Raw genomic sequence first — 57671 nt, 5'->3', positions numbered from 1 at the left:
TCAAGCGTATCAAACCCCTGGGCATCTGTAAAAATCCAATGGCCATCTTTTCCCGCAACAGCGGTCAGCTCTTCTTCAGAAGAGATTTGACTGGCCTGTGGTTCACTGTAAAAAAACAGTTCGTACTGCGGGTAATGAAAATTGTAAAGTTTTTCGCCCGGCGCTGCATTCTCGTTAAAATAGCGGGCGGCTTTAGGGGGCGCCTGGTAGCTGAAAATATATGGGAAAATATCAGCATTCAGGAGGTAAGCCAAACAGGCAAATCCTATAACGGAAGGCAGAATAAAACGGGTAATGGAAGTTTTGCATTGGATAAAAATATACAGGGTTGCTGCCAGCCCGGTTGCAGCAATCAGCAACGTTTGCCATTGAGGGAAAGGGAAGAGGTAAAAAGAGATGACACCGATCGCAAGCCAGAGCAATACAACAACTACGGTTTGTGTCGGCCGGAAGATTTTCAGCAATTGCGACTTCCGGATTAAAGCAATGTCAATCCATTTGGCGGTGAGTACCCCGATAAGCGGAACAATGCTCAAAATGTAGTTGGGTAACTGACTGCGGGATGCACTCAGGATAATAAAGAAAATCCAGATGCCTGTAAAAGTAAAATATTCTGACGCCTTAAACCGGCTTATAAAAAGTGATTTGAACTCCATAAAAGTGGCGGCAAAAAACAGCAGGCTCCAGGGCAGGAAAAGAAACAGCAGATTGTGAACATAGAAAGCCGGGTCGCTGTTGGGCTTTACATAAGTACCCGCGAGTCTGCCTACATTGTTTTCCCAGAAGAAGAAGACAATGCCGTCCCATCCAAACTGGTTGGCCAATCCAATCAGGGCCGGACTAACAATAATAAATGAGAGGAGGATGCCGAGGTACCAGCGGTAGTCGGCAAACGCCCTGAAGTCTTTTTTTAACAGCAGGTGCCCCACAACAGCAAAGGCAGGAATTATAGCGCCAATGGGGCCCTTGCAAAGCATGGCCATGCCAATGCCAATGAAGCCTAAAATCCAGTGTTTGTTTTTTTTCGTTTGAATAAACTCCGAAAGCTGCCAGAGCGCAAAAGTTACAAACGCCTGGAGGGGGGTGTCGGTGTGTATGTCCATGCTGTAAAGCGAGTAGATAAGAGAGAAGGACAACAGTAATGCCGTCAGAAATCCGACACGCCGGTTATACAGGCTTTTTCCCAATCCGTAAGCAGAATAGAACCCAAAAAAGACGAGTAATAAAACCGGGAACTTGAACCAAAAATTGGAAATGTCTCCGATGGCAAAACCCAGCGCTCCCAGCCAAAACAACAAGGGCGGCTTTTGATCGTAGGGCTCGCCATGGATTTTCAGGTTGATAAAATGCCCGTTTTGAAGCATCTCTTTTGAAACAGTGGCATATTTCCCGGCATCGCGGGTTACGTCGATGGAAAGACCGGAAAAATAGGAGGCTAGTCCCAGTGCTATTACAGCAACGAATATAATACGGATCGTTTTGTTTTCGAACATGTAATAAAATGTAAGTAGTGCCTTTGCATGCAAAGTCTGGGCAAAAGTGGCAATTTTTTCAGAAATTATAAAATGGGGAACGGCAAATTGTTTCAAGTCAAAATCCATATCTTTGTTCAAATTTCAATTCTAAAAAATGAAGCTCTGGGAAAAAGGTACAACTGTTAATGAAGCCATTGAAAAATTTACTGTAGGAAAAGATCGTGAACTGGATATTCTTCTTGCGCCTTTTGATGTTTTGGGTTCTATGGCCCATGTAACCATGCTCGAATCAGTCGGTTTGATTGAAAAAGATGAGTTGCCTGTTTTGCTGGATTCCCTGAAAAAGCTTTACCAGCATGCTCTCGACGGGGATTTTAAAATTGAAGAGGGAGTGGAAGATGTGCATTCACAGGTGGAGTTTCTTTTAACCCAGGAATTGGGTGATTTAGGTAAAAAGATTCACAGCGGACGTTCACGAAACGATCAGGTGTTGCTCGACCTGAAACTATTTACCCGCTCGGGTATTCGTGAAATTGTGACTGCTGCGGGCCAGTTGATTGATATTTTGCTGGCCCGGAGCGAACAGCACAAAGAGGTACTGATTCCTGGCTACACCCACCTTCAGGTAGCTATGCCCTCGTCCTTTGGCTTGTGGTTTGGCGCCTATGCAGAAAGCCTCTCCGACGATTTGGAGTTGCTCCTTTCCGCTTTTAGGATTACCAACCAGAATCCACTGGGATCGGCTGCCGGCTATGGTTCGTCTTTCCCGTTAAACCGGCAAATGACTACAGACTTGCTCGGATTTAATAATATGAATTATAATGTAGTATATGCCCAAATGGGGCGCGGAAAGGTGGAGAAAATTGTTTCATTTGCAATGGCCAACCTGGCTTCCACACTTTCTAAACTGGCTTACGATGTGTGCCTGTTTACCAGCCAGAATTTCAATTTTGTTTCTCTTCCGCCTGAATTTACCACTGGGTCAAGTATTATGCCGCACAAAAAGAATCCGGATGTATTTGAACTCATCCGCGGCAAGTGTAACAAAATACAGGGTATTCCGCAGCAGATAGCGCTTACGGTGAATAACCTGCCAAGTGGCTATTTCCGCGATTTACAAATTGTAAAAGAAATTTTTCTCCCCTTGTTTTCGGAACTGCACGATTGTATTTCCATTGCTTCTCTGGCCTTGGAAAAGCTGGTTGTAAACGAACATATTCTCGACGATCCGAGATACGACTACCTCTTCAGTGTCGAGGCAGTGAACAAACTGGTACTGAAGGGGGTTCCTTTTAGAGAAGCCTACCGGCAGGTGGCCGAGCAAATTGAGAAAGGTGAATTTAAACCGGAAAAAGCGATAACCCACACTCACGAGGGAAGTATCGGTAATTTATGCCTCGAAGAAATTGCCCGCAAGAAATCTCAGATTGTGGATAATTTTGGGTTTGAGGCCATTGAGAAAGCGGTTTCTGCTTTGTTGCAATAAGCATTTTTCTACGGAAAAGGAAGGTTAATTGTATGTTATTTAACACATTTTTTTAGAGCATCCAGGGAAATTTTTCTCTCTTTTAATTATTTTTGATTTCATTTCGTTAGAAAATGTATGACTTTGCTTTCAGTTTAACATTAAAACGACCGAAATCATTGCTTTTGATAAAATTGAGAAATAAAATATGGATTTGAATATGACACGAATGAGATTACCTGAAGCTCAGGGCTATTATAGTCCTGATAATGAAAAAGATAGTTGTGGAATTGGATTTGTTGCCCACATAAAAGGTAAGCCATCGCACGATATTGTCAGGAGGGGATTGGAGGTTCTGATGAATATGGACCATCGGGGGGCCATAAGTGCCGACAACTCCACCGGCGACGGAGCGGGAATGTTGATGCAAATCCCGCATGAGTTTATTACAGAAGTATTGAATTTTAATGTTGGCGAACCGGGAAAATACGGGACCGGACTGGTTTTTCTTCCTAAAGATGAAAGGGAGGCTGGTTTATGTGTTGAAGTGCTAACCAAACATATTGAAGCGGAGGGGCTGACGCTGGTCGGTTTCCGTGATGTGCCGGTAGACCATTCAGCGCCTGGCGAAATTGCCAAAGTTACGGAACCGACAATTAAACAGGTTTTTGTAAAAGCCAACCTTGAAAAAGATGCACTGGAACGTAAATTATACGTGGTGCGTAAACTGGCTGAACGGGAAATCAGGGAATCGAAGCTGAAATATAAAGAAAGCTTTTATCAACCCAGCCTTTCAGCGAAAATAATTGTTTACAAAGGGATGCTGACCCCCGTTCAATTGCGTGATTATTTTCTTGATTTAAAGAATGAAAAGCTCAAAAGCGCCATTGCACTGGTTCATTCACGGTTTAGTACCAATACCTTTCCAACCTGGGATTTGGCACAACCTTTCCGGATTGTGGCCCACAATGGCGAAATAAATACGATAAAAGGAAATCGCCTGTGGATGAAGGCCCGCGAGGCACTATTGAAATCAGAAGTGTATGGCGATGACCTTAAAAAGTTGCTGCCGGTTATAGAACCCGGTAAATCCGATTCGGCTTCGTTTGATAACGTGCTCGAGTTTCTGCACATGACAGGGCGCTCTCTGCCCCATTCACTGTGTATGATGATTCCGGAATCATTTAATGAAAAGAATCCGATACCCGACAGTCTGAAAGCATTTTATGAGTACCACTCCACTATTATGGAGCCGTGGGACGGCCCCGCTTCTATGGTATTTTCCGACGGGCGGTACATTGGCGGCACCCTCGACCGGAACGGGCTGCGGCCTTCGCGGTACGTTATTACCAAAAATGATCTTATAATAATGGGGTCTGAGGTGGGAGTGCAAACATTCAGGCCGGAGGAGATAAAAGCCAAAGGCCGGCTACGACCAGGAAAAATTTTGTTGGTAGATACCCAATTGGGTATTATTATTCCTGATGAAGAGGTGAAAGACCAGTTGAGCCACCGAAATCCTTATCAAATGTGGCTCAAGGAAAATCGCCTGATGATGGACGATATTAAGGTGAAACATCGTGTGCCGTCAACCATTGAAAACTTTGATACATATACTAAAGCCTTCGGATACACGAAAGAGGATTTATACGAACTGATAAAACCCATGAGCGAAAACGGCGCTGAGCCTACCAGCTCAATGGGTAACGATGTTCCCCTGGCTGTTTTTTCAGATAAGCCGCGGCGATTGTTTGAGTACTTTAAACAAATGTTCGCACAGGTTACCAATCCGGCGATCGACCCCATCCGGGAAGGGCTGGTAATGTCGTTGGCAAACTATATCGGTTCTTTCCATTCCAATATTCTTATGGAGACACCGGAACACTGTAAGCTTATCAAGTTCCCGGAGCCCATTTTAACCAACACTGATTTGGGAAAAATAAAAGACCTGAAAGATGAGATGTTTTCTCACAAGGTAATCCCAATGGTTTTTTCGGTGAACAAAGGAGTGAAAGGGTTTGAGGAGGCCATTGAAAAAATGTTGACTGATGCTGAAAAAGCAGTGGACAGTAAGAAGAATTATATAATTCTGAGCGACAGGAATATCGGCAAAGAAGAAGCGGCTATCCCTTCACTGCTTGCAGTTGCAGCAGTACACCACCACCTTATTAAAAAACAAAAGAGGATGCAGGTGGGTATTATTGTGGAAACCGGAGAAGCCCGTGAGGTGCACCATTTTGCTTTGCTTATTGGTTACGGGGCAAGTGTAATCAATCCATACCTCGCTTTTGCCGCTATCGACCATTTGGTAAAAGAAGGGAAAATAGACCTGGAATATAAAGAAGCACGGAAAAATTATATCAAGGCCATTGATAAAGGGCTACTTAAAGTCTTTTCGAAAATGGGGATTTCCACCTTGCGTAGTTATCACGGAGCCCAAATTTTTGAATCGGTAGGTATCAGTAAAGATGTTGTAGATAAGTACTTTACCGGAACGGCTGCGAAGATTGGAGGAGTGGGTCTGGAAGAGATTTGTACCGAAGCTACGATGTTCCATCAAAAAGCATTTGAAGAGGATGCTACTCCTGAACCTTTCCGTTTGGAAAGTGATGGAACGTATGCCTGGAGAAAAAACGGGCAACACCACGCCTGGAATCCGGAATCAATCGGATTGCTTCAGTGGGCTACCCGGACAAACGACTATGCTAAGTTTAAAGAATTTAGTTCGTTGGTCGATCAACAGAACAGGAAACCGGCTTTTGTGCGCGGGTGTTTTAAATTCAAGCGTAACCCGATTCCGTTGGATCAGGTGGAGCCGGAAGAAGAAATCATGAAGCGTTTTGTTACGGGCGCTATGTCGTACGGATCCATCAGTATTGAGACCCACCAGGCGCTGGCTGTCACTATGAATACCATTGGAGGAAGGAGCAATACCGGTGAAGGCGGGGAAGATCCTGCACGCTTCGGGACCGACCGCAACAGCAAAATAAAACAAGTGGCATCGGGACGCTTTGGGGTTACAAATAATTACCTGGTAAATGCCGACGAGCTTCAGATAAAAATTGCCCAGGGCGCCAAGCCGGGCGAAGGGGGACAGTTGCCAGGCTACAAGGTGAATAAAATTATTGCCAAAACCCGGAACTCCACCCCCGGAATTACTTTGATTTCGCCGCCTCCGCACCATGATATTTATTCCATTGAAGATTTGGCGCAGTTGATTTATGACCTGAAAATTACCAATCCCACTGCGAGGGTTTCGGTAAAACTGGTTTCGGAAGATGGCGTAGGTACTATTGCCGCGGGTGTTTCAAAGGCTTTTTCAGACGTAATTGTGATTGCCGGTACCGAGGGAGGAACAGGAGCAAGTCCTGCCAGTTCCATCAAACATGCCGGATTGCCGGTTGAGCTTGGTATTGCCGAAACACAACAAACACTGGTACTGAATAACCTGCGGGGAAGGGTTAAACTTCAGGTCGACGGACAGTTGAAAACCGGTCGGGATGTTGTTACCATGGCATGCCTCGGGGCAGAAGAGTTTGGCTTTTCCACAGCGCCGCTTATCGTTCTGGGCTGCGTTATGATGCGTAAGTGTCATATGAATACTTGTCCTACAGGGATTGCCACACAAGACGAAGAGTTGCGAAAAAGATTTATTGGAAAATCAGAATATACGATAAATTATTTCAGGTTTGTGGCCCGCGAGATTCGTGAGCACCTTGCCGAAATGGGATTTACGAAATTCGATGACATTGTTGGGCGGACAGATTTGCTGGAAGTGAATAAAGAGATTTCCAACTGGAAAATGAAGGGAATCGATTTTTCCAGACTTCTTTACATGCCCAAAGAAGCAAAGAATGTGGCTATTCGGAATACGCATCCTAATACCCGTCAAAATAAGGGGCACCTCGATCTCGACTTAATCAGGGATGCCCGGAAAGCCATCAGGGGCGCAGAAAAAGTGTGGATTTCACACTCAATTATTAACGTGGATCGTACGACCGGAGCGATGCTTTCGGGCGAAATTTCCAAACGGTACGGCGAAGAGGGGCTTCCCCCCGATACCATAAACTGTACATTTCACGGAACAGCCGGACAAAGTTTTGGTGCGTTCCTGGTAAAAGGGGTTACCTTCAGGCTCGAAGGAGATGCAAACGATTATATCGGTAAAGGACTTTCAGGTGGAAAAATTGTTGTAGTTCCTCCTGTTGGGAGTACCTTTAAACCGGAAGAAAATATTATTATCGGAAATACCTCTTTTTATGGTGCCACCAGAGGCGAGGCATACATCAGAGGGGTAGCAGGAGAACGGTTTTGCGTAAGGAACTCAGGGGTACATGCCGTGGTGGAAGGTGCCGGAGACCATTGCTGTGAGTATATGACCGGTGGCCGGGTAGTTGTGCTTGGTCAAACAGGAAAAAACTTCGCGGCCGGTATGAGCGGCGGGATTGCCTATGTGCTAGACACAAACGGTAATTTCGATTATTTCTGTAACAAGGGGTTAGTGGATTTATTGCCAGTAGAAGATAAATCTGACGTTATAGAGTTGCAAAAATTGATTAATGATCATTTGCTGTACACACAAAGTAACCTGGCTGCAAAAATCCTGACTAATTGGGAAGAATACCTTCCGAAGTTTGTGAAGGTTATTCCGTTCGAGTACAAGAAAGTACTGGAAGAGCAAAAGATTCAGGAATTGCAGAAAAAGTTGCAGTTGACCGAAGACGATCCGTCACGTCACGAATAGACATATTTTCGATTTTAATAACACAGAAAAAAGGACACTACAGATATGGGAGATCCAAAAGGTTTTATGAAAGTTCCACGCCAGGTGGCAGGTTATCGTCCTGCCAAAGAGAGAATATACGATTACGGAGAAGTGGAACAGACACTAAATGAAAATGACAGGAGGCTACAGGCTTCCCGGTGTATGGATTGCGGCATTCCGTTTTGCCATTGGGGCTGCCCCGTGGGCAGTAAAATTCCGGAATGGCAGGATGCGCTTTACCGTGGAAATAAGGAAGAAGCATATTACATATTACACTCCACAAACAGTTTTCCGGAAATTACCGGGAGGGTTTGCCCCGCACCCTGCGAGAAATCGTGTGTGCTGGCTATTGATGAGGAGCCCGTTACCATTCGTGAAAATGAATGTGCTACGGTAGAGCAGGCTTTTGAGGCGGGTATTATTAAAGCCAATCCTCCCAAAGTTCGTACGGGTAAAAAAGTGGCCGTTATCGGGTCCGGACCGGCTGGTTTGTCGGCTGCCGACTTGCTCAACAGGGCCGGCCATACTGTCACTGTTTTTGAAAAAAACGATGCGATTGGAGGGTTGCTTCGTTATGGCATTCCTGATTTTAAACTCAACAAACGGGTTATCGACCGCAGGTTGGAAATTTTCGTTGATGAGGGAATGAATTTTAAAACGAACGTGACTGTGGGAGTTGATATTTCGAAAGAGGATCTGCTCCAGGAATTTGATGCGGTATTGTTGGCTGTTGGAGCGGAACAACCCCGCGACCTGCCTGTGGAGGGACGCGACCTCGACGGAGTACATTTTGCTATGGATTTTCTTACCCAGCAAAATAAATTGGTGGCAGGTAAAAAGATTACCACTAAAAACAGGATTCATGCCAAAGATAAAAATGTACTTGTAATTGGCGGCGGAGATACAGGTTCCGACTGTGTGGGAACGTCCAACCGCCAGCAGGCAAAATCGGTTACCCAAATTGAAATTCTGCCGAAGCCTCCGGAAAAAAGGGAAGGAAACAATCCATGGCCATACTGGCCAAATACTTTGCGTACGTCAAGTTCACACGAAGAAGGTTGCGAGCGCAGATGGAGCCTTTCTACCAAGAGGTTTATTGGCGAAGAAGGTAAGCTGAAACAGGTTGAAATAATTCAGGTTGAATGGTCTAAAGATGACAATGGCCGTTGGGTAATGAATGAAGTTGAAGGAACTTCGGAACTTATCGATGCCGAATTGGTTTTGCTCTCTATGGGTTTTACCCAGCCTGTTCATAATGGTTTGCTCGATGCTTTGGGCGTGGAATATGATGCCCGTGGAAATGTGAAAGTAGATGAGCAAAAACAAACTACAGTAGAAGGAATATTTGCAGCCGGAGATGCGGAAAAGGGAGCAAGCCTTGTTGTTCATGCTATTGAGGCTGGTAAGGTGGCCGCCCGGGGAGTTGATGCATTCCTCCGGAATGTTTAATATTTTCGGGTAAACTTGTCCTTCATACTGAAAGGCCAGGGAGGATTTCAGTATAAATGTAATTCCGGCAGATGTTCGGGATTATTTTCGGGTTTGACTTTATTAACATGAGACGTGTTAAAAATAAAATCCTTAATGGTATTGAATTTTTTCCTGATTTTTTTAATTTCGGCAATTATAAAACGAAAAGGCACTTTTGCTTTTCCTGATAAAGACTGAGACTGAATGAAGGGACAGAGATTTTTTACCGTACTGGCTTTATTGTTTTTGTTATTGCTGACTACTACAAATCAGCCTATTTCTTCTTCCCCCGATAGTTTCATTGAATTAGAAAACCTCCGTCCATCCCAGTCTGAACTGGAGTTGGCTGAGATGCAGGATATTTTCCGGGAGTATGAGCAGTGGCTCACCGGAGAAGTAACCTCTTCAGGAACTGTTGGCGCTGCGGTGGCCATTCTTTATAAAGACCAGGTGGCTTTTATGAAGTGTTTCGGAACTCAAAAAATAGGGAGTTCGGATTCAATTGATGAACATACCATTTTCAGGCTTGCATCTGTTTCCAAGCCGGTTACCGGAGTACTGGCCGGTCTTTTGGCACAGGAAGAAATTATCGATTTTGATGAAAAAGTAGCAGCATCCATTCCGGGTTTTTGTCTCAGCCTGCCGGCAAGTACGCGGCAGTTGTCTATCCGTCATTTATTAAGCCACACCACAGGACTTGTTCCCCATGCGTATGACGATCTTGTAGAAGGTTATGTTCCTTTAAGTAACATCGTGGAACGACTGAAATACGTTGATATTTCGGCCCCTCCGGGTGAATTGTATGGATACCAGAACGTAATGTTCAGTCTTTTGGATACCATTTTGTCGGTAAAAACATCCAAAAGTTATAGCGAACTGATAAAAGAGAAACTGTTTGGGCCTTTGGGAATGAATGATGCTTCGGCTGATTTTGAAAGTTTCCGGGATAATCCAAACAAAGCCTTTCCCCATTCGGGTGGAAATGGCCGTTACCGGGCACTTCCCCTGAACGACAGATACTATTCAACAGCCCCGGCTGCCGGGGTTAATGCAAGTATTTCTGATTTATCACAGTTTCTTCTGGCATTGCTGGATGAGGAAAACCCATTGCTCCAGAGCCACATCATGGAAACGGTTTTTACCCCTCAGGTGAATTCACATCTGCACCGGGGATATTTTCGGTATTGGAACAAGGCAAAATCGAAAAGATACGCTATCGGTTGGCGGACGGTCGATTACAAAGGAAGGCATGTGGCTTACCATGGTGGGTATGTGAATGGTTACAAGGCGGAAATTGCACTGTGTAGTCAGGAACATATCGGAATTGTTTACCTTAGCAATTCGCCAAACAGTGTCGCTTCGCAAAGTATTCCTGTTTTTCTCGACGCTTATTTTCATTTTAAAGACAATGAGCCCGTGCTCGCTCAAAGTGAAAATGTAAAAGAAGATGACTTAAAAAGTCAGGGGAGTTAGTCCATTTTTTTTATCTTTAAGACGTACAACAAAATAAGGTTCCCATGAAATTGAAATATGTGGCCGTTGCAGTACTGATTTTTGGAGTATTCTTTGCCAAAGCGCAATATCCTGAGATAAAAACCAATCTCGACCGGAAAGTAAAAACATTTCTCGAGGAAAATGTAAATAACTGGCGCGATATGAATGTGCCTATCTCAGACGGTAAAACCCTTTACGACATTATTGTGGAGAATAATTACACCAAAGCGGTGGAAATAGGAACTTCCACAGGGCATTCTGCAATATGGATTGCATGGGCGCTGAGCAAAACCGGCGGGAAACTGATTACCATTGAAATTGACAAGAAACGCTGGTTGGAGGCCAAGGCGAACTTTAAAAAAGCGGGAGTAGATAAATTTATTGATGCAAGGTTGGCCGATGCGCACGATCTGGTTCCCAGCCTGCCCGGCAAGTATGATTTTGTTTTTAGCGACGCGGATAAATACTGGTACAAAAATTATTTTGTTACCATGGACCCAAAGCTGAAAGTGGGGGGCTGCTTTACCGCGCATAACACCTCCATGCGAATTTCCGGAATCCGCGAGTTTGTGGAGTATATCGAAAGTCTTGATTATTACAAAACTTCTTATGTCCGAAATAGCCGTTCGGGTATTTCTATTAGCTACAAGAAAGCTGAAAAACCAGAAACAAATTGAATTCGTCCGGTAGTCATCTGGAACGAAAGCTGGGGCTTTTTCCGGTAACCAATATTGTTGTTGCCAACATTATTGGGGCAGGAATCTTTACCACCACAGGGTACCTGATGAATTTTCTTGGCCATCCGTTACTAACGTTAGGACTTTGGCTTGTGGGTGGCTTAATTGCCCTTTGCGGGGCCCTGGCTTTCGGAGAACTGGGGGCGGCATTCCCGGAGGCAGGCGGCGAATACACGTTCATCTCAAAATTATTTCACCCGATGCTGGGTTTTTTAAGTGGCTGGCTTTCGCTCATTGTTGGTTTTTCTGCGCCCATTGCTGCTTCTGCTATCGGGTTCAGTAAATATTTTATTTGGGCATTTCCGGGGTTTCAGTCGTGGTTTTTGTTTGACGAGATTGTACATCCGGAATTATTCAGCAGGTTACTGGCCATCCTGGTTATCCTTGCGTTTTCTTTGCTGCACGCCCGCGGTGTGATATTGGGCGCCCGGGTACAAAGCGGGCTCACTATGCTGAAAATAGTATTGATTGTTGGGCTGATTATTGCCGGATTCAGCTGGGGAAATGGAAGTCTGGATCATTTACAGGCTTCGTCGCCGGAAAGAGAACCTTTTTCTTTCAATTTTTCGGGGTGGAAATCTATGGGGCTGTCGCTTATGTTCATCATGTTTGCATACAGCGGTTGGAATTCGGCAACCTACATTGGTTCTGAAATAAAAAATCCAGTTCGGGTAATTCCCCGTTCGTTACTTATTTCCACAGGCGTTGTCATGCTTTTGTATCTGCTGCTGAACCTGTTCTTTGTGTATGCCATCCCGCCCGGGCAAATGGCAGGAGAACCGGAAATAGGAGCTGTGGCAGCTGGTTTTGCATTCGGGGGAATTGCCGAAACGGTTATTTCCATGCTTATTTCGTTTGCCCTTTTTTCTTCGCTCAGCGCTTATATTATCCTGGGACCCCGCGTTTATTATTCCATGGCGCGCGACGGCTATTTTTTTAAGTGGGTTTCGGCCGTTCATCCCCGCTTCAAAGTACCTTCCAACGCGTTGTTGTTGCAAAGCGCTATTGCCATTGTACTGGTGCTTTCCGGTACCTTCGAACAGATTCTGGCTTACATGGGGTTTGCGCTCGGTATTTTTCCAATTTTGGCTGTGTTGGGCGTTTTTAAATTGCGGATTGCCGGAAAGAGCAGGTTGAAGCTTCCCGGTTATCCGGTGGCCCATGTGTTTTTTATCATCGTTAGTTTGGCGATTTTAGTACTGGCGTATTTTGAACGCCCATGGGAATCAACTATTGCCATTCTGACTGCGCTTTCGGGAATTCCGGTTTTTTACTGGTTTAAAAAGAAAAATGGAAAGTTACCCGTTTCGTGAAATAATGTCTTCTAACATGGCATTAATTTGCTCCCTTGTTTCTTTCTGAAGAATTTTATAATCGCTGTTCACCAGAGGCTTTCCATAGCGGACAGAAACGTGAATGAGCGGTTTGCTCATTTGCCTGAAAAAGTGTCCCACAAACGTATCGTCGTCTATCCAGGCATCTTTTTCATCTTTAAAATGAATAGCCATGGGAATAATAGGGATTCCGGTATCGGCAGCCACTTTAAAACTGCCGTTTTTGAACGGTTTGGTCAGAGGGCCTTTGTAGGTAGTTCCTTCCGGGAATAGGGCCACCGGAATATCTTTGTTTACAGAGGCTTTTATTTTATGCATGGTAGAAACAAGGCTTTGCAGTTCGGCACGCGAAACAAAAATGGAGTTGGTGAGTTTTGCCCCGATTTTCAGCAGAGGCCATTTTTTTAGTTCGGCTTTTCCTACAAAGGCTGCCGGATTGTAAGCGGCCACGATAAAAATATCGATGTAACTGCGGTGATTGGGCATCAGGATAAAGTGACCGTTTTGGGGTTTTTCATTTTTGTCGGTTTTTATGCCACAGATGAACAGGATACTTTTTCCCCAGGTTTGCATCGACCAGTTTTGCAAACGCCGGCTAAACCCAAACAATTTTAACCAAAGCCAGCCAACCAAAGCTACCACTGCAGAAATGGTTAAAATGGAAATCAATCTGAACAAGGCAAGGGGAGCAAGTAAAATGATTCGCGCGGTTTTCACAAATGGTATTTTAGCAGTAAAGATGGAAAAAAAGTATCTTAGATTTTGATAAAGAGGCGCTGAAATTTAATCTGCTTGAGAACAAACCATTAAGAGAAAAGCACCTTTTGCAAAATAAACTTCCTTTTCAACAACAAGATTGTTTTTTTTATTTATTCCATGTAACCCTCCCAACCGCTTGTATTGTATGAAGTTCCGGTAATGTTCCCTGCCTGCAAAAAACTCAGCTACCCGGCTGCCAAAACCAACGATGTTCCGGGGGAGGGGAATAGCATAGTCTACCAGAATAATGGAGTGGGCAACCCGTTTCATTTCTTCTAAGATGGGAGTGTAATCTACGGGCGAAAACTGATGGAGCGCCAGACTGATGACAGCCATATCGAATTGTTTATCCTCAAATTTCCAGCGGCCCGTTGCATCAAAATGGTGAAAACTGACATTGGAAACATTTTGTTTGTGTTTGATTTGTTCCGCTTTTTCTATCATGGATTTTGAAAAATCGAAACCGGTAACTTCAAGTGCAGAGGGTGCCAGGTTAAAAACCTGCGCCCCGGTGCCACAGGCCACGTCCAGTATTTTTTTTCCGGGTGGAATAATATTCTTTACCCTCTCGCGCATTCCGGTTAACACCGGATCAATAAAAGTACTGTAAAAAAATCCGGATTCTACCATTTATTCAGGGGTAACAGTTTTAAAAAAATTCCATATCTCATCACATCCGTTAAGGTCGTAGCAGGTATTTCCAACCAGCCTTTCGGGTAAATTGTGGTTGGCGCCCGGCCAGGTGTGCCCTCCTTCAAGGATTTTTATGGCGGCCACTTTTATCTTCGGGTTTTGCGGATTTGTCCAGACCGTTTTGATGGCCGTACATCCGTCTTTTTTATTTGTATCCGGGAAAGGATGTTCATCTCCTTCTTCCAGACATCCATTTATTTTTTGCCAGGCTTCCAGGCTGTTTTTTATGCTCAGTACTTTTCCCCTTTTCTGCCTGAAAACAGTTACGTGTCCTCCTTCAAAGGGAATCAGCGGATCGTTTGTTCCGTTAATAAAAAGGACGGGTACCGGATTTGCCGGAATTTTTTTCGATGCCTGCACTTCACTCAAATTGGCAGCAACAACGGCAATCCCATTTATTTTATTCGAAAGTTCAAATGCGAGCCGCTGTGCCATAAATCCGCCATTTGAAATACCACAGGCAAAAACTTTTTTCCTGTTCACCCGTATTTTAGAATCCAAATCTTCCAAAACTTTTTCCAAAAAGCCAACATCGTCGATTTTTAGTTTGCGGGCAATCCCAAATGTATCGCGGGCGCCGTCGTTCCAGCTTTTGCCTACTCCGTTTGGGTAAACGGTTACAAATCCCTCTCTGTCGGCAAGTTGGTTGAACCGCCTGCGTGTGTGGCGAATGATTCCTTTTGCTGTACCTCCGCCACCATGTAACACCAGAACAACGGGATATGATTTGGCAGGGCTAAAGCTACCGGGAACGTATAATTCATACGATCGGTTTATCTCTTCGTGTTCGAGGTAAACGGTTTCTGTGTAGCGGTTTCCGAGAGTTTGCAGGGTTATTAAAAACAGAAAAATAAAAAGGAATCCTTTATTGTTCATAAAGCCCTTTTTTATCTATGTATTCCCAGACTTTTGGCGGTAAAAAATGACGGACATCTTTTCCCTTTTTAATGGCTTTGCGGATGAATGAGGAGGAGATTTCCATTAGCGGGGCACCTTCAGCAATAACAATGTTACCGTGCTTTCTGACTTTCGATTCGTCAAAACCGGGCCGCGGGTAAACAATTACCCCGTAGTTTTCAACAATAGCTTCGTAGTTTTTCCATTTGTGAAAACTTTCGAGGTTGTCGGATCCCATCAGAATTTTGAATTCTTTTTGCGGGTTCCGGTCTTTCAGATGAGCCAGCGTATCTACAGTGTAGCTGGGCTTTGGCAGGAAAAATTCGATATCGGAAACCTTAAACCGGTTGTCGCTTTCCACAGCCAGTTGAACCATTTCGAGGCGATCGTAGTCGTTGAGCAGGTTCGCCTTTTGTTTGTGCGGATTTTGAGGGGAAACTACAAACCACAACTCATCCAGACCGGTAAATTCCACGATGTAGTTGGCAATAACCAAATGTCCGATATGAACCGGGTTAAATGAGCCGAAGTACAATCCAATTTCTTTGGCAGGGAATGATTTGTTTTGTGGTTGTTTCATGGCAATTTAATTTATTCAACTTAAAAAGGTTGAAATAATTATTGTCGACAATTACAGTCCATTTGTCATTGAGAAAGAAATCCGGTAATCATTTTTTCTGCTTCTTTTAACGTTTCAGTCAGCTCGTCGTTTATAAGAATCATATCGAACTGTTTTGCAAAAGTCAGCTCCTTCTCTGCTTTGGCAACGCGCATGTTAATTTTTTCTTCCGGTTCGGTGGAGCGGTTTTGCAGGCGTTTCCTCAGTTCTTCTACAGAAGGCGGCTGCACGAACACTGCCAGCGCTTCCTCTCCGTAATATTTTTTGATATTTACTCCACCAACCACATCCACATCAAAAATCACATTTTTACCTTTTTGACGAATGCGTTCCACCTCGCTTTTCAGGGTTCCGTAAAAGGTGCCGCTGTATACTTCCTCCCATTCCAGGAATTCATTGTTTTTTATTTTTTTCCGGAAATCATTCTCCGAAAGGAAATAGTAATCTTTCCCGTGTACTTCTGTCGGCCGGGGTTGGCGGCTGGTAGCCGAAACGGAGAATTCCAAACCGAAATCCTGTTGCAGCAGGTGTTTTACAATGGTTGTTTTTCCGGCCCCGGAAGGCGCTGAGAATATAATGAGTTTACCTTTCATTTTTATTTTACGTTTTTCCGGCAAGCATCCGGCAGAGCCTTACAAAACATTCAGCAGTTGTTCTTTTATACGTTCCAGGTGGTCTTTCATCTGAACGACTATCCGTTGAATGTTGCTTTCGTAAGCTTTGGAGCCAAGGGTGTTGATTTCACGGCCCATTTCCTGTGAAATGAAAGAGAGTTTTTTTCCACTTGGTTCCGGTTGAGATAATGTTTCGATAAAATAGATACAGTGGTTTTCCAACCGTACTTTTTCTTCGTTCATATCCATTTTGTCAAGGTAATACGCCAACTCCTGTTCAAAACGGTTTTCGTCCACATTTCCGTTGAGGTTCAGCTTCCCAAGGTTTTCGGTAAGGCGGCTTTTGATGGTGTTTATCCGTTGAGCTTCAAAAGGGGCGACCTGGGTCAGCAGGTTTCGTATATTTTCGGTATTTGAAACGATGTCGGCTTCCAACGCTTCTCCTTCCCTGGTACGGAAATCGTTGATGTCTTTTGTGGCTTTGTGTAAATGTTCCAAAATCACCTGCCATTCTTCTTCGTCGAGTGTTTCGTGTTCTGTTTTTACCACATCGGGTAACCTCAGAATGGCCTGCATTATCGTTTGATCAGTGGGTAGTCCCAATCCTGCATTTATTTCTTTCAGGTGGTCGAAATAACTTTTCAGAATGGGTTCATTGATTTTACTGTTGGACTCTTCCCCATGATTTTCAACGTAAATGGATAAATCTATCTTCCCGCGAACCAGCTTTTCTGCCAGCACTTTCCGTAACTCAATTTCCTTTTCCCGGTATACGGAAGGGATGCGTGCGTTTATATCTATTTGTTTACTGTTGAGCGCTTTTAGCTCAATGGTGATTTTTTTATTGTTCACTTCAAATTCGGCTTTCCCAAAGCCTGTCATCGATTTTATCATGGGTTCTAATTTTTTGCGAATTTAAAACTTTTCATCAATTCAGTGTTCCGGGTTTATCGGGTGCAAACTAATAATTTTATTGCAATTATTATTTTTTGATGGGGTCTGTTTTCTTTTTATTCATTAATAAATACTGTTTGGCAGCATGTGCCGGCCTGTTTCGATGCAACCCGTTTTATCGTGTTCTATCTGTGAGGTAGGTTTTTTTCTTTGCTGTTTCAGAAAATAACCCCCGAACCGATCAATTCATTTTGGGAGTACCAGGCTGCAAATTGTCCGGATGTAATACCCCGTTGTTCATTTTCAAACAGAATATAAATCCCTTCTTCTTTTACATGAAGCGTTCCTTTTTCGAGGGGTTGGCGGTAACGAATCCGGATATCGAATTCCTGCTTTTCCCCCGGATGCATTTTTAGATCGGGACGAATCCAGTGTATATCTTTTTTATCGATAAACAGGCCGGCCCTGAAAAGTCCGGGATGCTCCTGTCCTTCACCTACATATACAATATTGCGTTGTACATCGGTTGCCAAAACAAAAAGGGGCTCTTTATGCCCGCCAATGTTCAGGCCTTTTCGTTGCCCCACGGTGTAAAAATGTGCTCCCTGGTGTTCGCCTATAATTTTGCCATTCCATGGCTTGTAGGGAAAAGGGAAGCATAATTTCCGGTAGTTTTCTTCCTGAATTTCCACCAGCTTTTTTTTGGCCATAAATTTGACAGGGATTTCAATCACATTGCCGGTTTTGGGCTGTAGCTGCTGCTGCAGAAAGGTAGGCAAATCCACTTTCCCTACAAAACAAATCCCCTGGGAATCTTTACGTTCTGCGGTGGGGAGGTTCTGCTCCCGGGCAATTTCCCTGACCTGTGGTTTGGTAAGGTGCCCGATGGGGAAAAGTGCTTTGGCAAGTTGTTCCTGGTTGAGCTGGCAAAGGAAATAACTCTGATCCTTGTTGCGGTCTTTTCCGGCCAGCAGCTGGTAAATTGGTTGGCCTGCTACTTCCGTTTCGCCTTTACGGCAATAATGGCCGGTTGCAACTAAATCAGCGTCAAACTTGAGCGCCTCTTCAAGAAAGGTGTCGAATTTTATTTCGCGGTTGCAAAGCACATCGGGATTGGGCGTGCGACCAGCCTGGTACTCGGCAAACATATAATCCACAACCCTTCGTTTATAGTCTTTGCTCAGATCAACGATGTGGAAAGGAATGTCCAGTTTTTTAGCCACCATTTCGGCAATGAGCGCATCTTCTTCCCAGGTACAAGCGCTGGTTACTGCGCCCACACGTTCGTGCCAGTTTACCATAAACAATGCGGTCAGATCATGTCCCTGCTGCTTTAGCAACCAGGCAGCCACACTGGAATCTACTCCCCCTGAAAGTCCGATAACTATTCTGCTCATGACTGCAAAAGTAGGAAGTAATTCGATAACTGGCAGGATTTTACACTTTTAATGTTATCCTCCATTAATTCAATATTAAATCTGCATAGGCCTTAATCCGCTTTGGATTATTTTACTATGCCTGACTTTTTTATATTTTTGTCTGTTTACGAGGGTTAAATAAGAAAGAATGTCTCAAAATGCATTTACATTTTAAATTCATATCAGCGCTGTGTATTCTTCTTTTGGGTACCGTTTCCGGGTTAAATAGTATGGAACCCCCGGTTTCCAGGGAACCGCCTTTCCTGCTTCTGCTTAACGACCAGTGGGTGAATATGCAGATGGAAGGGATGTCCCTTGATGAAAAGATTGCACAGCTCATGATGGTGGCCGTTTTTCCGCGGCAGAATGAAGCGAGTAAAAACAGCGTGATTGAAGAAATCGAAAAATACAAACCCGGAGGTATTTTAGTCATGCAGGGAACCCCGGTGAAAACAGCAAGGTGGATCAACGAGTTTCAGGAGAAGTCTGTGGTTCCGTTGTTGGTGGCTATTGATGGGGAATGGGGTTTGTCCATGCGCATTGACAGCACCATGCGGTACCCTTATGCCCAAACTATCGGGGCCATTCAGGATTCAACCTACATTTGCCAAATGGGCCGCGATATTGCTCTGCAAATGAAACAAATGGGAATTCATGTCAATTTTGCCCCGGTGGCAGATGTGAATACCAATTCTCAAAATCCGGTTATCAATTTCCGTTCTTTCGGAGAAGATAAAATCAATGTTTCAAAAAAAGCCTGGTATTTGTCGGGGTGTATGCAGCATGCCGGGGTTGTTCCTGTAGCCAAACACTTTCCCGGGCACGGGGACACCGAAACCGACTCGCACAAGGAATTGCCTGTTATTTTGCACCCGAAAGAGCGAATTGATGTAGTGGAAAGTTTTCCCTTCCGTTATTTAGCCGATCAGGGTATTAGCGGCATAATGTCGGCCCACCTGGATGTGCCGGCGCTCGATCCTTCGGGAACTCCTTCGTCACTTTCCAAAAAAATAATAGACGGTTACCTGCGGGAAGAGATCGGTTATAATGGTTTTGTAGTAACCGATGCCCTGAATATGAAAGGAGTACGGACAAACAAAGGGAATGCCGAATTGGAAGCATTAAAGGCAGGCAACGACATGGTGGAGTTTGTGCCCGATCTGCAAAATGCCATTGTTTCTGTGAAGCAGGCATTGTTGAGTGGTGAAATTACACTTGGTGAGATTGAAAGCAAGTGTCGCCGGGTACTTGCGTTGAAACGCTGGGCCGGATTGCATCTTTACAAACCGGCAGACACAAAAAATCTGACAAACCGGCTGAATTCACCTTACTACGAAGTAACCGCCCGCAAACTGATAAAAAGTTCGTTTACCGTTTTGGCTAACCAGAATGTGCTTCCTGTACAGGATCTGGCCAACCTGAAAATTGCTTCGGTAATGATTGGTGATGACCGCATCTCCCCGTTTCAGAAAATGCTGGACAAGTATGCCCGTGTTGACCATTTTGTCTTGGGAAAAGAAGCTTCGGCCCGTGAAATGGCTCACCTGCGTAAGACACTTGATAACTACAATCTTGTAATTGCCGGAGTTGTTGGTATTAACCTGTATCCTTCAGGAAAATACGGGACCACTGAGATGCAACGAAATACCCTTGCTGATTTTATCCGGGACAATAACGTGGTTACTGTTTTCTTTGGAAATGCTTATGCAATGAAGCATTTTGAGAATATTCACCGGGCGAAAGGATTGATTCTGGCTTACCAAAATACCCCGCTGGTGCAGGAGCTTGCGGCCCAACTGTTATTCGGGGCTTTCGACGCTTCCGGAAAACTGCCTGTTACCATCGACAAAAGATTTAACCTTTCTGATGGCCTTCCTCTAAAAAAAAACGGAACGCTGAGTTACACCATTCCGGAAGAAGTGGGAATTAATTCGGTTTGGCTTTCCCGGAGGATTGATTCGCTGGCTAATCTCGGTATCGGGAATAAAGCTTATCCGGGGTGCCAGGTGTTGATTGCCAAAGACGGGAATGTAGTTTTTCACAAATGCTACGGCTATCATACCTACGATAATGAGCAGGAAGTTACACAGGAAAATATTTACGACCTGGCATCGCTAACTAAAGTTACAGGACCGCTTCCGGCACTGATGAAGTTGGTGGATGAAGGAACGGTTGATCTGGACGCCCCGTTCGGTAACTACTGGCCGGCTTTTAAAGGAACGGAAAAAGAGAAATTACCGGTTCGCGATGTTTTTGCCCATCAGGCACGGTTGCCTGCATGGATACCTTTTTGGCGAATGGCCCTTGATGACGAAGGAAAACTGAGTCATGAGGTTTTCTCTTCTCATCCGACAGAACATTTTAACGTGCGGGTTTCAAATCATTTGTACATGAATGAAAATTTCAAACAGGCAATTTTGGATACTATTCGAAATGCAGAGTTACTGCCCCGCAGAAGATATGTGTATTCAGACCTTAGTTTTCACCTGTATCCTGAAATCATTTCAACCCTAACCGGAACGCCTTATGAAAAGTATATCAAATCTAATTTTTACCGTCCGTTGGGGGCCAGTTCCATCACGTACAAGCCATACCTTCATTTTCCACTGGGGAAAATTATCCCTACAGAAACAGATGACTTTTTTCGCAACGAAAAACTAAGAGGTTTTGTGCACGACGAAGGAGCCGCAGTATTAGGGGGTGTGTCAGGAAATGCAGGCCTTTTTGGGACAACCAACGATTTGGCCAAGGTATTTCAAATGTACTTGCAGAAGGGATATTACGGAGGGAAACGTTTTATTTCGGAGGAGACCATAAATGAATTTACCCGCATCCAGTTTCCGGAAAATAAAAACCGCAGGGGGCTCGTTTTTGATAAACCATTGATTGATAATTCTAAAAATAGCTTGAAGGATGCTTATCCGGCAGTGAGCGCAAGTAAAAACAGCTTTGGTCACACAGGGTACACCGGAACCATGGCATGGGCCGATCCGGATAGTGGAATTCTTTTTATTTTTATGTCAAACCGCGTATACCCGACTCGTGAAAATTCCACCCTTTATAACCTGAACATACGGACTGCAATGCACCAAATAATTTATGATAGCCTGACCCCTTGAAAGAATAAAAACGGGTTAAAAAACGTTAATTATTCTAAAGTTAAAAATTGCCTGAATCCTTTTTTGTGCCTGTTTTTTTGTTCAATCTCAGATAGTTGTACTGAATAACATTTTTATTTCTTCTGACGTATATATGGTGCGAAAAGGAAGAAGACAGAGAACCTGATATTAAAAAGTTCTTTATTAAATTATTAATTTTAAATTTACATGTTCAGATGTGTTCTTTAAATAAGTTGTAAAAACAAAATAAAATTTTAAGCATTATGGAGCGTAAAATCACTTTTAATGAACTGCGTAAAATTAAAGACAGTTTGCCTGACGGTTCAATCAGAAAGATAGCAGAGGAGTTTGATTTGACAGAAGAAACCGTCAGGAATTATTTTGGAGGTGCTAATTACACCAGCGGAGCAGCAGTGGGGATTCACATGGAACCAGGGCCCAACGGGGGAATCGTTCTTCTTGACGATATCGCCATTCTTGAACGGGCAAAAGAACTTATTCACGAAGAAGTCGTTTAACGAAAAAGAAATTTTCATAGAAATCCCGAAAACTGTCCTATATTTATGGGGCAGTTTTTTTTAATTAATACCGAATCAAAATGAAAAAATATTATCTGTTTATTCTTACGGTCTTTTTTTTAGCCGCTCAGTCTTGTCAGGTAGAAAAGCCCTGGCAGCCTTTGTTTAACGGTGAAAGCCTTGAAAACTGGGATACTTATCTGGGTACTCCACTGGATGGATTTGAGAATCTTGCACAGGCTGCAACCACAGAGAAAGTATTTTCAGTAGTCGAAGAAAACGGCGAAAAATTGATTCGCATTTCGGGTGAAGTAAATGGTTCTCTGGCCACTCGTGATACGTTTGCCAATTATCATTTACAACTGGTTTTTAAATGGGGCGAAGATGTTTACACCCGCCGGAACAGCGGTTTGCTCTACCACAGCTTCGGTGATTTCGGGGAGGCCCTCGGAACCTGGATGGTAAATATCGAGTGCCAGTTGATGCACGACCGTTTGGGCGATACCTATTTGATGAACAATACCTATTGTGAAACTGCTGTGAAGGAGTTGGAAGATGGTTTCCTGTATGCAAAAGACGGCGAGGTGAAAAAATTTAGCGAGGATCATAACGGCAAAGGAATAAAAAAAGGGGTGGATGCAGAGAACCCGCTGGGAGAGTGGAACACCGTTGATCTTTACTGTGTTGGCCGCACGGCCGTCCATGTGGTAAATGGGCAAACCGTTATGGTAAACACGAACACCGGAATTGTCGAGGGCGGAGCCATTGTTCCTCTATCGTCAGGAAAAATCCAGTTGCAGTCTGAAGGAGCAGAGATGTTTGTTAAATCAATCCAGGTAAAACCCATTAAGGAAATTCCGGCAGAAGTATTGTAATTCACACCTGCAATGAAGCAGGTGACTTTTGTTGCACCTGCCCCATTCCAAATAACAACATCTTTTTCTTATCCGGTAAAATTTATGTACAAGAAAATTTTATCCCGTTCGTTTCGTTTTATTTTCCGTAAGAATTAAATAAAATGAGACGTACACTGATTGTTTCCCTGTTGCTTCTAATGGCTTTTACTGCGGTTTCCCAACCGAAAACGCGCGGTAAGGTAAAACGTAAATACCGCAATGTGGAGCGAACAAGGGAAAATGCTCCACAGGTTGTTTTTCGCGGTCTGGTGCGCGACGCTGCCAAGGCTCCTATTTCTGGCGCGTGTGTGGAAATAGAAGGGTTAAAAAGGTTGGTTCACACCAATGAGTTTGGGCAGTTTATGATTTCTAATTTACCTGGCCAGCGACTTCGTATTAAAGTATCCTGTCTGGGCTACCAGACAAAAACCATCGACTACATGTTTCAAGCGGGTTACAATGACCACTACATTGCACTTGATCGTGGACCGGTCCCCCTGGAATCTGCTTTTTCCACCGCTCAAAAACGGGAACAGCAAATTCCGGATTTGCCTGCTGCCCTTTTTGTGGTGAATGAGTCTTTTGCGAAGGACATAGGAGTTACTGATTTTTCAGAAATGGCTGGTTTTATTCCCGGTCTCGGTTTTGAAAGGCTTGGAGCAGGGAAGGCTGGTTTTTCCATATATGGTGCAAACGGCAGTTCCGGTTTTCCGGAAGTTTCGCCATCGGTTGCTGTTTTTTCTGATCAGGTTCCGCTGTCCTATAATGGCCGGTTTTTCTCTGATTTGTTTGATATGGATAGAACAGAAGTGTTGAAAGGGCCTCAGAATGTATTGTTTGGAAGGAATGCGGTAAACGGGGCCGTTCATTTTATCAGCAAAAAACCGGAGGAAGAGTTTGGCGGATATATCACGGCCGGTGCAGGAAATTTTGGGAATAAGGAGGTTCAGGCAGCCGTTAATTTGCCGGTAATGGAAGATATACTTTTTGTACGGGCAGCAGGGCTGTTTCGTGACCGGAACGGTTACGTTGAAAATACTTCCGGAGGATCGCTGAGTGGGAAGAATGTGTTAGGCGGAAGGTTTTCCGTTCGGTTTTTGCCTGCATGGAACCATAAAATTGATCTGCAACTAAACTATCAAAAAAACGATGAGCCGGGCGTTGCTTTAATGAACCGGTGGTTTCCGAACGATGAGGGGGAAACCGGAATCTTTAGTTACCGGGCATCGGTGAATAATGAAGAGCAGGCAGGATCGGAAATGGAGTTAATGGATGCTACGCTTACCTACCGGCTCTTCAGAGATGAGCACAATTACTGGACATCGGTAAGTTCGTACCGTAAAAATAATTCCGCTTCCCATTGGGATGCTGATGGAACTTCGCTGTCTGCTCTTGAAATGAGCAACAAGGCAGATGCAACACTGTTTTTTCAGGAGATAAGATACAATTTTGTAAGGTGGAGCCAGACGCATGGTTCGTTTGGTGTTAGTTATTTCCAGGAGAAAGGAAATTTTTCGCAAGACATATTCTCTAACGACGAACAGATTTACAGTTTGATATCCGTTCCTGAAAATTTTTTGCTGCCGGGACAAAGTCCCTTTCCCGTGAATCCAGGTCCCCTTGAACCGGAGCCGATGGCCAGCTTCCCTTTTTCGGGAGACCATAACGAAGCAGTTTTTAATGAAAGAATGACTCAGTCAGCTCAGGCATTTTTGCATTATACGTACCAGTGGAAGCAGCGGTTGTTTTTTACGTTGGGGGCCCGTGCGGTGTACGATCGTTTGCAACTTACCCATGAATCTGTTTTTACTGACGGAGAAGCCTCTTCTCTCGGAACGTTTTCAGGAGCAGAGCCCAATTTGTTTTTTAGTCCTGCGGAGCAGCAGAAACTTACCAAAAACAGCTTGTCTTTTACCGCTCAGGCCGGACTAGCTTACCGGTGGAATGAGAACTTCAATTTTTATTTAAATGCAGCACGGGGACGAAGGCCCCAGGCTTTGCAGTTTTCATGGGAGGGAAAACCGCTGATTGCCGGTGCTGAAAAAGTGTACAGTGGAGAGGCCGGCTGGAAAACCATCATCAAAAAACGTGTTTTCTGGAATGCGAACGGCTTTTACCGGCGGCACTTTAATGTGCAAACATTGCAGGGGGCTGGGGAACCCGGAACGGCACTGCTGGCTGCCAACGGGAAAGCCACTTCTTACGGGGCTGAAACAGGTTTACGAGTGGCTGTTATTCCGGCGCTGGATTTGTTCGGGAATTATACCTGGATGCAGTCGGCTTTCGATTCAACCGGAGTGGACGGAAAAGATTACCAGTATGCGGGAAATCATTTTGCAAAGGCGCCTGAACATAGTTTCTCTGCCGGGTTTACGGCAAAAATATCGATTGTACACCGGTTACGTCTTTTTGCTACACCATGGTACACGTGGAATTCGCATTTCTGGTTTACAGAAGCCAATACATCAGGGCTTGACCAGCCTGCCTACGGAGTGCTGAATATAAACCTCGGGCTCGAAATGGATGAGCCGAACGTGGTGTTGAGTGTCTATGGTTCCAACTTACTGGAAGAAGAATATATTGCCAGCGCCGGTCATTGGGGCGGACAATTGGGGTTTCCTACCTTTATTCCTGGTCCACCAAGGATGCTGGGAATGAGAGTAACATGGCGGTTTTAGCGGGTAAACTATTTTCGAGTTGTATTTTATTTGCGATTTCCCGTGTTACGAGTTTTTTGGGATAAGTTATATTTTTAGAATTGTTTAACCGGCGGTTTGGAAACCGTCGCACCCCGAAAAAGCCCGGCAAAACCGGGCTCTTTATTATTATTTTACTGTTTTGTCTCATTTGTTCCAAACCGGTAGCCTTCCCGGTGTCCAGGGAGCGCTGAGGTTATTCAGTTCAGCTTCTATCTCCGGAATGTCTTGCTCAACAATTTTTTTTAGAGCACTTAAAACCGGCGGAAACTCTTCGGTCAGAATTTCGTAACCTTGTTTCTGTGTTGTAGTAATTCCGCTGGTCGAACCGGCAGTTGCGTGAGTTATTTGTCCCAGCCTGTCGTATAGCGGTACTTGTGCCGGCGGAATCTCTTCCTGACTGGCCCTGGCAGGTACTCCGTTCATTTTAAAGTTTAGTTCTTCCAGTTCCCTGCCCAGTTCCCGGGCTTTGTTCATCAACTGTTGACTGGCATCCGGTGTAGAATAAACAGCCTCTTTGATGTGCTCCACTTTTGAAATTAACTGATCTATAAGGCGGTTGCTTCCTGTCATGGCTACAGCCAGTTTCCCTGCTTTTGCATTAAAAATTACATTCTCCCGGTAATCTGCTGCAGGTAGTGTGGTATGGTTCAGTTTTTTAACAATGAACTCAGTCGGATCGGCCAAATCGGTCAGTTCTCCTTCATGCCAGAGTTTCATGTCAACTGAATAGGTTCCCGGCAGCACCAAAATTCCATTTCCCGGGGTTTCTTTTTTTGCCGGATTAAAGCGTTTTTCCACCCGGACAGCAACCGGCATTTCATAGCGAAGATCCCAGGTAATGCGGTTAATCCCTTTTGCGGGAGATTGCGTAAGACGGCGCACAACGTTGTTCCCTTCATCGTAAACGGTAAAAATGAGGTGAGAGGGCTCTGCCTTTTCTTCCAGTTGCAATTCGCGCCACGAAGGTTGGGGAATGGGTTTCCCGGCTTCGAAAAGTTCTTTTTCCTTTTCTTTCCGAAGGTTCATTTTTGTTTTCGGAATTTCTTTCAGGTAATAGGTAAATGTTGCTCCAAAAGGGGGATTGGGTGCTTTGTAGTAGGTGTCTCCTTGGTTGCTTTTGTTGCTGGTCTGGATGTACATCAGGGCATCTTTTATTTCAAAAAGCCGGGCTTCCTGTTCTACCATTTTTTCAGAGATTTTACGCAGTGGACTGTAGTCGTCAAGAATATAAAAGCCGCGTCCGAAAGTGCCCAGAATTAAATCATTTTCCCGTTCCTGGATGGCAATGTCTTTTACGGCAATGGTAGGAATACCCGATTTCAATTGTGTCCAGTTTTCTCCATTGTCGATGGTGAAGAAGAGCCCAAATTCAGTTCCTGCAAAAAGTAGTTCCGGACGAATATGATCCTGGGTAATCGTATGCACGGTTCCGTTTTCCGGCAAGTTGCCACTGATGTTTCTCCAGGTTTTGCCTTTGTCAGTACTTTTATAAATGTAGGGTTTGAAATCATCATTTTTCAGGTTGTCGAAGGTGGCAAATACAATGTTTTCGTCGAAACGATCGGGCCAGATGTCACTCACGTAGGTGTATTGGGGAACACCGGGAAACGATTTTATCTGTGTCCAGGTTTCACCTCCGTCCTCAGTAACTGAGATAACGCCGTCATCGGTGCCTGCAAAAAGAAGCCCTTCTTTTACTGAGGATTCCGCGAGAGAAACGATGGTGCCCCACAAGGAAGTGGATACATCTTTTACCACAGCCCCGGCTGGCCAGTATTTACCCATTACAGGGAAACTGTTGCGGTCGACCTGAGCGGTGAGGTCGTCGCTTATAACTTCCCAGGTGTTTCCCCGATTATCACTTCTGAAAACCCTATTTGCAGCGAGATACAAACGTGTTCCTTTGTGCGGGCTTACAAACATGGGCGCATTCCAGTTCCATTTGTAGGTAAGCTCACCCATTTTTTCACGGGGTTTAATATTCACCTCTTCGCCACTTTTTTTATCGTAACGGTAAAGGTTCCCGTACTGGTATTCCGTATAAACAATGTCCGGATTGTCCGGGTCGGTGGCAATCCAGAAGCCGTCGCCACCCAAAGTAACGTACCATTCGTCGTTAATGACCCCGTCCTTGGTAATGTTCCTTGAAGGTCCCCCCATCGTGTTGTTGTCCTGGGTTCCTCCATATACATTGTAAAATGGTTCGGCATTGTCTGTCTGGACACGGTAAAACTGGGTTACCGGCAGGTTTTCTTTAAAATCGAAGGTGGCTCCTGCATCCCAGGTTTCGTAAATTCCCCCGTCACCGCCAATGATAAAATGATCGGTGTCAGCCGGGTCAATCCAAAGTGCATGGTCATCCACGTGGCGGGTGCGGATAGGAATATTGGTCCAGGTTTTACCGCCGTCTGCCGTCACTTTCGAAACGGTTTCTACTGAGTAAACCTTGTCTTTGTTTACCGGGTCACAGTATATTTCATTGTAGTACTGTCCGCTGGAGTGGTGGTCGCTCATTTTCTCCCAGCTTTCGCCTTTGTCAGTCGAGCAGAAAAAACCACCTTTTCCTTCAGCAGCCTCCACAATCAGGTAAACTATGTTGGGGTCGGCTGATGATACATCAATACCCATGCCTCCCATGTGCACGGAGGGAAGTCCTTTGGTAATTTTTCGCCAGGACTCGCCGGCATCAGTCGATTTATACACAGCCGACTCAGGGCCGCCGCCAATTTTTGTAAACGAAGTACGCCGCCGCTGCTCCGAAGTAGCGTACATAATATCCGGGTTTGTGGGATCCATCTTTACATTGTTTACGCCGGTATGTTCACTGATTTCGAGTACCTTTTTCCAGGTTTCACCTCCGTCAGTGGTTTTATACAAGCCACGGTCTCCTCCCGGCCCCCAGGCCGAACCTTCGGCAGCCACAAAAACAATGTTCGAATTACGTGGGTCAATAACAATTCCCCCAATCTGACGGCTTTCTTTCAGTCCCATGTTTTTGAACGATTTTCCGCCGTCCAACGATTTGTAAATGCCGTCGCCATAGCCGAGAGCACGCTGGTGATTGTTCTCCCCTGTGCCTACCCAAATTACATTGTGATTGTTCGGGTCCATTTCCACATCGCCAATGGAGTAAGCGCCGTACTTGTCAAATACAGGTTCCCAGGTAGTTCCGCTGTTCGTCGTTTTCCAAACATTTCCGCTGGCAACCCCAACATAATATTCTTTCGGATTATGCGGATTTACGGCGAAATCGGCTATCCTTCCGCTGGCCCATGCCGGCCCGATGCTGCGAAATTTTAATCCGCTCACCAATTCATTGGTAATAAGCGTATCTCCTTCTTCTTTGTTCATCTTCTCTTGCTTTTTTGCCATAGAAACTGAACCGACAAAAAGGAAGCATAAAAGTAACAGTGAAGTAATTTTTTTCATGATTATAGTTTTAGCAGATTTAAATATCGGGACTTTTTGTTGTAAACAAGTTGAAAAATACAATGTTTATGAATAGTTCAACAGGACTATTATCACAAAACCTGAATATTTTTCGGTTTAAAACTGTTATTGAAAGGGGGGATTTATCCCCATTGTGGATAGTATAGGTACCAGAAGTGTTGGTAATACATAACTGGATGATTTGGTTTTTTTAGTGATTTGTGTTTAATCCTTTGTTAAATAACACATTAAAATGCGTCCGGGATTTTGTTGAGAGTACTTGATGGCATAATGATATTATGGACAGGAGGCGATTATAAATAATAATGGTTTAGATAAAAACATGATTATGATTTTTTAAAATAGTCCTTCTGAAAGAAATGGAAATGACAGTTTAGAAAAAACAATGATAAAGAGAAAACTTTTAAATGATGTAGAAATGAAAAAAATGAGTGTAAACTACAAAGCACGAAGAAGCTTTATTTTTTTGTTGATTGCAGTATTTTCTTTTGGATGTAATACCTCCAGAACATTGAGAGGTGGAGCTATTGGAGCAGGTGCGGGTGGAACCCTTGGAGGGCTCATTGGTTCCAAATCGGACAATACAGCAAAAGGCGCTATCCTTGGCGCAGTTATCGGAGGAACAGCCGGGGCATTGATTGGTAAATACATGGACAAGCAGGCCGCAGAGCTCGAACGGGATTTGGAGGGGGCAACTGTAGAGCGTGTAGGGGAAGGGATTAAGATTACTTTTGATTCCGGGATACTATTCGGTTTTGATTCGTCTTCGCTTACGGCAGAATCAGAAAAGAATATTGCAGAACTTGCCCAGACATTACAAAAGTATGACGATACCAATGTTTTGATTGAAGGACACACCGACAGCAAAGGGGCAGAAAGTTATAACCAGGAACTTTCGGAACGAAGGGCAAATTCCGTCTCCGGGAGGTTGAAAAGTCTGGGAGTGGGTAGCTCTCGCATAAATGAAGTGGGTTATGGTGAAACCCAGCCGGTAGCCGACAATTCAACGGAGGCAGGCCGGAGCCAGAACCGGAGAGTGGAGGTGGCCATATTTGCCAATGAAAAACTGAAAAGAGCTGCTAAAAACGGGCAGATTTAAAATAACCGAGATTTAAACTTGTAAGTAATTTATTATGAAAAAGATATTAGTTGCTGTATTGATAGGAGGGATATTATTTGTATCGAATTTGTCTGCTCAAAATTCGGATTTTGGCGCCAAAGGGGGTCTTAATTTTTCGAATATGACTGTCAGCGGGAATAACGATGAAAACCTGAAACTCGGTTTTCATGTGGGGGTGTTTGATAAAATCAGCATCTCTGAGTCTTTTGCTATTCAACCCGAATTACTTTATTCGGTAAAAGGGTTTAAATATAATTTTGATAACGTTGTTTTTGCGGATGGAGAAGCAAAGTTCAACCTGCGTTATATTGACCTCCCGGTTAAACTGGTGTATAATCTGTCACCCGACTTTGAATTTCAATTCGGACCGTATGTCAGTTACCTTTTAAAAGCAAAAGTTAAAACAGACGCCGAAGTGATGGATTTTTTCGATATTGATTCTGATGGAGAACTGGATCGTGCGAATTTCAGGCCGTTTGATATGGGTTTATCAGCCGGATTGGGATTTAATTTAGACCCTTTTTTGCTGGGGTTTAATTATAATGTAGGGTTAACCAGAGTGGCAAAAGAGAACAGGCCGGCAGAAGAAATAATTGGCGATGCCCGCAATACCGTTATTCAGGTTTATGCCGGAATAAGATTTTAAACCCGTTGAAACCTTCAGGGCAAGGAAGAATTTAATTCTTGTTTTGCCTTTGATTGTTAAAGAAAGCTTCCTTTTTCAGGGAAGCTTTTTTTATTCTTTTTCATTACTGTCCGGGGGAAAAATGATAATCGGGCTAAAGCCCCCGTTTTTATTGGGTATGCATGCATAGCCCCGGCTTTAAAGCCGGGGGTAATAGATAGGAGATCCGGTAAACGGGCTTTAGTCCAATTATTATAGTACTATAATTAAGTTGTTTAGTGTAAATAATATCACCAACACAATAAAATTATCTTTTAACCGGACACTAATGATTCTTTTTTTTTGAAATGTTTATTCATATATTATTGTCTTTTGTTCTTTTATTGTCGTCTTAATTCATACCTAAAAGTCTGATTTTTTCTTCTTTAGAATCAATATATATAACGAAAGAATGCCGTAAAACATATTGTTTTATGTTATTGTTAATGAGTCGTTTGTGCGCGTTTTTGGCTGGTGTACTTCCTATGTTTACTTTTTTATATTTGTATATATAGATATTTGGATAATTTTGTATGAGAATTGTTCGATTTGTTTAAAAATAAGTAATATATGTCAGCTTCAAGACGTGATTTTATAAGGATTACTTCATTAAGTGCAGCAGGCCTTATTTTTGGAGGCCAATATGTCCATTCAGCCGTGAAAGCTCTCAGACAGGAAGGAATAGGAGGAAGCAGCGATCCGCTGCGTACGCCGACCTATTGCGAAGTCTGTTTTTGGCAATGTGCCGGTTGGGTACATAAAAATGAAGAGGGAAAGATTAAAAAAATTACGGGGAATGATGATGACCCGAATTGTAACGGCCGGCTTTGTCCACGCGGAACTGGCGGCGTAGGAATGTATTACGATGAAGACAGGCTGAAAACTCCCCTGATACGTGTTACCGGGAAGGACGGAAAGCAAACGTTTAAAGAAGTTTCCTGGGACGAGGCTTTTGATTTTATTGCAGAAAAGCTTCAAAAAATTAAAAAAGAACATGGCCCGGAGTGTACCGCATTATTTACGCATGGTTCCGGCGGTCATTACTGGGGTGATTTGTTAAAAGCATTTGGCTCGGGGAATATTGCCGCTCCATCCTATTCTCAGTGTCGTGGCCCGCGGGAAGTAGCATTTATTGCAACTTTTGGCGATGGTCTGAATTCACCCGAACCACTCGACATTCGCGATACAAGATGCCTTGTGTTAATTGGTTCGCACCTGGGGGAAAACATGCACAACGGGCAGGTGCAGGAGATGTCGGATGCCATTGATAACGGCGCTTCCATTATTACTGTGGACCCGCGATATTCAACAGCGGCCAGTAAATCGAAGTTCTGGCTGCCCATAAAGCCGGCAACAGATATTGCGCTTCTGCTTTCCTGGATCAGAGAAATCATCAACAACGAGTGGTACGATAAAAAATATGTGGAACAATATACTTACGGTTTTGAAGAGCTGAAAAATTATGTACAGCCGTTTACGCCGGAATGGGCCTACGGAATTACAACTATCAAACCCGATCAGATCAGAGAAACAGCCCGTGAAATGGCTAACGCAGCTCCTTCAGTAATTATCCACCCCGGGAGGCATGTAACCTGGTATGGAGACGACACCCAGCGTTTGAGGGCCGTTGCCATATTAAATGCGTTGCTCGGGTCGTGGGGACGAAGAGGTGGTTTTTATATTCCCGATAAAATGGGATTACCTGCATATCCGCACCCTCCATTCCCAAAACCTTCCCGCACATGGCGGGAGGCTATGGGTGGAAAATACAAGCTGGCTGATTTGGCCCTCGCTTCAGGGGTTTGCGATGCAACGATTCCTTCACCGGAACTGGATTGCAACATTAAAGGGTGGATTGTTAACGGTACCAACCTGATTATGACCCTGCCCGATCAGAAAAAAACAATTGACGCCATCAATAACCTGGACCTTTTGGTCGTGGTCGATACAATGCCGATGGAAATTACAGGCTATGCCGATGTGGTTCTTCCCGAATGTACCTACCTTGAAAGGTGGGATGATTTGAGAGTGGCCCAGGGGCGGAATCCCAGCATTGCACTCAGAATGCCGGCAACAGAGCCGAAATACAATTCCAAACCGGCTTACTGGATGGCCAAAGAAGTTTCCAAAAGATTGGGCCTTGAGGAATATTTTGGCTGGGATACTTTTGAGGAAAAACTCGACTGGCAGTTGAAACAGGTAGGTTCTTCGCTGGAAGAGATGAAGCGGCTTGGGGTAAAGAATTTGCCACGGGAATATGGTAATTTATTTTTCGAGGAAGGGGAAGATGTTGATTTTTATACCAATACAGGTAAAATTGAGTTGTATTCCACTGCTTTTGAAGCTGAAGGGTTCGACCCGTTTCCGGTTTACACTCCTCACACAGAACCTCCTGCTGGTTATTACCACTTAAATTACGGAAGGGCGCCAATGCATACTTTTAGTCGCACTGCAAATAATCCCAACCTTACGGATTTGATGGATGAAAACACCGTTTGGGTGAATCCTAAAGTAGCCAAAGAGTGGGGAATTAAAAACGGGGAGCCTGTTTATTTACAAAACCAGGACGGTGTTGTTTCTGACTTTCAGGTAAAAGTGCGCGTAACGGAGCGCATCCGGTTCGATTCCGTATATATAGTCCACGGGTTTGGCCATGCCGATAAAAAGCTGAGCCGCGCATACGGGAAAGGAGTGAGTGATTCCCAACTAATTACCCGGGTTTTAATGGATCCGGTTATGGGGGGTACCGGTATGAGAGGAAATTTTGTCACATTCAGGTTTGAAAAAGAAAGCGAGGTGAAGTCATGAGATATGCAATGGCCATCGATACCAAAAAGTGTGTAGGTTGTTCGGATTGTGTGGTTGCCTGTCAGACCGAAAACGATGTTCCGATTGGGTATTGCCGCGACTGGATCGTGGAAATTACTGATGGAACCTATCCGCAGCTTGAAACCGAAATCCGTTCCGAAAGGTGTAACCACTGCGATAATGCTCCCTGTGTCAGGTGCTGTCCCACCGGGGCCAGTCATTACGAAGCCGGGGGAATTGTAACGGTCACACACAATAAATGTATTGGTTGCGGGGCATGTATCGTAAGTTGTCCTTACGATGCGCGGTATTCACATCCGGAAGGATATGTGGATAAATGTACCTTTTGCCTGCATCGGATTAAGAAGGGGCAGCAGCCCGCCTGTGTGGAGGTTTGTCCGACAAAATGTATGTACTTCGGCGACCTGGACGACCCGAACAGTGATGTTTCAAACGTGCTGAAAAAGAGAAAACATAAAACCTTGATTCCTGAAGCAGGAACAAAACCTCATGTGTATTACCTGATTTAAAACCAAAGAATATGAGAGAAGAAATTATAACATCAGGAAGATTAAATCCGAATATAGATCCCCATCTGGAGATTTGGCACTGGCATATTCCGCTGTATCTTTTTTTGGGTGGGTTGGCTGCCGGCATCCTCTTTTTTGCCAGCCTTTATACGGTTTTGGGGAAAGAGAATAAGTACATCGGAGCTGTTCGCCGGGCTCCTGTAATTGTGCCGTTTTTGCTGATAATCGGACTGGCTGCTTTGTTTCTCGACTTGCGGCACAAGCTTTACTTCTGGCAGTTGTACACCACCATTAAAATACAGTCACCCATGTCATGGGGAGCCTGGACTTTAATGGCTATTACACCGCTTTCTTTTGCCTGGGTTGCCATTCATATCAGGGAATTTTTTCCTAATTGGGACTGGAAATGGACCCTGCTGAAAGAGTTGGAGAAATTCCTGGTGAAGTATAAAAAAATCCTGGCCTGGATCATTTTATATTTTTCAGTTATTCTTGGAATTTACACCGGTATTTTATTCTCCGCATTTAATGCCCGGCCACTGTGGAATACATCCATTTTAGGACCGTTGTTTCTTGTTTCGGGGCTTTCTGCAGGGTCGGCCGTTATCATTCTTTTTTCAAGAAGAAAAAGGGAGCGTATCAATTTTGCCAAAATCGATATCATGCTTATTGGTATTGAGCTCTTTCTAATCGTTCACATGTTTATGGGATTTTTGGCAAGTACAGAAGTTCAGATCGACGCAGCCAATTTGTTTTTAGGCGGACCTTACACCGCTCCTTTCTGGATTTTTGTAGTGATAATCGGGATGATTTTGCCAGCAGTTCTTGAATTTCTGGAACTCAAAAAGTTTCATATTCCGGTGATAATTCCGGTGATTTTGGTGCTCTTTGGCAGCTTAATGCTCCGGTTTGTCATTGCCTATGCCGGACAAATGAGCCGCTGGCTTTATTAGCTTGAATAGTGTTTAGTAGAAAATAAATAAGTTTTTATAAAAGATATCATGATTATGAAACAGAAAAAATACATGAACCCTTATCTCGGGGGAGTACTGTTAGGGCTTGTTTTGATTGTGGCTTTCTGGGTTTCCGGAAGAGGCCTGGGGGCAAGTGGTGCGGCAAAAAGCGCCCTTGTTGCAGGAATGAATACGGTTGCTCCAGCACACGCTGGAAATTCAGCTTTTTACAGCGATTACCTGGAGTCTCATCCAAATCCGCTAAGTCAGTGGCTTGTTTTTGAAATGCTGGGGCTGGTGGTAGGAGGTTTTGTTTCCGGGGCCATTGCCGGCCGCCTAAAATTTAAGGTGGAAAAATCGCCGAAAATTACCAACAAAACCAGGATAATATTTGCGGTTATTGGCGGTGTATTCTTTGGTTTTGGATCGCAGTTGGGGCGTGGTTGTACCAGTGGCTCTGCCCTTACCGGCATGGCGGTGCTTTCGGTAAGCGGCTTTTTGTCGATGGCGGCTATTTTCGGAACCGCTTTTGCCCTGGCTTACTTTGCCCGGAAATTATGGATTTAATTCACACATTGTTGCATTTACTCATTCAAAAATCATAAAAATGGGACCACTAATTGTAAACGGAATAATTTCAGAAAATACCAATTTATTTTTGGCATTTATTATCGGAATCGGGTTTGGTTTTGTACTCGAGTCCAACGGATTTTCCTCCAGTCGCAGGCTGGCCGGAATGTTTTATGGTTACGATACCACCGTGTTAAAAGTATTCTTTACTGCGGCCCTTGTGGGGGCGGTCGGACTACTCTTTATGAGCCTTTTTCACTGGATAGATTTAAGCTACATTTATATTAACCCAACCTATCTTTGGTCCACCCTTGGGGGCGGAGTCATTATGGGGGCCGGTTTTATTCTTGGCGGCTACTGCCCCGGTACATCCTTTTGTGCAGCCTCCATCGGAAAGATTGATGCCCTGGCTTTTATTGGCGGAATGTTTATCGGCATTTTTATTTTTGCCGAAGGATATCCACTTTGGGAGAATTTTTATTATGCCAAATTTCTTGGCGCGCCTCTTTTGAGCGATATGCTGGGAGCTTCCCGCGGATTGCTGACATTACTTGTGATTCTGGTTGCTCTTGGAATGTTTTGGGTTGGCGAGTGGGCTGAGAGAAGATTTGCCCGCGACGATTATACACTGAACCAATAATTGGCTCAACTGTTTTTATGTTTTGAATATTCGTTTAAAACCAAAAATTAGCAAAATGAAAGCAAGAATAATATTAGCATCTGTATTGATCCCTTTGGGATTGATAATTGCTGCTGTGCCGGAAAATACGACGAAACCGTATAAATTAACAGCCGGCCAGTTGCTTGAGGAGGTAAAAAGCGGGACCCAGTTTATCGGGCCGGATCAAGTGGCCGATATGATCATTTCAAAAGATCCTTCTTTGCAACTGATTGATGTGCGAAGCGCTGCGGAGTATGACCAGTTCAGGCTTCCCAATGCGATGAACATTCCGCTGGTTGATATTTTAAATCCTGAATGGGAAGGGTATGTCAATCAGGATGTTAAGTTGAATGTGTTTTATTCAAACGGAACAAATGCTGCCAACGAAGCCTGGATGATTACCCGCCAGCTGGGCTATAAAAATAACTACGTTTTACAGGGAGGATTAAACTATTGGGTAGAGACGGTTATGAATCCGGAAGCGCCTGAAAGCGCCAGTCCCAACGAAGAGTTTTTAAAATATAACCTACGCACGGGAGCAGGAATGGCATTGGGTGGAAAAGCGGTCGATACGGCCCAGCCCCTTGAAGCGCCGAGTGCTCCGAAGCCGTCTGTTCAAAAAAAGGAAAGAAAAAAAGGCGTTCAGGGTGGATGTTAAGTAACATCTGATATTTTTGTTGATTGTGTTCTCCGAGTTTGTCAGTCCTAAACTCAGGCAGGGATGATAAACCGACGGGATAGGCTGGAAACAGCGTATCCTCCCGAGTTCGAAGTATTTTTGAATGAATTGGAAAGGAGAAAAGCCAAATGGAGTATGGAATTGTTTTTTATGCGCTAATTTTTGTAACGGCCATATTGTACTCATCCGTTGGGCATGGTGGTGCCAGCGGGTACCTTGCCATTATGGCTATTTTTGCTGTTTCTCCCGAAAACATGCGCGCTTCGGCCTTAATTCTTAACCTGTTTGTGGCCGGTATTTCTTTTTATTCTTATTACAGAGGAGGGTTTTTCAGGTTAAAATTGCTCCTTCCGTTTATTGTGCTTTCTGTTCCCATGTCATTTTTGGGAGCCCGGCTCCAAATCAATCCTTCCACCTATAAAATAATTCTGGGAATCTTTTTGTTGATTGCCATTACCCGCATGTTGTTTGCAGCGAGGAAGCCGGTAGATACAAAACCGATAAACATTCCGGTTGCGCTGGCCATTGGAGCTTTCCTCGGGTTCTTTTCGGGGTTGATAGGAATTGGCGGCGGGATAATCCTGAGCCCCATTCTTTTGTTACTCCGTTGGGCCACCATAAAAGAGACGGCAGCTGTTTCAGCCATTTTTATTTTTTTGAATTCTGCCAGCGGAATAGCAGGTTTGGTTTCGCGCGGCGGAATGAACCCGGTAGCTGAAATTTATATCCTGATTGCGCTCGGTATAGGCGGAAGTTTAATTGGCTCCCACATGGGAAGGGCCCGGCTGACTTCCCTGAAATTAACCTATTTGCTGGCCGCTGTGTTGCTTTTTGCCAGTTTTAAACTTTTTTATTTTTGAAATGGAACTGACAGCAATCATACTGGCGGGCGGAAAAAGCTCACGCATGGGGCAGGATAAAGGACTGATGATTTATCGTGGAAAACGATTCGTCGAGAATGCCATAGACGCCTGCTCAAAAATAGCTTCGGGTATTTTGATAAGCGCGAATAATTCGGAATACGATGTTTTAGGATACGAAACGGTTCGGGATAATTATGAAGGCTTAGGTCCTATTGGCGGACTGGAAGCTGCGCTTTCCCGTTCAAAAACTTCTGACAATATTGTTTGTCCGTGCGATATGCCTGGTATTCACGCCGGTCTTTTTAAAAAAATTCTTCATAAAAAAGGGGATAACCATGCTGTGGTTGTTGCCCGTGGCGATGGCAAAATTTTCCCGGTTTTGGGATACTATAATAAATCAGCGCTTCCTGTCATCCGCGCCCAAATAGAAAAAAAAGACTATAAACTACAAAGCCTGCTGGAAAAACTTGGCGCCAAAACGGTAATGGTTTTAGAGGACGAGGCGCTTTTGAATGTTAATTATCCGGAGGATGTGAAATGAAATACATGCCAAACATATTGATTGTGAAGGGGAGTGGCCGGAATGTGGGCAAAACTGTTTCTGCCTGCCAGATTATCCGGCAATTGGCTGAAAGTCATGCTCCTGTCGGAATCAAAATTTCTCCGCATTTTCATCGTTTAGATGAGAAACAGAAATTTATTCATTTCTCACCCGATTTTGTAATTGTGGAAGAGCGGAATATTAATGGGAAAGACAGTTCAAGAATGTTGCAGGCAGGTGCAAAGAAAGTATTTTACATTCAGGCTAAAAATGACTATTTGCCGCAGGCGGTGGAAATGGTTTTACAACAGATAAATTCCATAAATCCTGTGGTGATTGAGTCAGGAGGGTTGTATGATTTTTGGGAGCCAGGCCTGCTGGTGTACATTGAGGGGGAGGAACTAAAAAAGGAAAGTAATATCAGGCCTCATTCAACGGTGATTCGTTTGTCTTCCGGTGAGGCGCAGAATTTTGACTGGAAGAAGGTTCATTTTAATAACGGAAAATTTACTATCGATGCTTGAATATAAAACGGCGCTGGAGCGTATTCTTTCAACAGCGAAAGAGATGCCGGCAGAAAAGGTTGATTTACAACATGCGCTTAAACGGGTTTTGGCGGAGGATGTTTTTCACGATATGGATATGCCGCCGTTTAACAAATCGGCTATGGACGGTTTTGCCTGCCGAAGAGCCGACTTGAGCAATGAACTTGAAGTGGTTGAAACCCTATTCGCCGGTAAGCTGCCGGAAAAAGCCCTGTTGAAAAACCAGTGTTACAAAATTATGACAGGTGCAGTGGTTCCTGAGAGTGCCGACTGTGTCTTTAAAAAAGAAGATGCAGCATGGGTTGCGCCGGGTAAGGTTATTTGTAAAAACCAGTCTACCGGCAATAATATTTGTTACCAGGGCGAAGATATCAAAAAGGGGGAGAAGGTGCTGGCGAAATCAACCTTGATTTCAGCGAGGCATTTACCGGTGCTGGCTGGCGCAGGAGTGGCCCGTCCTTTGGTTTTTGGACGACCCGACGTAGCTGTTTTTGCCACCGGAACCGAATTGGTTGAACCCGATGCAAAACCACGCTCTTTTCAAATCCGGAATTCCAATTCGTCGCAACTGCTTGCCCAACTGGCTGAAATGAAAATTCAGGCCGGTTATGGCGGGATTATTCAGGATGATGAGCCTGTTCTTTTGGAGAAGATTTCAGAGGCATTGAATAACAGCAGGGTGGTTATTCTTACCGGTGGTGTTTCGGTGGGGGATTTCGACCTGATTCCCGATGTGCTAACAAAGCAGGGGTTTGATATTCTTGTTACAACCACGGCCATAAAACCGGGGAAACCCATGATTTTTGCCCGGAAAGGAGGCAATTATTGTTTCGGATTGTCAGGGAATCCGGTGTCCTCTTTTGTGCAGTTTGAATTGTATGTAAAACCATTTTTATTTGCCCTAATGGGGCACAGGTTTCAAACTGAAATTTTAACATTGCCGCTGGGGAAAGAAATGAACCGGAAAAAATCGGACCGGATGGATTTTGTGCCTGTAAATATTGGGGCTGAAATGGAAATTATTCCGGTTGAATTTCATGGTTCGGCGCATATCAATGCATTGAGCGGGGCTACCCACTTGCTGGAAGTGCCCAAAGGTGTTAACGCAATAAAAAAAGGGGAACGGGTAAATGTTCGATCGATATAACCGAAATATTACTTACCTGAGGATATCTGTAACTGACAGATGTAACCTTCGCTGCATTTATTGCATGCCCGAAGGGGGGATAGACTTGCTCAAACGGGATGAATTGCTGAGTTTGGAGGAGATTACCGACGTGGTTAAGGTTGGGGCAGAACTGGGGATTAAAAAAGTGCGTTTAACCGGAGGTGAACCCTTGGTTCGAAAGGGAATTGTGGAATTGGTGGAACGGATGAACCGGATTGAAGGGATTGAGGAAATAACCATGACAACCAACGGTGTGTTGCTGTCCCGGTTTGCCGGGGAATTGAAAAAAGCCGGTTTGAGACGGGTCAACATCAGTCTTGATTCGGTGTCTCCCGGGCAGTATAAAGAAATAACCCGCGGCGGTGAGCTGGAAGATGTATTTGCCGGGATTCAGGCAGCGAAAAAGGCCGGACTGACCCCTGTCAAATTAAATATGGTAAAGCTCAGTAACGGCGACAATCAGCAGACGGAGCAGATAAAAAAATTTGCTGCCGAAGAAGGCCTTCAGTTAAGGTTTATTACGCAAATGGACTTGCGGACGGGTGAATTTTCGCAAGTGGAAGGGGGCGACGGAGGAAACTGTGTTGTCTGTAACCGCTTGCGGCTCACGGCAAACGGAATGATAAAACCCTGCCTTTTTAGCAATAAAGAGTTCAGTATTAAAGAACATGGAATTAAGGAGGCGTTTCTGCTGGCATTGAATGCAAAACCCAAAAAAGGTGTATTGAATAGCAAAAGTAGTTTTTATAATATAGGCGGATAATAAAACATAAAATGGCAGATACATTTTCACATTTAAATGAAAAAGGCGAGGCCAGCATGGTAGATGTTGGGGAAAAGCCTGACCAGAAGAGGATGGCCAGAGCCTCAGGAAAAATATTTTTACAGCCTCAAACGCTGAAATTGATTAAGGCCGGTTCCATTGAAAAGGGAGATATCTGTGCTGTTGCCCGGATAGCCGGAATTCAGGCGGCAAAAAATACGTTTACCCTCATCCCGTTGTGCCACCAGGTACCGCTATCCAAAGTCTCAGTTGATTTTGAAATGGAGGATGATGGTATCAGAACAACGGCAATAGCAAAGTGTACCGGGAAAACAGGGGTGGAAATGGAGGCTTTAACCGCAGTGAATGTGGCGTTACTGACCATTTATGATATGTGTAAGGCCGTGGATAAACAGATGGTAATGAGTGAAATTAAACTTCTGGAGAAGCATAAAAAATGATTCAGGTAACCATAAAATCTCTCAATCTTTCAGAAAAGAAGGGCACCGTAAAAACACCGGTCGGTTCGGTTGAAATTACAGAAACCGGGGTGAAGGATGATGCTCATGCAGGGCACTGGCACCGGCAGGTCAGTTTGCTGGGCACTGAAAGTTTAAAAAAAGCAGAGGAACAAAATAACCGTACGTTTCAGTACGGCGACTTTGGCGAAAATATAACAACCGAGGGGCTTGAGCTTTATAAAGCCAATATCCTCGACCGGTTTCAGGCGGGAAATGTTATTCTGGAAGTGACGCAGATTGGTAAAAAATGCCACAAAGGCTGTGAAATAATGAAGATTTCCGGGAATTGTATTATGCCGGTTGAAGGAATATTTTGCCGGGTGATTCAACCCGGGGAACTCCGGGTAAACGATGTTTTACAGTACATTCCCAGGCAAATAAAGATTGCGGTAATCACGTTGAGCGACAGGGCGTACAAAGGGATTTATGAAGACAAAAGCGGCCCTTATGTTACCAAAATGCTTAACGATTTTTTCGGGGAAGCTAACCGGCCGGTGACTGTGGAGCAAATCTTAATTCCGGACGATGAGACAATGCTGGAAAATGAACTGAACCGGGCGGTGGAAAATGAGGCGGATATTATTGTAACTACCGGTGGAACAGGAATTGGCAGCAGGGACATTACCCCGGATGTGGTAAAGAGGTTGCTTGACAAAGAAATTCCGGGCATTATGGAGCTGATTCGTTACAAATACGGGTCTGTAAAACCGAATGCACTTTTGAGCAGAAGTATCGCAGGCGTAAAAGGGAAATCATTGATTTATGTGCTGCCCGGAAGCGTAAAGGCTGTAAACGAATACCTTACTGAAATTATACCAACACTCAATCATTCGATACGAATGGTGAACGATGTCGACGTGCATTGAGTTCCCTTTCGTGATTTGATTTTTTCTTTAGTCAATTTTTTTATTTGCCCTTTTCCTGTTGTTATTTGTTTCGGGGAACTTATTTTTGTAACTCATTAAAGAACTGATTATGTCAAAAATTCTTGTAATCGATGACGAACGGAGCATTCGTAATACGCTGAAAGATATTCTGGAATACGAAAAATATGAGGTTGATTTGGCCGAAGACGGGAAGAAGGGGCTGGAAATGGTAAAACATACCGAGTACGACATTATTCTTTGCGATATTAAGATGCCCGGCCTTGACGGAATTGAAGTGCTGGAGCAGTTAAATACCCAGGCCGTGGATTCACCGGTGGTGATGATTTCCGGTCACGGGAATATTGATACGGCTGTGGAGTCCATAAAAAAAGGCGCTTACGATTTTATCGAAAAACCGCTCGATTTAAACCGCCTGCTCATTACAATCCGTAATGCCATGGATAAATCAACGCTGGTAAATGAGACAAAAATTCTCAAAAAGAAAGTCAGTAAAAAATTTGAAATTATTGGCGAGTCTCCGGCCATAAAGAAGGTGATAGAAATGGCGGATCGCGTGGCGCCTACCGATGCCCGGGTTTTAATTACCGGCTCCAATGGAACAGGTAAAGAACTGGTTGCCCGGCGTATTCACGATCAGAGTGGACGAGCTTCCGGGCCGTTTGTGGAGGTGAATTGCGCGGCAATTCCTTCCGAGTTAATTGAAAGCGAACTGTTCGGCCATGAAAAAGGTTCGTTTACTTCGGCCGTGAAACAGCGCAAAGGAAAATTTGAACAGGCAAACGGAGGTACTCTTTTTCTTGATGAAATTGGGGACATGAGTCTTTCGGCCCAGGCTAAGGTGTTGCGCGCACTTCAGGAAAATGTTATTTCTCGGGTGGGCGGCGATAAACACATCAATGTTGACGTACGGGTGGTAGCGGCCACCAATAAAAATATTTCTGAAGAAATAGAAAAAGGGCAGTTCCGGGAAGACTTGTACCACCGGCTGAGTGTCATTCTCATTCATGTGCCGTCGCTTAACGAGCGATTGGAAGACATCCCATTGCTGGCAAACCACTTTGTGGACGTTATCTGCGGTGAATATGGAATGCCCGAAAAATCGGTTGCCAAAGATGCCATAGATGAATTGCAAAAGATAAATTGGACCGGAAACATCCGGGAGTTCCGGAACGTGATCGAACGATTGATTATTCTGTGTGACAAACAAATTACCGGCGAAGACGTTCAGAAATTTGCCGCTCCGTTAAAATAACCCGAAATAATCAGGTTATTCCGGCGTGCCCCATTCGTCGTTTTCCTTGTTCTGGATATACGTTTCGATGTGGCGATCGTACTTCACCTCATAAATATCTTTAAGCGTAACGATAATTCCGGTTTCAAGTACTCCTCCGAATTTCTCATTCGTAGCAGTTCCAAACGTTTTCATCGATGGTGAGAGGTTCATGTACGCATTTATCAGCGGCGGTACATTTTCGCCAAATCGCCGTACGGCCTGCGTCAGAATACGGTAGTCTTCACTGTAGTCCTGCCCGGTAAAAACAGATTTCATTGCCTCTTCATCGTAGTTAAATTCTACCGGATTTTTCGGGTACACAAGATTCTCCTTGTCGCGGAAGTATTTTTTAAAGAAGTATTGAATCAGGTTCCGGGCTTCGTTGTGAAAATGGGAATACATGGTAACTTTCCCGAAGAAATATTCGATTTCTGAATGATCGACTGTCAATGCCCCCAATCCATCCCACAGGTTATCGAGAGCGAAAAGCGCTTTGGCTCCTGCTTTACTCGACTGGTAGGCTGGCTGAACAAAAGAACGCCCCAACTCCAGGGTGTGCGGCAAATATTCTTTTATAAATTTTTCAGAAAGATGAAATAGCCTCGAAGTGGCCATCTGAACCTCTCCGTTGGCGTCAACGGGCACTTCCCCGCAAAGCATGTACCGGTATCCGCCAAGAATTTCCTGGGCTTCAGGGTCCCAAACTATTAGTTGTTTGTAGGGGTATTCTGCTGTGTCGTAATTGTCGATGTCGGTGTCCTTTCCGGTGCCGCCACCAGCGTCTCTGAAGGTCAGTTCTCGCAAACGGCCAATTTCATGCATCACAGAAGGCGAATTGTGGTGGGTTACCACATAAATTTCATTCCCTCCTTTGTTTGTTTTTCTCAGCAATCTGTCGGGCGTCAGCTCGGCAATAATCTGTTCCTTAGGAAGCGGTGCAACAATATCTTTCATTAAGTCATCTTTTAAATGAAAACGGAGTGCAAAATTAAAAAAATTGAATTACAATGAATCTGCTCTCACCTATTAATTTGTATTAGCCATAATGCCAGGTAGTTGGTAGGCTTTTTCTTTTACCCATTCTGCCCATTGCTGGTGTGTTTTGGAGCGATCGAAGGTGGAATAAGGGATTGGTTTGCCAAAATAAATGTGCACATCGGTATTGCGATGCCGCATGGTTTCGTCCGGCAAAAAGAACATTTCAAGGTTCCATTTAATATGGAGGAATTTCCGAAGATTGGCCAGCCTGTAAAACCGATTTGAGTTCCGGCCCCCAACAAAAACCGGAATAACATCGCGTTTGTATTGGACGGCCTTGGTAATAAAGTGCTTCTTCCATTCCAAATCAATAATTTTTCCCTTGATTCTTCTGGATGCTAATCCTGAGGGAAAAATAAGGATTTGTGCGTCAGAGTTGTAGGCCTCATTTAACAGCATTGCAGCCATGCGGCTGTGTCCTCCATGTTTGTTTACGGGAACAAACAAATCCCGCAGTTGGGGAATGGCTAGCAAAACGTCATTGCTCAGAAATTTCGGGTTTCCAAGTTTTTCATCTACTGTTTTTAGCAGAAGCATGCCATCGAATCCACCCAGCGGATGGTTGCTGGCAAAAATGAAGCGTCCTGATTCAGGGATGTTTTCCAATCCGTAAAGATGCACCTTTACGTTGAATTCGGTAACTACCTGATCAACAAAGTCGCTACCTGTTAAATGTCCGTGCCTTTTCAGCAGGTCGTTTACAAAATCAATGTGCATAATACGGTTAAAGTACCGGTAAACAAATCCGGGTATTATTGGGGCCAGTGCAGGGCTCTTTGATGCGAATAATTCCCTGATATTTATGGGTTTAAAATCAGTTATTATGCCTTTTTTCACTGTCGTTTTTTATGCAATTAAATAAAAATCGGGAACAAAGTAAAGGGAATAGGAAATCATTTCCGGCTTTTAAGATGAATTTTTTTGTTTTTCCTCTACATCTTAACCTTTAAGTAATTCTTTTTAACGGTTTTGGACAAGCTAAACAGGAGTTATTAACGGGTGTTGAAAAATGGGTTGTTGAAAATAATTTACTGTAAATGTGTTCGTTGGTTTATTTGTGCATGTGGAAATGAAAAGTTTTTGAACAGATCATCAACATTTTTTCAACAAATATATCCAGGGGAGTGTAGTGGAATAAAGTGGAATGAAGTGGAATATTTTGGAATAAATTCTTACTTTTACCTCGACGAACAATGCTTTTTCGCAAAAATGACAGAATTTACAGGAACATATAACGCAACCATCGATGATAAAGGACGCATTGTGCTTCCTTCTGCCTTCAAAAAGGAGATGGGTGAACTGGCGCTGGAGTCCCTGGTTATTGAGCGAAATTTGTTCAAGGATTGTCTTGATATTTACCCCGAACGGTTTTGGAAAGACAGGGTAGCTGCTTTCAAGAGCACACTCGACCCGTTTGACGAAGAGGACGATGAATTTCTTCAGTTTTTCTACGAAAATTTTATCAAAGTGGGAATGGCGGCCAACGGGCGCATCAATATTCCTTCCGACTACTTCAGTTACGGGAAACTGAAAAAGAATGTGCGGTTGATTGGAATGGGGCTTTCCATCCGGATGTGGGATGTAGATGTTTACGAAAGTCAACGCATGGACAAAGCAACTTTTGCCCGGCGGTTTAAAGAGAAAAGAAAGAGTAGAACAACGGAATAATGACTAACCCGTATCACATACCGGTGATGCCGGGAGAAAGCATTCAGGGGTTGAATTTGTTTCCCGGCGCGCAGGTGGTCGACGCCACCTACGGTGGGGGAGGTCACTCCCGGCTCATCCTGCAACAACTGGGCAACGGGCGGCTGTTTGCCTTCGACCAGGATGAGGATGCTGCCGGCAATGTGATACACGATGACCGGCTTTTTTTTATACGGCATAATTTCAGGTACCTCCGTAATTTCCTGCGGTTTTATAATGTTGAGTCGGTGGATGCCATTTTTGCCGATCTGGGTGTATCCTCTCACGACTTTGATGTGCCTGACCGTGGGTTCTCCTTTCGTTTTGACGGGGACCTCGATATGCGAATGAACCGGAATGCAACCCTTGATGCAGCACAGGTAATTAACAGTTACAGTGCCGAACAACTGGTCTTTATTTTTAAAATGTATGGCGAAATAAAGAATGCGGGAAGGTTAGTTCAGGAGATATTGAAAGAGAGAAACCGGCAGCCGGTAAAAACAACCGAACAACTGAAGGAGATTGTTTCACACCACGCTCCCCGTGGGAATGAGAATAAATACCTGGCGCAGGTGTTTCAGTCGCTTCGTATCGAGGTGAATGATGAAATGGAGGCATTGAAGGATTTTTTGCAGGCTACTCTTGATTTTATTAAACCGGGAGGAAGGTTAGCGGTAATTACCTACCACAGCCTGGAAGATCGGATTTGTAAGAATTTTATGAAGTCAGGAAATTTTGAAGGAAAGGTTGAAAAAGATTTTTATGGAAATGTAAAAAGTCCTTTTCTGTTAATAAACAGAAAGGTAATTACTCCGCAGCCGGATGAGATAGAACGTAATGTGAGGGCACGGAGTGCAAAATTACGTATTGCTGAAAAGATATAATATGGCAGAAAAAACGGGAAATAGCAGAAAAAAAGGCGGAATGAAATCGTTTCTCGGGGGGACTATCCTCACCGATGACCGGTTTACCCAGCAATTGCCGTTTCTGGGATTGTTGGCATTTTTTGCGTTGGGGCTCATTACAAACCGTAACTGGTCGGAACGAACCATCCGGCAAATTGAGATAGTTCAGGATACGCTAGATGAGTTACGTTCCGAGTCGATTACCATGTCGGCAAAACTGATGGATGCCAGCAGGCCGTCGGAAGTATTGGAAAAAGTGCAGCAGGCCGGAATAGAGTTGGAAGAAACGGTGAGGCCACCGCAAAAAATCATCGTTCCCAAAAAGTAAAGCAGAATGGAAATCAGAAAATCAATAGTATCACGCATAGCAATTCTCTACTTTTTCCTGATGTTATTCGGGATGGTGGTGATTTTTAAGATGATTTCCGTACAGCAGATTAAAAATGAACGCTGGGAAAAGATTGCAAAAAATCTGAAAGAGAATACGGTTACAATTGATCCGAACCGTGGAAATATTTGTGCCGAAGACGGGAGTGTGTTGGCTACTTCTGTTCCCGGATATTATGTGCGAATTGACCTGGCTGCTGAAGGAGTAAAACGGGTGTACAGCGAAGAAAGTGATTCGCTGGCATATTATCTTTCCCGGTTTTTTAAGGATGCCTCAAGAGCCGAATACAACAGAAGACTGAATGCTGCCTATCGGGCAAAAAACCGGGGGTTTATGCTTACTCCGCGTAAGGTCGATTTTCAGGAGCTTAAACAAATCAAAAAGTTCCCTATTCTGCGCAGGGGGCGTTTTGGCGGCGGAATGATCATTGAGCAGGAGAATCAACGGGTTGCCCCATTGGGGTCTTTGGCCCTTCGTACCATTGGTGACCTTAATAAAGGGGCGTACGGCGGGGTGCATGGTAACATCGGTTACACCGGATTGGAAGGCGCTTACGAACAGTACCTCAAAGGGAAAGAAGGTATCAGCTACCGCGAAAACCTTTCGGGAAGATGGGTAACGCGCACTGAGATTGAGCCACAAGATGGAATGGACATTTTTACTACCATTAATGTAAAAATGCAGGATATTACGGAAAGTGCCCTGCGGCGAAACCTGGAAAAGAATGACGCCGATTGGGGAACAGCTATCCTCATGGAGGTGAAAACCGGGGAAATTAAGGCGATTGCCAACCTGGGAAAAGAAAATGGTGAATATGCCGAAAATTACAATTATGCATTAGGCAACCAGGGGTGTTACGAACCGGGCTCTACCTTCAAACTTGTTTCGTTGATGGCTGCCATGGAAGACGGAATAATTGATACCAGTGATGTATACGATACCGGAAGTGGTGTGTGGAAATACCGCGGACGCACTATTTACGACAGTGACTACCGTTATGGTGGTCACGGAGAAATGACTGTAAAACAAATTTTTGAAAAGTCTTCCAACGTAGGGGTGGCTAAAATTATCATCTCTGCTTACGAAGGAAATCCGAAAAAATTTGTGGATCGCATTTACGGGTTTGGGTTGAATAAGCCACTTGGCCTGGAAATAAAAGGCGAGGGCCAACCATTTTTTAAGTACCCGGGCGATTCCGACTGGTGGGGAACCACACTGGCCTGGATGTCATACGGATATGAATCGAAAATGACACCACTGCAAGTATTGACTTTTTACAATGCTGTGGCCAATAATGGGAAGATGTTGAAACCCCGGCTTGTGAAAGAAATAAGAGAGAATGGGGTGCTGGTTAAAGAGTTTAAGCCGGAAGTGTTGAACCCTATGATTGCCACCAGTGAAACGGTAGGGCAGGCACAAAAGATGCTGGAAGGAGCTTGCGAAAACGGAACCGGGCGTTCACTGCGGAATCCGTGGTTTAAAATTGCCGGAAAAACAGGAACAGCCCAGGTGGCTACCGGACAGGGAGGATACCAGAAAGGAATGTACCTTGCTTCGTTTGCCGGATATTTTCCTGCTGACGATCCGGAATATTCAATCATTGTAACCATAAATAATCCACGCGGAGGCGCCTATTACGGAGGATCGGTTGCCGGACCGGTTTTTAAAGAAATTGCCGAGCGGGTGTATGCCATTCGGAGTCTCTTTAAAGAGCCGGAGGAAGATCCCGAAAATCCGGAAGCTCCGGTTTTTCCTGAAATTAAAAAGGGAGGTTCTGAAAATATTATCCGCATTGCAGAGGAATTGAACATTCGGAATATAACCGGTAAGCCGGTTACCCCGCTGGTTACCGTTAAAAAGTCAGACAACGGACTGGTTCTCGATGAGCTGGAAATTCCGGAGGGAAAAGTTCCCGATGTGCGGGGAATGGGAGCCAGCGATGCCATTTTTATTCTTGAAAATGCAGGGCTACGGGTGAGAATTGATGGGATTGGCAAAGTAAAATCACAATCGTTGCAACCGGGGGCCGCTTTTTCCCGGGGGGCACAGGTATATCTTACATTAGGTTAAAAATGAAGTTAGAAGAACTGCTGAAACATATTGATTATTTAGAGGTTCGCGGGGATGCAAACCCGGAGGTAAAAGCTGTTGAGTTTGATTCGCGAAAGGTACAGCCGGGCACTGCTTTTGTTGCCCAGCGTGGCATCCATGTCGACGGGCACCGGTTTATTCCGGCAGCCTTGGAAAGCGGAGCTTCCGTTATTTTTTGCGAAGAGTTTCCGGTTGATAAAATGCCCGAAAATAGTGTGTTTGTGAAAGTGGCTGATACCATTCAGGTAACGGGGCTGCTGGCATCGGCATTTTATGGTTTCCCTTCCCGCAAAATGAAGGTAATAGGCATTACCGGCACCAACGGAAAAACAAGCATTGCTACCTTGCTGTTCCGGTTATTCAGGGAGCTGGGGTATAATACCGGACTTATTTCCACTATTTCTTACCGGATAAACGAAACCGAAGAAACAGCGTCGCACACTACGCCCGATGCATTAAAAATTCAGCAGTTGATGGCACAAATGGCAGATGCCGGCTGTGCATACTGTTTCATGGAAGTGAGCTCACATTCAGTTCATCAGCAACGGATTGCCGGCATTGAGTTTTCCGGCGGTGTGTTTACCAATATTACGCACGATCACCTCGACTATCATAAGACGTTTGCAGAATATATCCGGGCAAAACAACGGTTTTTCGACCAACTCCCTTCTGAGGCTTTTGCCCTGACCAACATCGATGATAAAAACGGATTGGTGATGGTGCAAAATTCAGAGGCACGGAAAATAACCTACTCCAACCGGGCAATGGCAGACTTCCGGTGTAAAGTGCTTGAAACTCATTTTAACGGCATGCTGCTTAACCTGGAGGGCCAGGAGGTATGGACCCGTTTTGTGGGGAAGTTCAATGCGTCTAACCTGCTGGCGGTTTATGCCGTTGCGGTGAACCTGGGACAGGATGCCGGGGAGGTGCTTACACATATTAGTAATCTCGAACCGGTAAAAGGGCGGTTTGAATCCATCCGGAGTGTTGACGGAAAGCTTGCCATCGTGGATTATGCCCACACACCCGACGCATTGAAAAATGTTTTGGTAGCTATTTCAGGTATCCGGACAGGAAAGGAGCAGGTTATTACTGTAGTTGGCGCCGGAGGCGACCGGGATAAAACCAAGCGCCCCGAGATGGCGAAAGAAGCTGTTTTGGGTAGCGACAAGGTTATTCTGACTTCAGACAATCCGCGGACTGAAAACCCGGCGCAAATTATCCGTGACATGGAAGCCGGTGTGGAAACTCTATATAAAAACAAGGTTGTTTCAATTGAAAACAGAAGGGAAGCCATTAAAACGGCATCCTTGCTTGCGCAGCCGGGAGATATTATTCTGATTGCCGGAAAAGGGCATGAAAATTACCAGGATGTAAATGGGGTGAAGCATCATTTTGACGATGTGGAAGAGATAAAAAAATGTTTTGGGATTGATGATTAACGATTAGAAAGATATGCTGTATTATTTGTATGAATGGCTAGCCGATACCAATATCCCCGGAGTGGGGATGTTTCAGTACATTTCGTTCCGGTCGGGGGCGGCCATTATTTTGTCGCTTTTCATAACCACCGCCTTTGGTAAAAAAATGATCCGCCTTCTGCAGCGAAAGCAAATTGGTGAAGAGGTGCGTGACCTTGGTTTGGAAGGGCAGGTGCAAAAAAAAGGAACCCCCACCATGGGAGGGTTAATCATCCTGTTTGCCATTATTCTGCCTACGCTGCTTTTTGCCCGGCTCGATAATGTTTATATTCTGCTCATGCTCATCACCACCGCTTTTCTGGGGCTTATTGGTTTTATCGACGACTACATTAAGGTATTCATGAAAAACAAACAGGGGCTCGCAGGAAAGTTCAAAATATTGGGACAGGTGAGCCTGGGATTGTTTGTGGCGGCCACCCTTTTTCTGAGCGATGATGTGAAAGTAAGAGAGAATGTGCAAAGTCCTACGGGTACCGATTTGCGTGAGATTGTAGTGGATCCGGAAACCGGGCAGCAGAGATTGCAGTATGTGACTGAGGATGTAAAATCGACCAAAACCACTATTCCGTTTATTAAAAAGAATGAATTTGATTATGAATGGCTGGTAGCATTTGCAGGAGATGCCGCTTCGTGGCTCAAATGGGTAATTTATGCTTTGGCCATCATATTAATTATTACCGCAGTTTCCAACGCAGCTAATTTAACTGACGGCCTCGACGGGCTGGCTACCGGAACCTCGGCCATTAGCGGGGCTACTCTGGGGATTTTGGCTTACGTGAGCGGGAACGTTATTTATTCTGATTACCTCAACATCATGTACATCCCCAATGTGGGTGAACTTACCATCTTTGTATCTGCATTTATCGGGGCCACCGTAGGTTTTTTATGGTACAACTCTTATCCGGCCCAGGTATTTATGGGCGACACAGGTAGCCTGGCATTGGGAGGCATTTTGGCTGTTTTTTCAGTTATTATCAGAAAAGAAATTCTGATTCCGTTGTTGTGTGGAATTTTTCTGGTTGAAAACCTGTCGGTTATTATTCAGGTAGCCTGGTTTAAATACACCAAACGTAAATACGGCGAAGGACGCCGGGTATTTTTAATGAGTCCCATTCACCATCATTATCAGAAGAAGGGCATTCACGAAGCAAAGATTGTTGCCCGTTTCTGGATTGTAGGGATCATTCTGGCAGTTCTAACAGTGGTAACCTTAAAAGTCAGGTAGTTTGAAAAAAAGTGTTGTCATATTGGGAGCAGGCGAAAGCGGATTGGGATCAGCCATCCTGGCGCAAAAACAGGGGTTTGCTGTGTTTGTTTCCGATCTGGGCAAAATAAAAGAGAAATACAAAAACGTTCTTTTACAACACCATATTGAGTTTGAAGAAGGGCAACATTCAGAAGAAAAAATTTTAAAAAGCGAAACCGTCATAAAAAGTCCCGGAATACCGGACACGGCTCCGCTGATTCAAAAGTTGCATAAAAATGGGATTCCGGTTATTTCCGAGATTGAATTTGCCGGAAGGTATACAAACGCTAAAACAATATGTATTACAGGAAGTAACGGGAAAACTACCACTACGCTGCTTACTTATCACATCCTGAAAAATGCAGGACTGAATGTGGGGCTGGCAGGAAATGTAGGAAAAAGTTTTGCCGGACAGGTTGCTAATGAACAGCACGATATATATGTGATTGAGCTGAGTAGTTTTCAACTTGATGGTATGTATGATTTTAAGGCCGATGTGGCGGTGTTGCTCAACATTACACCCGACCACCTCGACCGGTACGGTTACCATATGCAAAACTATGTTGATTCGAAGTTTCGCATTATTCAAAACCAGACAAAAAATGATTTTTTTATCTGTTGTTCCGATGATGAAATCATTCAAAAAGAATTAGAGAAAAGAGAGATAAAAGCTGCCTGCATCCCCTTTGGATTAAAAGATCCGGTTGAGCCGGGAGCAGGCATCTCAGACGAAAAATTGATTATAAATTTTAACCAAAAACAATTCAGTATGTCTATTCTGGATTTATCATTACAGGGAAAACACAACACTTACAATTCCATGGCTGCAGGCATTGCCAGTATGGTTTTTGAAATCCGCAACGAACAGCTTCGCGAGAGTCTGGCAGGGTTTCAGGGGGTAGAGCACCGGCTGGAGCGGTTTCTGAGGGTGCATGGAATTGAATTTGTGAATGACTCGAAAGCCACAAATGTAAATTCTACATGGTATGCGCTCGAAAGTATGCACAAACCCGTTGTATGGATTGCAGGGGGCATTGACAAGGGAAATGACTATTCCATGTTGAAATCGTTGGTAAAAGAAAAGGTGAAGGCAATTGTCTGCCTCGGAAAAGATAATTCGAAGTTGCATGCCGCTTTCGATACCGTAGCTAAAAATGTGGTGGATGCTTCCAGTATGGAAGAAGCAGTGAAAGCCGCCTACTACCTGGCCCGAAATGGTGATACCGTGTTACTGTCGCCTGCCTGCGCCAGTTTCGATTTGTTTGAAAATTATGAAGATCGTGGAAATCAGTTTAAAGAACAGGTAAGGAACTTGTAGATCATGCTTTTTCAATCCAAAATATTCAGGGGCGACCGCGTAATATGGATGGTATTGCTGCTACTCTCGCTGCTTTCCCTGCTAATTGTTTACAGTTCGACAGGAGCGCTGGCTTACAGACAAGCATCCGGGAATACGATGCATTTTCTTGTACGCCAGGTTTTTTTCCTTGGAGCAGGACTCGGGCTTATGCTGGTGATGGTCAATTTTCTCTCGGTTAAAATTTATTCTATTCTTGCCAATCTGCTGGTTTACATTAGTATTGGCCTGCTCCTGGTTTCGGTGGCTATGAAGTTTATGGGATTGTCAAGCGGTAGTGGGCGAACACTGGATTTGGGGATTATTTCTTTCCAGCCGGCGGAGTTGGCAAAAATATCTCTCATCCTTTTTACTGCCAAAGTATTGGGGAAATACCAAAAATCAAAGGGCGATTTGAAAAAGGCATTTTTAATTATTATCAGCCATGCCGCAGTGGTCTGCGGATTGATTTTCGTTTCCGATTTTTCTACCTCCGCACTGTTGTTTGCAACCATTTTTACGATGCTCTTCGTGGGCAGGGTCCCGCTAAAATTTTTATTTATTGTAGTAGGAATGGGAGTGGGAATTATTGCATTCACTTATTTTTTGGCCAGCCAGTTTCCTTCTGCTCCTGCCCGTGTTCACACGGTAAAAGGGCGTATTGACCGGTTTATTAACGGAGATCCCAATTCGGAACAGGGAATTACGCAAGCCGATTACGCCAAACTGGCCATTTACGAAGGGGGTATTTTTGGAAAAGGCCCGGGCCGATCAGATGTGAGTAATTACATGGCGGCTGCTTATAATGATTTTATTTTTGCGATTATCGTTGAAGAGTACGGATTACTGGCCGGAATTTTTGTGATGTTTCTGTATCTGATTTTCTTTTTCCGGAGTGTCGTCATTGTGCGCCGGGCCACCCGGACATTTCCGGCGTTTCTGGTTACGGGGCTTACCATGATGCTGGTATTTCAGGCCATGATTAATATTGGGGTTTCTTCCGGAGTATTGCCGGTAACCGGGCAGCCGCTGCCATGGGTGAGCCTTGGCGGAACTTCGCTGCTGTTTACGTCGGTGGCATTTGGATGTATTTTGAGTGTAAGTTATCAGAATCAAATAAATAGCGAAATACAAAAACCTCCGATTCAGGTGAATATGCCTGATGAGGATTTTGAGATGAATAAATGAAATTAAAAAAGGTTATAATAAGCGGTGGTGGCACCGGCGGGCACATTTTTCCTGCCCTGGCCATTGCAAACGAAATAGGCAGACGGTATCCCGGTGTTGAGATTTTGTTTGTGGGCGCTTTGGACCGCATGGAAATGGAGAAAGTCCCGGCTGCCGGGTATAAAATTATCGGGCTCCCGGTAACTGGTTTCCCACGGAAACCGGGGATGAAGATGATCACTTTTGTAGTTCGTTTAATGAAAAGTAATAAGCTGGCAAAAAAAATAATCAATCAATTTAAACCTCAAATTGCCATCGGCGTGGGGGGCTTTGCCAGCGGCCCTCTGCTCCGGGCAGCAGCTAACAAGGGGGTTCCTACCCTTATTCAGGAACAGAATTCATATGCGGGAATCACCAATAAATTATTGGGAAAAAAGGTGCAAACTATTTGTGTGGCATACGAAAATATGGCTCGTTATTTTCCCTCTCAAAAAATTGTGCTGACCGGGAATCCAGTGCGCGCCAGTTTACTGGAACAGATTGAAAATAAACAGGAAGCTTTTGATTATTTCAAACTGAAAAAGCCGGGGAAGGTGATACTTGTTGTGGGGGGAAGTTTGGGCGCACGGTCCGTTAATAATGCCATGCTAAAAAATATTCCGCTCATTGCCGATACGGATGTGGAAGTGATATGGCAAACGGGTTCCATTTATTATCGCGGGATTATGGATAAAATGAAGGACGCTATTCCTTCCAATCTGCATATTCATGAGTTCCTTTCACGAATGGATTTGGCCTATGCTGCAGCGGATATGGTCATTTCGAGGGCCGGTGCCGGAACTATTTCGGAACTTTGCCTGGTGGGAAAACCTGCCATTCTGGTGCCTTCACCCAACGTGGCAGAGGATCACCAGACTAAGAATGCCCGGGCGCTTGCCGATAAAGGGGCTGCCCTGATGATTCCTGATAGCGAAATAGACGAAAAATTGTTGCCTGAGGCTATCCGGCTGATAAATACCCCGGAGGAGCATAACGAATTTTCAAAGAATATAAAACTGCTGGCACGGCCAAAAGCTACGCAGCATATTGTAGATGAGGTAGAAAAGTTATTGAAATGACAAATAACCTTCGAAATATAAAGAATGTGTATTTCCTCGGAATCGGGGGGATTGGAATGAGTGCGCTTGCCCGTTACTTTAAGTTTTCGGGCAGGAATGTGGCCGGCTATGACCGAACCCGCACCGCACTTACCGACGCCTTGCAGGCCGAGGGAATTGATGTGCATTATGAAGACGACATCCGGAAGATTCCTTCCAGTTGGAATCCTGAAGAGACACTTGCTGTTTTTACACCGGCGCTGCCACACGATCATGGTGAGCTTACCTGGTTCCGGGAAAAACCTATTGGATTGTTAAAACGCGCCAAGGTGCTCGGACTTGTTTGTAATGAAAAAAGCTGTATTGCTGTGGCCGGTACCCATGGAAAAACAACCGTAAGCACCATGACGGCTACCATTCTTCAAAAATCAGAAGCCGGATGTGGAGCCTTTTTGGGAGGAATTTCAAAAAATTTTGGGAGCAATTTATTGCTGCCTCCTGAAAATTCACCCTGGATTGTAGCCGAAGCGGATGAGTTTGACCGGTCGTTTCTGCACCTGGAACCACAACTGGCGCTGGTAACTTCACTGGATGCCGACCACCTTGATATTTACGGCGACAAAGCAAAAATTCAGGAATCGTTCGGAAAATTTATTTCCCAGATAAAACCGGGCGGAAAACTGGTAGTGAAAAAAGGAGTAGAGTTGGATACACAAAAAACAAGTGCACAGGTATTTACTTACTCGCTGAAAGAGGATGCCGACTTTACTACTCAAAATTTGCATTTGAGTGAAGAAGGAGGATATTATTGTTTCGATTTGAAGTCGCCCGATGGAATCATTGCCCATTGCAGGTTGAATTATCCGGGACTGGTGAATGTGGAAAATGCAGTGGCTGCTTCAGCGCTGGCTTTGCTCGCGGGAGCTTCTGCCGACGATATTAAAAACGGACTGGAAGATTACCAGGGAGTAGTGCGCCGGTTCGATGTCAGGTACAAGAGCGAAAACCAGGTTTACATCGACGATTATGCCCATCACCCGGCAGAGCTTTCGGCTGTAATTAATTCGTTGAAAGCGTTGTACCCAAACCGGAAGATAACGGGTATTTTTCAGCCGCACCTTTATTCGCGTACCCGTGATTTTGCGGCCGAATTTGCCGCCAGTCTTGATTTACTGGACGAAGCTGTACTGGTGCCGCTTTACCCGGCTCGCGAGGAACCAATACCCGGAGTCTCTTCTGCATTGATTTTTGAAAAAATGAAGACAGAAAAGAAGTTTCTGGTTGAAAAAAGTGAAGTGCCGGAGTTATTAAGGGAAAGGCCTACGGAGATCGTAATTACCCTGGGTGCCGGGGATATTGACGGAATTGCAAATC

General features: G+C 44.4%; 47 protein-coding genes and 1 riboswitch (2 of these 48 running past the window's edge). Of the genes, 36 read left to right on the top strand and 11 right to left on the bottom strand.

Features of this window, described 5'->3' with window-relative positions:
- Positions 1 to 1601, bottom strand: partial view of an ArnT family glycosyltransferase gene (locus D1164_RS03280; RefSeq protein WP_119348509.1) — the 5' portion only. Its footprint begins 127 nt before the window's first position; the window shows 1601 of its 1728 coding nt (coding positions 1–1601); the start codon lies at positions 1599 to 1601; the stop codon falls past the left edge of the window.
- 28 nt (positions 1602 to 1629) lie between these two features.
- On the opposite strand from D1164_RS03280, the gene argH reads away from it, so the two are divergent.
- The 6 genes from argH to D1164_RS03250 all read left to right on the top strand — a co-directional run bounded on the left by argH (position 1630) and on the right by D1164_RS03250 (position 12719).
- The gene (gene argH / locus D1164_RS03275; RefSeq protein WP_119348508.1) at positions 1630 to 2961 is read left to right on the top strand and encodes an argininosuccinate lyase; all 1332 of its coding nucleotides are present in this window, start codon (positions 1630 to 1632) and stop codon (positions 2959 to 2961) included.
- Positions 2962 to 3160: 199 nt separating this feature from the next.
- Entirely contained in the window at positions 3161 to 7684 is a 4524-nt protein-coding gene (gene gltB / locus D1164_RS03270; protein WP_119348707.1) for a glutamate synthase large subunit, read from the top strand.
- Between the two features lie 45 nt (positions 7685 to 7729).
- A complete protein-coding gene (locus D1164_RS03265) occupies positions 7730 to 9154 on the top strand; it encodes a glutamate synthase subunit beta (RefSeq protein ID WP_119348507.1) in 1425 nt (474 codons plus the stop codon).
- Positions 9155 to 9379: 225 nt separating this feature from the next.
- On the top strand, positions 9380 to 10648 hold the full coding sequence (locus D1164_RS03260; protein ID WP_119348506.1) for a serine hydrolase domain-containing protein: 1269 nt from the start codon (positions 9380 to 9382) through the stop codon (positions 10646 to 10648).
- A gap of 44 nt (positions 10649 to 10692) precedes the next feature.
- The gene (locus tag D1164_RS03255) at positions 10693 to 11346 is read left to right on the top strand and encodes an O-methyltransferase (RefSeq protein WP_119348505.1); all 654 of its coding nucleotides are present in this window, start codon (positions 10693 to 10695) and stop codon (positions 11344 to 11346) included.
- Positions 11343 to 12719, top strand: a complete 1377-nt coding sequence (locus D1164_RS03250; RefSeq protein WP_119348504.1) for an APC family permease — start codon at positions 11343 to 11345, stop codon at positions 12717 to 12719. The genes D1164_RS03255 and D1164_RS03250 overlap by 4 nt, the downstream gene beginning before the upstream one ends.
- Here the strand turns inward: D1164_RS03250 and D1164_RS03245 are convergent.
- From D1164_RS03245 to mnmA, 7 genes are all read right to left on the bottom strand, one after another.
- Entirely contained in the window at positions 12705 to 13457 is a 753-nt protein-coding gene (locus tag D1164_RS03245; RefSeq protein WP_119348503.1) for a lysophospholipid acyltransferase family protein, read from the bottom strand. The genes D1164_RS03250 and D1164_RS03245 overlap by 15 nt on opposite strands.
- A gap of 66 nt (positions 13458 to 13523) precedes the next feature.
- A complete protein-coding gene (locus D1164_RS03240; protein WP_119348502.1) occupies positions 13524 to 14129 on the bottom strand; it encodes a class I SAM-dependent methyltransferase in 606 nt (201 codons plus the stop codon).
- Positions 14130 to 15068 carry an alpha/beta hydrolase family esterase gene (locus D1164_RS03235; protein WP_119348501.1) on the bottom strand — a complete coding sequence of 313 codons (939 nt, stop codon included), beginning with the start codon at positions 15066 to 15068 and terminating at the stop codon, positions 14130 to 14132.
- Positions 15058 to 15669 (bottom strand): nicotinate (nicotinamide) nucleotide adenylyltransferase, encoded by a 612-nt coding sequence (nadD, locus tag D1164_RS03230; RefSeq protein WP_119348500.1) that lies wholly within the window; start codon positions 15667 to 15669, stop codon positions 15058 to 15060. Before nadD ends, D1164_RS03235 begins: the two co-directional genes overlap by 11 nt.
- A 65-nt stretch (positions 15670 to 15734) precedes the next feature.
- Positions 15735 to 16301 (bottom strand): guanylate kinase, encoded by a 567-nt coding sequence (gene gmk, locus D1164_RS03225; RefSeq protein ID WP_119348706.1) that lies wholly within the window; start codon positions 16299 to 16301, stop codon positions 15735 to 15737.
- 39 nt (positions 16302 to 16340) lie between these two features.
- Positions 16341 to 17216, bottom strand: coding sequence for a YicC/YloC family endoribonuclease (locus D1164_RS03220; protein ID WP_119348499.1), 876 nt, complete (start codon positions 17214 to 17216; stop codon positions 16341 to 16343).
- A 218-nt stretch (positions 17217 to 17434) separates the two neighbouring features.
- The gene (gene mnmA / locus D1164_RS03215) at positions 17435 to 18613 is read right to left on the bottom strand and encodes a tRNA 2-thiouridine(34) synthase MnmA (RefSeq protein ID WP_119348498.1); all 1179 of its coding nucleotides are present in this window, start codon (positions 18611 to 18613) and stop codon (positions 17435 to 17437) included.
- A gap of 179 nt (positions 18614 to 18792) precedes the next feature.
- Between mnmA and D1164_RS03210 the strand changes: the two genes are divergently transcribed.
- The 4 genes from D1164_RS03210 (at position 18793) to D1164_RS03195 (ending at position 25845) form a co-directional block, all read left to right on the top strand.
- On the top strand, positions 18793 to 21753 hold the full coding sequence (locus D1164_RS03210) for a glycoside hydrolase family 3 N-terminal domain-containing protein (RefSeq protein ID WP_119348497.1): 2961 nt from the start codon (positions 18793 to 18795) through the stop codon (positions 21751 to 21753).
- A gap of 263 nt (positions 21754 to 22016) precedes the next feature.
- On the top strand, positions 22017 to 22271 hold the full coding sequence (locus D1164_RS03205; RefSeq protein WP_119348496.1) for a DNA-binding protein: 255 nt from the start codon (positions 22017 to 22019) through the stop codon (positions 22269 to 22271).
- Positions 22272 to 22351: 80 nt separating this feature from the next.
- Positions 22352 to 23146 (top strand): 3-keto-disaccharide hydrolase, encoded by a 795-nt coding sequence (locus D1164_RS03200; protein WP_119348495.1) that lies wholly within the window; start codon positions 22352 to 22354, stop codon positions 23144 to 23146.
- A 143-nt stretch (positions 23147 to 23289) separates the two neighbouring features.
- Positions 23290 to 25845: a TonB-dependent receptor gene (locus tag D1164_RS03195; RefSeq protein ID WP_119348494.1), complete on the top strand. Its 2556-nt coding sequence runs from the start codon at positions 23290 to 23292 to the stop codon at positions 25843 to 25845.
- Positions 25846 to 26010: 165 nt separating this feature from the next.
- Here D1164_RS03195 and D1164_RS03190 read toward each other — a convergent pair whose 3' ends face one another.
- Positions 26011 to 29217 carry a VPS10 domain-containing protein gene (locus D1164_RS03190; RefSeq protein WP_172594323.1) on the bottom strand — a complete coding sequence of 1069 codons (3207 nt, stop codon included), beginning with the start codon at positions 29215 to 29217 and terminating at the stop codon, positions 26011 to 26013.
- Between the two features lie 517 nt (positions 29218 to 29734).
- Here D1164_RS03190 and D1164_RS03185 point away from each other — a divergent pair.
- From D1164_RS03185 to D1164_RS03110, 16 genes are all read left to right on the top strand, one after another.
- Complete coding sequence (locus D1164_RS03185; protein WP_206610907.1) at positions 29735 to 30415, top strand: OmpA family protein; 681 nt, start codon at positions 29735 to 29737, stop codon at positions 30413 to 30415.
- 34 nt (positions 30416 to 30449) lie between these two features.
- Positions 30450 to 31082: a porin family protein gene (locus D1164_RS03180; RefSeq protein WP_119348492.1), complete on the top strand. Its 633-nt coding sequence runs from the start codon at positions 30450 to 30452 to the stop codon at positions 31080 to 31082.
- A 588-nt stretch (positions 31083 to 31670) separates the two neighbouring features.
- The gene (locus tag D1164_RS03175; RefSeq protein WP_119348491.1) at positions 31671 to 33908 is read left to right on the top strand and encodes a molybdopterin-containing oxidoreductase family protein; all 2238 of its coding nucleotides are present in this window, start codon (positions 31671 to 31673) and stop codon (positions 33906 to 33908) included.
- Positions 33905 to 34438 carry a 4Fe-4S dicluster domain-containing protein gene (locus D1164_RS03170; protein WP_119348490.1) on the top strand — a complete coding sequence of 178 codons (534 nt, stop codon included), beginning with the start codon at positions 33905 to 33907 and terminating at the stop codon, positions 34436 to 34438. Before D1164_RS03175 ends, D1164_RS03170 begins: the two co-directional genes overlap by 4 nt.
- Before the next feature lie 11 nt (positions 34439 to 34449).
- Positions 34450 to 35391, top strand: coding sequence for an NrfD/PsrC family molybdoenzyme membrane anchor subunit (gene nrfD, locus D1164_RS03165; RefSeq protein WP_119348489.1), 942 nt, complete (start codon positions 34450 to 34452; stop codon positions 35389 to 35391).
- Positions 35392 to 35445: 54 nt separating this feature from the next.
- Positions 35446 to 35958: a YeeE/YedE thiosulfate transporter family protein gene (locus D1164_RS03160; protein ID WP_119348704.1), complete on the top strand. Its 513-nt coding sequence runs from the start codon at positions 35446 to 35448 to the stop codon at positions 35956 to 35958.
- Positions 35959 to 35998: 40 nt separating this feature from the next.
- Positions 35999 to 36601 carry a YeeE/YedE thiosulfate transporter family protein gene (locus D1164_RS03155; protein ID WP_119348703.1) on the top strand — a complete coding sequence of 201 codons (603 nt, stop codon included), beginning with the start codon at positions 35999 to 36001 and terminating at the stop codon, positions 36599 to 36601.
- 55 nt (positions 36602 to 36656) lie between these two features.
- Positions 36657 to 37280: a rhodanese-like domain-containing protein gene (locus D1164_RS03150; protein WP_119348488.1), complete on the top strand. Its 624-nt coding sequence runs from the start codon at positions 36657 to 36659 to the stop codon at positions 37278 to 37280.
- Positions 37281 to 37298: 18 nt separating this feature from the next.
- Positions 37299 to 37436: riboswitch (molybdenum cofactor riboswitch) on the top strand.
- On the top strand, positions 37430 to 38161 hold the full coding sequence (locus tag D1164_RS03145; RefSeq protein ID WP_119348702.1) for a sulfite exporter TauE/SafE family protein: 732 nt from the start codon (positions 37430 to 37432) through the stop codon (positions 38159 to 38161). It overlaps the preceding riboswitch by 7 nt.
- 1 nt (position 38162) lies before the next feature.
- Positions 38163 to 38705 (top strand): molybdenum cofactor guanylyltransferase, encoded by a 543-nt coding sequence (gene mobA / locus D1164_RS03140; RefSeq protein WP_119348487.1) that lies wholly within the window; start codon positions 38163 to 38165, stop codon positions 38703 to 38705.
- Positions 38706 to 38710: 5 nt separating this feature from the next.
- Entirely contained in the window at positions 38711 to 39229 is a 519-nt protein-coding gene (locus D1164_RS03135) for a hypothetical protein (RefSeq protein WP_147372005.1), read from the top strand.
- The gene (locus D1164_RS03130; RefSeq protein WP_119348485.1) at positions 39222 to 40397 is read left to right on the top strand and encodes a molybdopterin molybdotransferase MoeA; all 1176 of its coding nucleotides are present in this window, start codon (positions 39222 to 39224) and stop codon (positions 40395 to 40397) included. The genes D1164_RS03135 and D1164_RS03130 overlap by 8 nt, the downstream gene beginning before the upstream one ends.
- A complete protein-coding gene (locus tag D1164_RS03125; RefSeq protein ID WP_119348484.1) occupies positions 40381 to 41181 on the top strand; it encodes a GTP 3',8-cyclase MoaA in 801 nt (266 codons plus the stop codon). The genes D1164_RS03130 and D1164_RS03125 overlap by 17 nt, the downstream gene beginning before the upstream one ends.
- 11 nt (positions 41182 to 41192) lie before the next feature.
- The gene (moaC, locus tag D1164_RS03120) at positions 41193 to 41642 is read left to right on the top strand and encodes a cyclic pyranopterin monophosphate synthase MoaC (protein WP_119348483.1); all 450 of its coding nucleotides are present in this window, start codon (positions 41193 to 41195) and stop codon (positions 41640 to 41642) included.
- Complete coding sequence (locus D1164_RS03115) at positions 41639 to 42568, top strand: MOSC domain-containing protein (RefSeq protein WP_119348482.1); 930 nt, start codon at positions 41639 to 41641, stop codon at positions 42566 to 42568. The genes moaC and D1164_RS03115 overlap by 4 nt, the downstream gene beginning before the upstream one ends.
- A gap of 109 nt (positions 42569 to 42677) precedes the next feature.
- Positions 42678 to 43841 carry a sigma-54-dependent transcriptional regulator gene (locus D1164_RS03110; RefSeq protein WP_119348481.1) on the top strand — a complete coding sequence of 388 codons (1164 nt, stop codon included), beginning with the start codon at positions 42678 to 42680 and terminating at the stop codon, positions 43839 to 43841.
- 15 nt (positions 43842 to 43856) lie between these two features.
- Here the strand turns inward: D1164_RS03110 and D1164_RS03105 are convergent, their stop codons facing one another.
- Together D1164_RS03105 and D1164_RS03100 are read right to left on the bottom strand one after the other, a co-directional pair.
- On the bottom strand, positions 43857 to 44816 hold the full coding sequence (locus tag D1164_RS03105) for a GNAT family N-acetyltransferase (RefSeq protein WP_119348480.1): 960 nt from the start codon (positions 44814 to 44816) through the stop codon (positions 43857 to 43859).
- 72 nt (positions 44817 to 44888) lie between these two features.
- On the bottom strand, positions 44889 to 45737 hold the full coding sequence (locus D1164_RS03100; RefSeq protein WP_206610906.1) for a 1-acyl-sn-glycerol-3-phosphate acyltransferase: 849 nt from the start codon (positions 45735 to 45737) through the stop codon (positions 44889 to 44891).
- Positions 45738 to 45980: 243 nt separating this feature from the next.
- Here D1164_RS03100 and D1164_RS03095 point away from each other — a divergent pair, with 243 nt between their 5' ends.
- The 10 genes in view from D1164_RS03095 to murC are tightly spaced (at most 13 nt apart) and all read left to right on the top strand, a layout consistent with a single transcriptional unit that may run on beyond the window.
- Positions 45981 to 46568, top strand: a complete 588-nt coding sequence (locus D1164_RS03095; RefSeq protein WP_147372003.1) for a division/cell wall cluster transcriptional repressor MraZ — start codon at positions 45981 to 45983, stop codon at positions 46566 to 46568.
- Positions 46568 to 47470 (top strand): 16S rRNA (cytosine(1402)-N(4))-methyltransferase RsmH, encoded by a 903-nt coding sequence (gene rsmH / locus D1164_RS03090; protein WP_119348478.1) that lies wholly within the window; start codon positions 46568 to 46570, stop codon positions 47468 to 47470. Before D1164_RS03095 ends, rsmH begins: the two co-directional genes overlap by 1 nt.
- Before the next feature lies 1 nt (position 47471).
- On the top strand, positions 47472 to 47819 hold the full coding sequence (locus D1164_RS03085) for an FtsL-like putative cell division protein (RefSeq protein WP_119348477.1): 348 nt from the start codon (positions 47472 to 47474) through the stop codon (positions 47817 to 47819).
- 6 nt (positions 47820 to 47825) lie between these two features.
- A complete protein-coding gene (locus D1164_RS03080; protein ID WP_119348476.1) occupies positions 47826 to 49949 on the top strand; it encodes a penicillin-binding protein in 2124 nt (707 codons plus the stop codon).
- Positions 49950 to 49951: 2 nt separating this feature from the next.
- A complete protein-coding gene (locus D1164_RS03075) occupies positions 49952 to 51412 on the top strand; it encodes a UDP-N-acetylmuramoyl-L-alanyl-D-glutamate--2,6-diaminopimelate ligase (protein ID WP_119348475.1) in 1461 nt (486 codons plus the stop codon).
- 13 nt (positions 51413 to 51425) lie between these two features.
- Positions 51426 to 52676 (top strand): phospho-N-acetylmuramoyl-pentapeptide-transferase, encoded by a 1251-nt coding sequence (gene mraY / locus D1164_RS03070; RefSeq protein WP_119348474.1) that lies wholly within the window; start codon positions 51426 to 51428, stop codon positions 52674 to 52676.
- Position 52677: 1 nt separating this feature from the next.
- Entirely contained in the window at positions 52678 to 54015 is a 1338-nt protein-coding gene (gene murD, locus D1164_RS03065; RefSeq protein WP_119348473.1) for a UDP-N-acetylmuramoyl-L-alanine--D-glutamate ligase, read from the top strand.
- Between the two features lie 3 nt (positions 54016 to 54018).
- Entirely contained in the window at positions 54019 to 55221 is a 1203-nt protein-coding gene (locus D1164_RS03060; protein WP_119348472.1) for an FtsW/RodA/SpoVE family cell cycle protein, read from the top strand.
- Complete coding sequence (gene murG / locus D1164_RS03055; protein WP_119348471.1) at positions 55218 to 56318, top strand: undecaprenyldiphospho-muramoylpentapeptide beta-N-acetylglucosaminyltransferase; 1101 nt, start codon at positions 55218 to 55220, stop codon at positions 56316 to 56318. Before D1164_RS03060 ends, murG begins: the two co-directional genes overlap by 4 nt.
- Positions 56315 to 57671, top strand: the 5' portion of a protein-coding gene (gene murC / locus D1164_RS03050) for a UDP-N-acetylmuramate--L-alanine ligase (protein ID WP_119348470.1). Its footprint extends 32 nt past the window's final position; only the first 1357 of its 1389 coding nucleotides appear in the window; the start codon lies at positions 56315 to 56317; its stop codon lies beyond the right edge, outside the window. The genes murG and murC overlap by 4 nt, the downstream gene beginning before the upstream one ends.

The sequence above is a fragment of the Mariniphaga sediminis genome, assembly GCF_003573545.1.
Lineage (GTDB): Bacteria > Bacteroidota > Bacteroidia > Bacteroidales > Prolixibacteraceae > Mariniphaga > Mariniphaga sediminis.
Note: the sequence above shows the minus strand (reverse complement) of the source record. Positions and strands in the feature narration are given on the sequence as shown.

Excerpts from the sequence above, each read along its gene's own strand:
- moaC (WP_119348483.1), top strand. The coding sequence starts at position 41,193 with ATGGCAGATACATTTTCACATTTAAATGAAAAAGGCGAGGCCAGCATG.
- D1164_RS03220 (WP_119348499.1), bottom strand. The coding sequence starts at position 17,216 with ATGATAAAATCGATGACAGGCTTTGGGAAAGCCGAATTTGAAGTGAAC.
- D1164_RS03135 (WP_147372005.1), top strand. The coding sequence starts at position 38,711 with ATGCCAAACATATTGATTGTGAAGGGGAGTGGCCGGAATGTGGGCAAA.
- D1164_RS03265 (WP_119348507.1), top strand. The coding sequence starts at position 7,730 with ATGGGAGATCCAAAAGGTTTTATGAAAGTTCCACGCCAGGTGGCAGGT.
- mnmA (WP_119348498.1), bottom strand. The coding sequence starts at position 18,613 with ATGAGCAGAATAGTTATCGGACTTTCAGGGGGAGTAGATTCCAGTGTG.
- D1164_RS03105 (WP_119348480.1), bottom strand. The coding sequence starts at position 44,816 with ATGAAAGATATTGTTGCACCGCTTCCTAAGGAACAGATTATTGCCGAG.
- nadD (WP_119348500.1), bottom strand. The coding sequence starts at position 15,669 with ATGAAACAACCACAAAACAAATCATTCCCTGCCAAAGAAATTGGATTG.
- D1164_RS03255 (WP_119348505.1), top strand. The coding sequence starts at position 10,693 with ATGAAATTGAAATATGTGGCCGTTGCAGTACTGATTTTTGGAGTATTC.
- D1164_RS03060 (WP_119348472.1), top strand. The coding sequence starts at position 54,019 with ATGCTTTTTCAATCCAAAATATTCAGGGGCGACCGCGTAATATGGATG.
- D1164_RS03145 (WP_119348702.1), top strand. The coding sequence starts at position 37,430 with ATGGAGTATGGAATTGTTTTTTATGCGCTAATTTTTGTAACGGCCATA.
- D1164_RS03200 (WP_119348495.1), top strand. The coding sequence starts at position 22,352 with ATGAAAAAATATTATCTGTTTATTCTTACGGTCTTTTTTTTAGCCGCT.
- D1164_RS03130 (WP_119348485.1), top strand. The coding sequence starts at position 39,222 with ATGCTTGAATATAAAACGGCGCTGGAGCGTATTCTTTCAACAGCGAAA.
- D1164_RS03205 (WP_119348496.1), top strand. The coding sequence starts at position 22,017 with ATGGAGCGTAAAATCACTTTTAATGAACTGCGTAAAATTAAAGACAGT.
- nrfD (WP_119348489.1), top strand. The coding sequence starts at position 34,450 with ATGAGAGAAGAAATTATAACATCAGGAAGATTAAATCCGAATATAGAT.
- D1164_RS03075 (WP_119348475.1), top strand. The coding sequence starts at position 49,952 with ATGAAGTTAGAAGAACTGCTGAAACATATTGATTATTTAGAGGTTCGC.
- D1164_RS03170 (WP_119348490.1), top strand. The coding sequence starts at position 33,905 with ATGAGATATGCAATGGCCATCGATACCAAAAAGTGTGTAGGTTGTTCG.
- gltB (WP_119348707.1), top strand. The coding sequence starts at position 3,161 with ATGACACGAATGAGATTACCTGAAGCTCAGGGCTATTATAGTCCTGAT.
- D1164_RS03175 (WP_119348491.1), top strand. The coding sequence starts at position 31,671 with ATGTCAGCTTCAAGACGTGATTTTATAAGGATTACTTCATTAAGTGCA.
- D1164_RS03240 (WP_119348502.1), bottom strand. The coding sequence starts at position 14,129 with ATGGTAGAATCCGGATTTTTTTACAGTACTTTTATTGATCCGGTGTTA.
- D1164_RS03125 (WP_119348484.1), top strand. The coding sequence starts at position 40,381 with ATGTTCGATCGATATAACCGAAATATTACTTACCTGAGGATATCTGTA.
- D1164_RS03150 (WP_119348488.1), top strand. The coding sequence starts at position 36,657 with ATGAAAGCAAGAATAATATTAGCATCTGTATTGATCCCTTTGGGATTG.
- D1164_RS03190 (WP_172594323.1), bottom strand. The coding sequence starts at position 29,217 with ATGAACAAAGAAGAAGGAGATACGCTTATTACCAATGAATTGGTGAGC.
- gmk (WP_119348706.1), bottom strand. The coding sequence starts at position 16,301 with ATGAAAGGTAAACTCATTATATTCTCAGCGCCTTCCGGGGCCGGAAAA.
- D1164_RS03195 (WP_119348494.1), top strand. The coding sequence starts at position 23,290 with ATGAGACGTACACTGATTGTTTCCCTGTTGCTTCTAATGGCTTTTACT.
- D1164_RS03210 (WP_119348497.1), top strand. The coding sequence starts at position 18,793 with ATGCATTTACATTTTAAATTCATATCAGCGCTGTGTATTCTTCTTTTG.
- mraY (WP_119348474.1), top strand. The coding sequence starts at position 51,426 with ATGCTGTATTATTTGTATGAATGGCTAGCCGATACCAATATCCCCGGA.
- rsmH (WP_119348478.1), top strand. The coding sequence starts at position 46,568 with ATGACTAACCCGTATCACATACCGGTGATGCCGGGAGAAAGCATTCAG.
- argH (WP_119348508.1), top strand. The coding sequence starts at position 1,630 with ATGAAGCTCTGGGAAAAAGGTACAACTGTTAATGAAGCCATTGAAAAA.
- D1164_RS03235 (WP_119348501.1), bottom strand. The coding sequence starts at position 15,068 with ATGAACAATAAAGGATTCCTTTTTATTTTTCTGTTTTTAATAACCCTG.
- D1164_RS03180 (WP_119348492.1), top strand. The coding sequence starts at position 30,450 with ATGAAAAAGATATTAGTTGCTGTATTGATAGGAGGGATATTATTTGTA.
- mobA (WP_119348487.1), top strand. The coding sequence starts at position 38,163 with ATGGAACTGACAGCAATCATACTGGCGGGCGGAAAAAGCTCACGCATG.
- D1164_RS03260 (WP_119348506.1), top strand. The coding sequence starts at position 9,380 with ATGAAGGGACAGAGATTTTTTACCGTACTGGCTTTATTGTTTTTGTTA.
- D1164_RS03110 (WP_119348481.1), top strand. The coding sequence starts at position 42,678 with ATGTCAAAAATTCTTGTAATCGATGACGAACGGAGCATTCGTAATACG.
- D1164_RS03080 (WP_119348476.1), top strand. The coding sequence starts at position 47,826 with ATGGAAATCAGAAAATCAATAGTATCACGCATAGCAATTCTCTACTTT.
- murG (WP_119348471.1), top strand. The coding sequence starts at position 55,218 with ATGAAATTAAAAAAGGTTATAATAAGCGGTGGTGGCACCGGCGGGCAC.
- D1164_RS03155 (WP_119348703.1), top strand. The coding sequence starts at position 35,999 with ATGGGACCACTAATTGTAAACGGAATAATTTCAGAAAATACCAATTTA.
- D1164_RS03115 (WP_119348482.1), top strand. The coding sequence starts at position 41,639 with ATGATTCAGGTAACCATAAAATCTCTCAATCTTTCAGAAAAGAAGGGC.
- D1164_RS03185 (WP_206610907.1), top strand. The coding sequence starts at position 29,735 with ATGAAAAAAATGAGTGTAAACTACAAAGCACGAAGAAGCTTTATTTTT.
- D1164_RS03160 (WP_119348704.1), top strand. The coding sequence starts at position 35,446 with ATGAAACAGAAAAAATACATGAACCCTTATCTCGGGGGAGTACTGTTA.
- D1164_RS03085 (WP_119348477.1), top strand. The coding sequence starts at position 47,472 with ATGGCAGAAAAAACGGGAAATAGCAGAAAAAAAGGCGGAATGAAATCG.